The sequence below is a fragment of the Vulcanisaeta sp. genome (genome assembly GCF_049966235.1).
In the GTDB taxonomy this organism is placed as follows: Archaea; Thermoproteota; Thermoprotei; order Thermoproteales; family Thermocladiaceae; genus Vulcanisaeta; species Vulcanisaeta moutnovskia.
In genome coordinates, this window is sequence record NZ_JBMFVA010000001.1 from 230047 (window position 1) to 286030 (window position 55984).

Genomic DNA, 55984 nt, shown 5'->3' on the forward strand with positions numbered 1-55984 from the left:
GGTTTAGGGCATTTGTAAGAAGAAACGCTAAAAGGCTGGGTATTAAGGGTTTTGTTAGGAATTTACCTGATGGGTTCACTGTAGAGATCGTTGCTGAAGGCCCCGATGATTCCATTGAGCAATTAGTGAGTATAGTTAACAAAGGACCGCCTGGTGCTATTATTGAGGATGTTGAGGTTGAGTATGAGGAGCCTAAGAACGAATTCGATGATTTTGAAATTAGATACTAATGAGTGAGCTTAATTAAGCCACCACCACATGGTCTTGGTCCAGAAGCCAATAAATCCATTAATAACTGCTTTGCTGTGTCCGTTAGATCCAAATTCAATGCCTCCCTTAATCCAATAAACCTTAATTCTATAGCATCACTGGATGCCTTAGGTGTTCCGCCTATTGGTTCGACCAAGTAATCAAGAAGTAGAAAGTGGTACTTAATCCTACCTTCAAAATCACGTTCTAAGTATTGATAAATACCAAAGAGCCCAATTACCTTACCAATAATGCCGGTTTCCTCCCTTAGTTCCCTTAAGGCAGCGTAATCAGGATCTTCGCCGGGCTCGACCATACCGCCAGGTATTGACCACTTACCTCTATTAGGTTCTGCACCTCTCCTTATCAGTAAAATCTTTCCGTCCTTAATAACTATAGAGCCAACACCAACCAGCGGATATCGTGGATATTCCCTGCTCATTCCCTATAACGATAATGCCCTAGGCTAATTAAGTATTAGCATTACACTTAAAAGGCGGTAATCTGCACATATTTAGTGGAGTGCAATAATGACAGGGTGAGGAGCATAATAGATAGTTTATCCAATAAAGAGCCTATTGAGGCTTATCAGACACTACTTGAGGAGAATTGCTTTGGTAGGGGTATGATATATGACGTGGGTGGTAAATACATAGTCTATATGAAGGATGAGGAGAACGCATGTATCGAAGAAACGAATTCAATAGACCGAGCCAGGGAATTAGCAAAAGCATTTGTTGATTCGGTTTGCTCCTGATGAATTATGAATTTGAGGGTAGTATTATCTGCGCAATTACATGAGCTTGTTAATGCCATAAGCCTAACCATTCAAGTACCGAATGGATATACAGTCAAGGATCTAATAATGAAGCTTGGCGAGTTAAATCCAGAAATTCCGAGGATGCTGCTCAGGCGTGATGAACTTAATGAGAATTATATAGTGATTGTGAACGGCAGAGACATACACTGGCTAAGGGGATTATCTACTAATCTTAACGATGGCGATGAGGTATTAATTGCGCCTAAGGCATTCATATCATAAAACTTAATACCCTTTTAATTACTAGTATACTGTATGGCTAAAAATAAGTTGATGAGTATCGAGGAGTCCCTGGACTTGATTAATAACGGTGATGAAATAGCTATTGGCGGCATGTCCTTTCATCGTAATCCTATGGCAATGGCTATAGCCATAGCTAGGTCAAATAAGAGGGACTTGGCGTTGGTAGATAGGGAGCCTGGTCTGGCCTTTGACTTATTAACGATATCGGGTAGGGTTAGGAGGATTAGGGCTGCGATGGTTACCTTCGAGCACTTCGGCATTGCACCTGGATTTAGGAGGATGGTGGAGAGTGGTGAGGTGGAGTTCATTGAGGATGTTTGTGAGGGCGTGATGGCAGGACTCCGCGCTGGGTCTTATGGGTTTCCCTTCATGCCATCAGCAATTGCTTTAGATAGTGATTTAGTTCCATTAAATGTTAAGAGAGGTATTTGGAAAATAATTAAGGATCCATTTAATGACCAGGAGTTAATTGCCGTTAAGGCCATAAGGCCTGATGTAGCTTTAGTACATGCGCATAGGGCTGATGAGAAAGGCGATATTGAAATATACGGTCCTAAATATGAGGATTTACTTAAAATTCAAGCTGCTAAGAGAGTTATAGTTACGGCCGAGGAAATAGTAAGTGAGGATTATTTCAGAGAGCACCCAGAGCTATTAACAATACCAGGCTTCATGGTGACTGCGGTGGTACATTCACCAAAGGGCGCGTGGCCAACATCAATGTACGGTTATTATAGAGCTGATTATGATGTTATTAAGAAGTACTTTGATAGTGTTAAGGCGGGATTAAGCATTGAGAAGGTGCTTGGGGTGTTCGTACATGGCTGATATGGATAACATCATTAAGTGCATGGCAAAGCAATTAAGGGATGGCGATATTGCATATACGGGCTTAACATCCGTCCCTGCAGTATTAGCTATTGCATTAGCCAGGTATTGGGGATTGAGTATTTGGTTCATAAATGTAGCCGAGGTGTATGAACCTAGAGACATTACAGTGATGCCTTCATCAGGGGATCCATACTCGTTCATTAATGGTAGGGGCTTCATAACAAGCCTAGATGCATTTGACTTGGCTAGGCGTGGTCAACTTGACGTTATGTTCTTCTCCGCAGCGCAGGTTGATCGACATGGAAACATGAACCTATCAGTAATTGGTAATTATGAGAGGCCAAGGGTTAGGTTACCAGGTGGTGCAGCTGCAGCCTATCTATATAGGAGAGCCCGTAGAATAATAATGTGGCTTAGTGAGCATTCAAGGAGGACATTAGTGGATAGGGTTGACTTCATTACAGCGCCGGGACCTACAAGGCAAGGACCAAGTTTAACAATATGCACGCCAAAGGCTATGTTTGAGTTTGATCACGACGCGGGGGAATTAGTATTGACGGGCTTATTCCCAAGGGTTAGCTTTGATGATGTAATTAATAATATGGCCTTTAAGCCAAGGGTTAGGGAGCCATTAAATATGCTCGAGACGGTGAACACCGAAGAGCTGCAATTCCTAAATAAACTAGATCCAAATGGTGTTAGGTATACGTGATTTTAATGTCCACTTAAATTAAAATCATAGCATTTTATTCTCTATTTTATAGGCACCAAGTATTATAGCTCCAGCCGATTTTGATGCTTCAACGAGCTTCTTACCTATTTCATCAGTATTACCTGCTGGATATACCAGTAAGGCATAGCCTATTGCTTCACCAGGCCATCCATAGGCATAGGCTAGTAATAGGTTAAGTCCCGTAGCTGCCTCTATTGTAGTTAAGACCCTACCCAAAGTACCTGGTTCATTAGGAATTGCCACATGTATTATAAATACGCCACCTTGTATTGTCATTGCTAAATCATAGAGCTTAGTAAACAACCTCTGCATGTCCTCAATCATCCTAAGGAAATTGGCTCCGGTGCTCACGCAAAAATTATTGGATGTATCATTATTTCAATTAATCATTCAAGATAAAGAGACTAAGCGAATATAAAAACCATTAAATGGCGAGGAATATGTGAGCCCTGAACTAATGATAAATTCGCGAAAAGCTTAAATTCCCAGGGTTGTTCCATATCGAGGGCCGGTAGTCTAGCCTGGAAGGATGCCCGCTCGGCGCGCGGGAGATCCCGGGTTCAAATCCCGGCCGGTCCACCACTTAATGGTTCCTTTTGCTTAATACGTTGAGTTAGTTTTTTGTTTACCTGTTGTTTTTTGTATTGATGTTTTTGTGGTTGTTGGGTGTTGGTTTTGGCTTGTTGGGTGTTTCCTGGTTTATTTTAGAGTATGCCTCCGCATTTAGGTTTAGTATTGATTATAGGTTATCGTATATTAAGGAAAGATTGAACTATCTAGTGCCTTTATATTTAATTGGTGCTACTGCGGTGATTTTAACATTAATTTCATGGGTTGAGCCTTGGTATAGGATTTACGTGTCTTATGTTACGGCACTTGGATTAACCGTTAGTGGCAGGGTGTTTCTCAATAGAGTGAGGAGGGGTTTTATTAGGGTTATTGATGTTTATGATCTTGACCTCGATTTACCCATGGTTTCTACTGCCGTTTCATTAATACCAGAGAGTTCCATATTTAATGTTCTTATTATTAATTTAATATCAAGTATAGCATTATTCTTGGAGTCAATCATTATATATTCTAGGGCTAGTAGGAAATTATTTGATGTTGGTCGTATGAACGCCCTAATCTATTCATTACCCTTACTAACCATTGCCTTATACTCTTTATATGATTCCACTAGTATGATGATAATATTCATAATAGCATTTTTTATCCTGGTGCTATTTATTGGTGACTTAATTTACCTATCAATCAAGGGTTCTTAACGCATAAGCCTTATTTCTTAGAGTTACTACGTATTTACAGTGATGAGTACTAGACCAGTGTGATTTTAAATGATCGAGAGGACCCGGGCTGACGTTCTGCTGGGTATGGTTTTTATATGGTTTAGTATTAATTAATGAGGTGTATGGATAATAAGAAATTGAAAAATTACGTATTAATCCAGAACCTCGCTAATGGACTTGTATCACCTTTCATGAGTTTCTTGGCGGCCGTTATTGGCGTACCAAGTATTGGTATTAGTCTTGTGTCATCAGCTTCATCTTTCTTCAGTGGTGTTGTTCAAGTACCGTTAAGGAGGACTAGTCGTATTGAACAATTGCTGAAATTATCGACATTATTACTTGCTATTTTGTGGTTTACAATGGCGTTTATTGCCTATGGGAATCCAACACTATACTTAATTACGTATATTGCCATAGCCATTGTCAGTGGTGCTAATTCCTTTGCATGGGCCTTAATCATGGAGAGAATGAGTAGAGGAAGTAGGGGTCAGGTATTAGCTACTTATGCATTTTATGGTTCCATAGGTGGTTTATTGGCAACGTTAATGACAGGCCTAATCGTTGGTAGTAACTACGCATTAATGCATTACGTATTCATCACTAGCGCATTTCTCATTCTTATGAATGTAATTAATATATGGAACATGGAACCAATGGATCCTGAATGCCAGGTCACTGATAGATTGCTGTCTACGATTAGGAATAACAGGAAGTTGATAAGGTTTCTCCTGATAAATACCTTGTTTGCGATTGTATGGAGCTTTGCGTGGCCTTTATTTCCATTAGCGCAGGTCTATTTACTTAATATGAATACTGAGCAGTTAGCCATTGTTAATGTTATTAGTGGTGTGTCAACATTAATTCTCCAGAGACATGTTGGTAAGTGGTTTGATAGGAATAGGAAGTTGATAATGTTTCTAGGGAGATTCTTACTCATAACATTCCCATTGTCCTATGCCCTGGCCAATAATGTATACGTGATTTACGTGGCGAATACCATAGCGGGCTTCACGAATTCCGCATCAAATGTTGCATATATATCATTCGTCTATGATAATTCTGAGGATAGAAGAACAGCCGTCAGCCTATACAACCTATTTTATGGTATTGGGACACTAATTGGGTCATTAATGAGTGGTGCATTAGTAACGGTGGTATCTAATTATTTGGGTTTAAGAAATGGTATTAGGTATATGCTTCTTAGTGATGCCACGGCCAGGGCTTTAATCGCCACATTATACATGAGTGTTTAGTGGGTGGTTCGGAAGTTTTTTATTAAGGTAATTTATTTACCATACGTAATGTTCACAGTATTTATAGTTGGCACGGCTGGTTCAGGAAAAACAACACTTGTTAGTACATTTGCTGAATGGCTTGAGAATAATCAATATGACGTCGCTATTGTTAATCTCGATCCTGCTGTGGAGTACGTGCCCTACGTCCCTGATATAGACATCAGGGATGTGATCTCGGCTAGGGAGTTAATGAGGAAGTACAAGCTTGGCCCCAATGGTTCAATAATAGCTGCAATAGACATGCTGGCTGTCAGGGCCCAGGAGATAAAGAACCAAGTAATGGATATTGGTGCTAATTACGTGCTCATAGACACGCCAGGTCAGATGGAGCTCTTCGCCTTTAGGAGTGTTGGTTCCGTATTAATTAATAGGCTTAGTATGGATAGGTCTGCCGTAGTATTCGTAATCGATGCAACACAGGCCCAGACACCAAGTGGTTACGTATCATCAATGCTATTATCATTATCAACCCAGTTTAGGTTTAATATGTCTCAGGTAAACGTGCTCAATAAGATTGACTTGCTTGATAAATCCGTGGTTGATGAAATACTTGAATGGAGCGAGGAGACGGATTTACTCAGGGAAGCATTATTGTCAAACCAGGTTAATAAGTTGGAGACTGACCTAAGTGTTAGGTTAACGGATATCCTGACTGCCATTGGTACTATGTCAAAGCCAATACCAATAAGCGCGAAAACTGGTGAGGGCCTTGATGCTCTTTATAGGGTTCTTCATAATGTGTATGTTGGCGGTAGCGATTATGATTACCTAGAGTAGAGCTCGCCAGTGTTCCTTAGAATCACATAACCTGGTCTTAAATTAACCTTGTTTATCCTACGTATGAACTCCTTAACGGTTGGTTTATCAATACTTGTCTTAGATATTATAATATCGAACTCCTCAAGGGCTATGGGCTTGACGGAGAGACCCATCGCAAGTGCCTGCCCTGTTATTGCCACTCCGTAATCAGCAAGGCCTCTAGCTACCTTTTCAGTAACCTCCACATGGGTTTTCACAACATCATTGTAACCCTTTATTGTCCTCCTTAATTCCTCCACATCATATCCCGTGTGCCTAGCAATACCACTAAGTAAAAGCTCTGTTGCCAGCCTAGTGCCTGAACCTGGGTTCCTATTAACCATTCTGAGTCCCAGTATGTCTGTTAAATCACCAATGCTTAAGTATGGCCTATGCACAATACCCAATAATCTTAGGTAGCCCCTCATTAAAACAGCATTGTCCCAAGCACCCAGTGAGTCCATGTATGATACATTATACTCACCACTCATTGGATCAACCAAGTGAATACCAGCAATGTCAGCTAGACCATTCATTACCATGCTTAAACCATTCATTGAACCAACCCAATAAGCATCAATGCAGTAACCCTCACTCCTCATCTCGCTGATTATATCCCTAACTATACAATCATCACTTCCAGCATATACGGTGTCACATACAGATCCATCAGGATTCCATACATACCTCCTCGTCATTGTCCTATACGTATTCAATACCTCCCTTCCCTCGATAGTGAGTAACATGCCTCCCTTATAGCCTCTCCTTGAATTAACGACCTTAATCTCCAATCCACTTTCTAACCTATTAATTAATTCCCAAGCTTTTGAATATGGTAAACCGAGATCCTTCACGACAGATAATAAGGAACCTTTTCTTTCAAGGATCTCAAGAAGCCTTGCCGTTATGCTATCCATTAATACCTTACCATCCCTCTCAAGGACTACTTCTATTCTATACCTAGGCTTACCCACTATTTAATCAGTACTAAATAGGTTCTTAAAGTATTTTATTTTAATGGTGGATTTAATGGAATGGTTTATTAATGAGTTAAAGCCATAACATATTCCCCACTATGGTCGTTAAGGCCATTATACTAGACCTTGATATGACTCTCGTTAATACACTACCTAAGTTCCTAGCTGTATTGAGGGAGTGCGCGGCAAAATATGGTAAGGAGATAAATGGGGATATTAGCTACTTACTCAGTGTTTATTATAGGGATCCATCTCTAAGTGAGGTGCTTGGTGATTTATCGAGGAATTTCTGGTTTTGGCATGATTGCTGGCTATTGTATTCACAGAGGAGGGATTATGGTGAGGTATTTCCAGGGGTTTTGGACTCCATGAAGGTATTACGTAGTATGAATAAGAGACTGGTCATAGCCACAGGAAGGGAATTAGAGTGCTCACGCATGGTAGATGAGTTAAGGTATTATGGATTTACTGAATTTATTGAGGGTTGTGTGTCTCTTGGTGATTTAGGTCCTGGTCATGATAAGCTTGATCTGGTTAAGAGGACGCTCGACATGCTTGGATTACCATCGACTGTTGTTGTCTACGTAACTGATCATCCAAGGGATATAATCATGGTTAATGGATTAGGCACGATAAACATAGGGGTTTCTACCTGGGCTAGGGAGTTTCCGACGAAGTTCGTGATAGGTAGTGTGGCCGAGTTGCCAAGGCTAATTGCTATGCTTGACGGAACTTATGATTAATAATAATTCCAATTAATGATCCAAGTACTATTGGCGTTAGGTAAGCAAGTAGCATATACCAGGGTATTCCTAGGAAACCCGGTAGTACTGTTATGTAGTAGGGTCCGTATATGCTTGAATTAACATAATCATTACCTGGATAAAGTATTAGGATTTCGTAATTGCCAGGTTTAGGAAAAGGTATTGAGCTCTTCATGTAATTACCCGTAATCGGCTCTTCATAAATACTCACAGTCTTGTTCCCGTTCTTAATAACTATGGTTAAGTTCCCATTAACATAGCTAATTGGGATGTTCGTCATAATATTTATACTAAAGGTTTCATAGCCGCCTGCGGCAATTAAGTCGCTACTTCCATTCATGTAAAGGCTTAATGGGGCCTTCATTATATCCAGGAAATAAGTGGTGCCGCATCCCTTGTAATTGATGTTTCCAGACCATGATACTGCTATTGAGTAATTACCAGGTAATTTAGGTATGAAGATATACTCACCAACACCGCTAGCGTTTATGTAGGTCGCGCCGCTTACTGATGTATTATTGCCCGTAATTAATACATTCAATTTTGCATTAACGATTACAGGTTCCATGTGACTTATTATTATAACTTCATGCAGTACCTCTGGAGTTCCATTAATTGTTATTGATAGGGTACAGGGTGCTCTATGGGCAATTATCGTTAGATTAGTAGAGCTTGGTAAATAATTTGGCGGGTTTGTGTAATAGATTGTTATTAAGTACGTTCCAGCCTGTGGTGGTATCCACGTAACTTGAACGCTACCGTTTATGGGAGTATAACTGCCTATTGTTGATGATAATCCATTAATCACATAACTAATTGTTAATACGCCACCTGATATTGGTGGTGATAGTTTTACATAAATATTTACTGAGCTTCCATACGTTATATTAGTATTATTTACATAGGCCATTATGTATACTGTGCCCGGCAATACTATGAAGGTATAATTAATCATTGCCTCCTGGAAGTATGTGGTGTTTGTGAAGGTGATCGTTAACACGTGATATCCTACGCCATAATTCACTAACAACGAGTACTGGGCTGTACCGTAATTATTCGTTGTTATTGATACTACGTAATTATTATCAACATAAATACTTAATTGTTGATCTTGTAGAGGGCCTACGGGTGTTGTTGCATTTATTGTTATTGGTAGGTAATTGCCATAATTAATAGTGCTATATTGCGTGCTTAGGGCTAGGTATACAGGCGTTGGCACTATTGTGAATGTAAGTGTCTCATTAGTATTCCAGGCATAACCCCCGACATCAGTGTAGCTAATCTTTAGGGTTAATATTGCCGTGCCCAATGAATACGGGCCTGGCACCACCGTTATGCTTTCATTTAATGGGGGCTTTACCGTAATAATACTCTTGCTTACTGCGATGTTTGTTCCGGTTATTGTTATTAATGTGGAGTTTATGGGTATGGGTGTGCTGTTCATTATTTTAAGCAACACTACCTGAGGTACGCCACTGTATAATTTCGTTACTGTTGTGTTTATTATTATTCCTGGTGTTACTGAGGATACTGTGAAGTAGTAATTCATGGTATAGCCCATTGTATATATCGATAGGGATGCGTTGTAGTTACCCTGGTTTAGGGCTGGTACTGTTATATTTAATGTATTGCTTCCTGGTTGTAATTCCCATAAACCCTGAGTTACGTGGTTCCCTATACTCAATGTGTAGGAGACGTTGACAGGTGTTGATAAGTTGCTATTTATGTTAATCACCATGGTGGCGTTTATACCAGTGCCTGTGTATATATGCGTATAATTACTCACTGGTTCTGAATATGATCCGTAGTACCAAGTGATTCCCGTTACTGTGAATGATGCCGGCGGGTCTATACCAAGGGCCATTAATACTGCGTGGATTATTAAAATGGTTATCATAATCCTTAGGCTATTAATGGATTGCCCATTTAAAAACACTGCTTACGCGCATCTAGTTTTTTAAGTGCCTAGGGATCCTTGTTATTAACGGTAGTATGGCCAATAAATTCACTGTGATAACATTTGGTTGTTGGTTGAATAAGGCGGATAGTGACATAGTGATTACTAGGCTTAGGTCATTGGGCTGGGAGTACACCGAGGACATTAAATCGGCTGATACAATTATTATCAATACATGCGCCGTTAGGGAAGAGGCTGAGAGAAATGAGTTGAAGCTTCTAAGGAAGTTAAGTGAGGAGTATCTAAACAAGAGATTAATTGTAACTGGATGCTTAACTAGGGTTAGACCAGCAATGATAAAGGATGCGGCGCCCAATGCCGTGCTTGTCACATCCCATGGTGCTGAGTTCATAGATGAAGTCGTAAATGGGCGCAACGATATTTATGTATATGAGGATAGACCCATGAAGTACTTACCTAGTTATTACCCTGAATTTCATGGGCACAGATACGTCGTGCCAATACAAGTTGGTTGTCTCGGTAATTGCAGCTTTTGCGTTACTAAGGTTGGTAGGATGGGCTTTGGTAAAGTGAGGAGTTATGAAATGAGCGATATTACTAACGCCGTTGCTAATGCCGTTAGTAGGGGTGCACGGGAGATCTATCTAACGGGTCAAGAGATTAGTGCATATGGTCGTGATAAGGGTTATGACTTAGCTGATTTACTTGAGAATATATTAGGTAAGGTTGATGGTAGGTTTATGATTAGGTTGGGAATGATGGAGCCCCTTGAACTTAGCCGAGTAATTGATAGGCTACTCGATATTGTAAAATCCGATTGGCGTGTGTATAGGTTCTTCCACATCCCTGTACAAAGTGGTAGTGACCGTATATTAACCCTCATGAAAAGAAAATACTCAGTTAGTCTCTTTAAGGACATTGTAACGAGGATTAGGAGGGTTTTCCCCGATGCCACAATAGTCACTGACATCATTGTTGGTTTTCCTGGGGAAACCGATGAAGATTTTTGGGCCAGTGTTAGACTAATCGAGGAGTTAAGCATAGATAAGGTTAATCTTGCTAGGTATAGTAGAAGGCCGTTTACTGAGGCCGCCTACATGGAGCAAGTACCTGAACAGATTAAGAAGGAGAGGAGTAAGGTAGCTACGGAGATCTTTAACAAAGTGGCCTTGGAAAGGAATAAACCATTCATTGGTAAGGAAATGTGGGGTATTACCAGTGAGATAGACTTTAGGGGTGAGAATTACATCGTTCGTTCATATAACTATAAGCCTATAGCCGTGAAGAAAGCAGATATTGGCGCATTCGTGAAGGTTAAGGTCATGGATGCAACATCGCATAGACTCCTTGGTCAATTACTTGAGTCAGAGAGTTTGGGGGTTAAGTATAGGGTTGATTTTAGGATTACGGAGGGTTTAGATATATTTTCCTAGTTTCTTTCTATCACTCAATCCTTAATACCTCCATAGGTCTGATTCTCGTTATTGATATTAATGATGGTATTGAGGCAACAATTGATGTTGCTATGGCTATTATTAGTGAGTATCCATATAATGCGGGCAGTAGTATTACGGGTATTATTATCGGTAGGTTTAATTTAATTATTACATACCTGGCTAAGTAAGCGCCTACTATTCCCAGCACTATACCCACTACTGAACCGATTATGCTCATGATTAATATCTCAAGAAGGAATATAGTGATTACTTGCCCATTGGATGCACCTAACGCCTTAAGTATGCCTATTTCCCTGGTTCTCTCCCTAACGTTCATGATGGCAGTATTCGCAACACTAAGCCCAGTAACTATTAGGCTCAGTGCTATTATTACTATGAAGAATAAATTAACCATTGATAATGCATTAGAGATTGAACTAAGTACTGAGCTCTGCTCATAAACATCAGCATTTGGAAAATACTCACTCAATGCCGTAGCTAATTGATTAAGATATGCAGGATTTTCCTGAGACAACTTTATAAATATTGCATTAACAAAGCCATCATCATCTAAGTCATTCTGCAATGTACCTATCGGTGTTACAATCATGTTTAACTGAAAGCCGAGAAAACCACCAAGTATGCTACTGAATGTTCCCGTAACCTTTAGGGGTATTATATTGGTGCCTCCCTGAATTCCCGTTAGTACTTGAACATAAATCGTATCGCCAATACTTATGTTATCCTTCTGGACCAGGGTATCCTGCACTATTGCTTCACCATTGCTCATAGGCAATGATCCACTCTCCATGTGAACCTCAAAGTATGAGAAGTACTGACTGGGTATACCAATCAGGGTGACGGCCTTGCCATTAACCTGTGCCGTACTTATTATTATTGCAGGAACAACGTATGATACATGAGGGAGTTTCGTAATTACCTGGGCCACCTCCTCAGGTATTGAGACACTTTGTGAGTAAACCATTAAATCGGTGGGCAGTATGTTTTCAACCTCATTGGTTATTGCAACCTTAAATCCATAAGTCATTGTTTCTAATGTTATCATTAATGCTACACTATAGACTATAGCAAGCATAGTCAGTATGACCCTTGTTCTTCTACCTCCAAGGTTTCTTACCGACATTGTAAATAATGTCCTTAGACTCATGAGACTAATTAATGCGTCCTCACGTACTTAAAAACACTTCTAACAGAATAATCAGTCTTCACCTCCATCCTCATTACCTAACATCGGTCTGTTGGTCCATCATCACTATGACAATTACAACAATATATATTAAATCCCTATCTTCATTCTAATTTTCATATTCTAGGATATTCAAAGTAATTTATTTATTCACATATACAATCTAATTCATATTTTAATTGATAATAATACTTAAATAGTAACATAAATCTTAAGTCTAACGTGCCAAAGAAAATTCTAGTGTTGGGAGGTGGTGTTGGTGGTGTCGTTGCTGCCAAGAGAATGGCCGAAAGGTTGAGAGGTAGGGTTGATGCAGAAATAACAATAATAAATGATACGGATTACTACTTATTACCACCACTTCTCGTTAACATAGCGCTTGGTGACATAGAACCTAAGCAAGCCCAATTACCCTTATCATTGCTTGAAAGGAGGGGTGTTAAGTACGTTAAGGCCAAGGTGACGAAGATAGATCCCGATAATAGAGTCGTGGAGACAGATCAAGGTAAGTTTGATTACGATTACTTATTAGCGAGTCTAGGCGTTGAGAATGACTTCCAGTCCTATAACCTAGGCGTTGGTTACCATAACTATACCCTTGATGGCGCATTAAAACTTAAGGAGGCATTAAGATCTTTCACTGGTGGTAAGGTCGTTTTAGTAGCCCCTGAACCCATATATAGGTGCGGTGTTTACCCCTTCGAATTCGCTTGTCAATTAGATACATTGTTTAGGAAGAGGGGTATTAGAGATAGAACAAGCATAACATTGCTCTATCCATTTAACAAACCCCTAGAGCCGCTAGGTCCAGAGGCCGTTAAAATATCTGAAAATATTGCCACTAAAAAAGGAGTTGAATGCGTAAGTGGTATTAAACCGCCAATTACTATTGATGATAAGGAAAAGGTAGTTACGCTTTCTAACGGTGAAAAGTATAAGTATGACCTGTTAATTGTGACGCCACCAGCAAGATTGCCAAAGCCCTTTGAAGGTACACCATTAGTTGCTGATACTCCTGCTGGAAAATGGACTGCAATAAATGTCTATACAGGTAGGAGCTTAAAGTATGACGATGTATACTTACCCGGTGAGCACTCAATGCCATATGTAGGTCTCCCAACAGCAGGTGTTCCTGTGCATTTTACGGCATTAGCTAGTGCGGCAGCTATTACCGGTGATTTACTTGGCCAACCAGTTGATCCTGCTCAAATAAATGCAATGACGTGCGCCTTGGATTATGGTGATGTTGGAATGATGTTTAACTGCGACATAAAGTTAGACTTAACTAGCAATAAGGCTGCATGGATGGGTAGTTGTTATAGTATATTGACGTCACCGTTAGGTAGGTTGATTAAGGATCTATTTTATAAAACCTGGTTAGCAACAACTATGTGAGGTGGTGATCATGGCACAAGTCCAACAAACACAGGTTGAGAAGAGCCCGGATGAGCAGATTGCTGAAGCCCTTAATGTACTTGTACAAAACATTGATGAGATTAGGGGCTTGCTTGATCAGATAATTGAGCTTAAACGCAGTGGTGTTATTGATGCATTAATGCTAATAGTTAATAGATTTGAGGAAGTTATACAGTATCTTTTCCAAGATCCTGCAGTATTTAGGTTATTATCAATACTCGTTGATGGTAGTTTACAGGCAATGAATAAACTAGATACTCAGGATGTTCTTAGGCTGAAGGGCTTGGTTCAGGATTTAGGTGGATGCATGGGTAAGAATATTGATTTAGCTAATGCTAAGCCTGTAGGTGGTTTAATGGGACTTTGGAGAGCGTTGGGAGATAAGGATGTGCAGAGAGGCCTTGGAGTCGCAATGACCCTTTTGAAGGCGTTGGGTAAGTGTTCATCACAGCAATGATTACCATTATTTAAAATAGACCTACTAAATAAAAATAGAGAAAAGATTTTTATTTAAAGACTTTTATGACATACCTAATGAGAGTACAAGTCAATTTTTTGACTTTACTATATGAAATGACTAAGACCTTAAGGGCCGAGATTGAGTTGCCAGAGGGTGCGACATTGCTTGACTTAATAAGGAAGATTGATAATGCCATATACCCAGGTTTTTCTAGGGTTATTCTTGACTGCAACAATAGGATTAAGGATAAGTTCCTAGTACTAATTAATGGTAGGTCCCCAGACTTTCTTAATGGCATTACCACTAAATTATCTGATGGTGATGAGGTAACATTTCTACCACATTGCGGTGTTGCATAGTGACCACTTTTAGGAATTAAGTTTTTAAATTAATGATGAGCTTAGTGGTTTAATGAAAGTGCAAGTTAAGTTCTTAGCATCCCTCTACGATATAACCAAGGTACTTAAGACGGAGATTAACGTATCTGATAGTACTACAATTAAGGATTTAATACAGGTTATTGACAAATCAATTAGTCCCAATTTCTCGAAAGTAATACTTGATGATAATGGTAAACTTAAGGATCAGTACGTAATCCTAGTCAATGGTAGATCCATAGACTTCCTAAATGGGCTAAGCACCAAGTTATCCAACGGTGATGAAGTCGTATTTCTCCCACCTGCCGGCGGCGGTTAGAAAAACAAAATAATTTTTAAGGAAATTTCCCTCTTATGAATCACTTTGAACTTGGTTTTCCTCATAATTCTCGATTAACCATGATGGTGTTGATAATATGGCTACGTAGCCACCGAATGTTTGCGTTAATGTTAGATTTTCCTCAACGGACTTGGGCATTACGAATAATTCAATGTCCTTTCTTCCTCTTAACATAAGTGTTAGGTTCATGATCTCGTCTTCACCGACATCCTCACTAACAACGATCATCTTAGCAATACCCTTCTTAATGGCATCCATCACAGAGTCCTTACCGTAGATTAAATACTCAGGCTTTTTAACGGCTAAGTACATGATCTCTTCCATTAGTTTCTTGGCCTTAACGTACTCGGTCTCCTTAAGTTTATCCTCAGCATTCCTAATAGCCTCAAGAACACCACTAATGTCGGCACAGCACGCCGATACTATGGCAATGACCTTATCCCTGATCCTATGGTCAAGTTCACCCTCCTCAAGAAACTCCTCCTTGGTTGGACCTGGCCCAGCGACAACAATGCCCTTTAGGTTGGGTATTTCAGTGAGTATCTTGTTGGTTCTCTCGGCGACTAGCTTGTAGAATGTCTCGGCTAGGTGCTCTGTCTGTCGTTTATATCTTAGGGCTGATTGACCACCTGCGGCGTGTTTATTTGGTACGAAGAATTGAACCTTATCCACAATCTCCCAGTAGTTACCCCTTAGTAGTGCGATCACGGCCTCGCCCCTTTCAATGACTATTATTCCATAAGTATCACTGCTCTTTACCATACCCTCCAGGATCTCTGTATGGAATGATGTATCGCATATATACTTAAAGGTTGATATCGGTATTGGAGGAATTAGGGCATGGAAAATCCACTCATAATTACCTGGATTTATCATGTGAAAACCTGCGAATATTGCAAGGCCATTCTCCGGGGCTTTTGAAATACCCTTTATTGAGTTTATTATTCTCTCGAGAGCATCCTGAACATGCGTCCTAGTGGTCTTATCCTTAATGTTGCTCGCTAAGGCCCACTCCTGTCTAAGCATTGATACGACATCCGGTATTGGCCTATTACTATTAATGTATAGACTAATGAGTGTAGTTGCGTATCCCCTATACTTCTTTAGCAGGTTTATTATGACCTTAAGTTCTCCGAAATCCTTTATTCCAGGACGTCCACGAAGTACCAAAGGACCTACTTCATTTAAAAGCCTTTTGCTTTATTTAGAGCATCTCGATAGCCACAGCCGTGGCGCCGCCTGTCCCATGACACAGCGCAGCCACACCTCTTTTACCACCAACGTGCATTAATGCCGATATTAATGTCGTAACGATTCTAGCACCACTCGCACCAAGTGGATGTCCTAGGGCTATTGCGCCGCCGAATATATTCATCTTCTCGTATGGTATACCCAACTCCTTATTCACTAGTACGTTAACAACAGCAAAGGCTTCATTAACCTCAAAAACATCGACATCATTCACGCTCCAGCCAACCTTACTTAGCAACTTCCTAATTACGTAAATTGGCGCCTCCGGAAATCTCCAGGGTTCTAGCATATGCCATGCATAACCAACTATCTTTGCAACGGGCTTTAACCCCAGCTCCTTGGCCTTATCCATGGTAGTTAATAATAGTGATGCAGCTCCATCAGATAGTTGAGAAGAATTACCAGCCGTGTGTAGTCCATTTGGTCCGAAGGCAGGTTTTAATTTAGCTAGTTTCTCTAGGCTTGTGTCTGGTCTGATACCCTCATCTTTATCTAGGTAGATCTTCTCGCCGTTTATTACCGTATCGACAGGCTCCAGCTCAAGGTAGTACTTATTCTCCGTAGCCCTTAAAGCTCTCATGTGACTTTCATAGGCGACCCTATCAAGTTCCTCCCTAGTTATTTCATGTTCCATGGCAACTTTATCGGCCTCCTGACCCATTAACATCATGTTTGTAGGATCCATTAATCCATCATAAATCATTAAATCAATGAATTTCAAATCCCTACCAATCAAATGCTTAACTCCCCACCTAGCCTCATGTGGTAACGCAAGTGGTTGCGTACTCATTGATTCAGCGCCACCGGCTATTACTACATTAACATCACCAACCTTAAGGGCCCTAATGGCCTCAATAATTGCCTGCATTCCTGATGAACAAACCCTATTAACGGTAAACGCACTAATACTACTGGGTAATCCAGCGAGCAGGGCCGCGAATCTGCTAAGGTTCTGTCCCATACCACCCTGGAGTGTTGAACCAAAGACAACCTCGTCAATAAGCTTACCATCAATACCCGTCCTCCTAATTAATGCCTTTATTGCCTCAGCAGCTAAATAGGGTGTCTTCACATTCTTAAATGCGCTACCGAATTTACCAATTGGTGTCCTTACAAAGCCCGTAATAACCACATCTTGACTCATATACGTTTTTCATCATATAAGCAATATTAAGCTTTGTCCATAATTAATGATTAATAATGGCTTTAGACATTAACTAATTTATATTCAACAGTTAAAAATATCGTAAGGATACAACTTAATTACTTAATATTAACCATAAATTCAATGGACATACTAGAGAAGCTTCATAATCTATATGGACATGAGATTGACGAGCAATTGATCAAGTACCTAAATAGGGAGGTGAGTGAGGATTTTAAGGATACGGTGATTTACCAAGTATCCACTGGTGGTAAGAGGTTGAGGCCGTTAATAACGTTAACTGCAACAAGGGCTTGCGGTAGTGATTATAAAGTTGCGCTACCCGCCGCAGCAATTGTGGAGTTAATACATAATTACTCCCTGATTTATGATGATATTATTGACGAGGCGTTATTAAGGAGAAATAAGCTAACCGTTAGGGCTAAGTACGGCGATAACGCGGCCATACTAATCGGCATATGGTATAGGGAAGCAATTGAGGAGGCAATACTTGAAACTAGGGACCCAGTATCCTTTGCTAGGGAGACTGCAAGAACAATACGCGCGATAGATGAGGGTGAGCGATTAGACATACTCCTAGAGTATTCGGGCCGTAAAGATCCATATTTTGTTGAAAATAGGCTAGGGCCTAGGTTATTGAGTAATTGGGAATCCCTGTATAATACTTATATAAAGATGATAAGCCTTAAGACGGCTGCCTTGATAAGGGCATCATCTGTTTTTGGAGCGATGTCGGCAAACACACCACATTGCGTTAAGGCGCTTTCTGACTATGGTACATACCTGGGGCTTGCTTTTCAAGTGCTTGACGATATATTGGACATATTTGGCGATGTTAAGAAGTTTGGTAAGGAAATTGGTAAGGACATTAAGGAGCATAAGTTGGGAAATGCTGTTATTGTTATGGCTTTAAAAGAATTGAATGATAAAGACAAAGAGGACTTATTGAGTATTCTTGGTAAGGCTGCAATTACTAATGATGACGTTAAGAAAGCTGTAGAAATAATATCAAAGACAAATGCTAGGGAAAACGCATCGAAAATGGCTATGGAGTTTGCTGAGAAATCTGAGAAGTCACTGAATGAGTTAAGTAATAATGAGTTTGTTGAGGATCTTAGGGAAATCCTAAGATTTACAGTAACAAGAGAGTTTTAGGATTTGGCGAATTATCCTCATTTTTAACTACATTAAAAAGATAGCCCTACTTCATGCTTATAAATTAGATTTACGGAACTGGCCTTGGAGGATTTTAATGAGACTGTTCATAATGAAGTTGGGGGGTAGCGCAATAAGTGATAAGTCGAGGCCATTAAGCTATAGGGAGGACTGGGTGCGGAATTTAGGTAATTTGCTTGCTACAAGTATTAAGGCAGGTGATAAATTCGTACTTATTCATGGAGGCGGTAGTTTTGCGCATCCTATGGCTCTAGCCTACGGTTTAAGTAGATATAGGGATTATGATCAATTAACAGGTGTTTCTTTCACATCAGCGATACTCCATTATTTAAGCATGAAGTTGACGATTACCTTGGCATCAATGGGATTGCCTATTTATCCATTAAGGACGGGATCAGTCTACGTTATTAATGATGGTAAGCCTCAATTATTGATAGAACCAATTCACATAATGGAATTACTTGAGAGAGGGGTAATACCCATGTTGTATGGCGATGTTGTGCTAAGTGATGAAGGTTTCTCAATAATTAGTGGTGATGATATAATGCTTGATCTCGGCTTAAGGTTAAGGCCAACGGCATCCATATTCCTAACGGATGTGCCTGGAATACTTGATGCCAATGGTAATGTGATTAAGGAATTAACTAGGGCATCAATAATTAATGAGAGGGTTACACGGCATATTGATGTAACAGGGGGTCTCATAAAGAAGATTCAGTCAGCAGTGGAGTTGGCTAAGTATACAAGGACTTACTTATGCGCAATCTGGGATTTAGGGTCGATAAATAGGATCCTTAATAATGAGGAGCCCATTAACTGCACAAGGTTTTTACCTTACTAATTATTTGACGATCCAAATAAGGTTTCATTTAAGTACGTACTATTTATGAGTTGTTGCCCATAGATTACTCCCGATGTATTTACAGTATTGTGCGGCTTAACCAATATTAATAGTGGGAAGTAAGCACTACTTGCATTAATACCAAGCTTAGTAAGTAGTTGTGGTAGTAATGTTCCATAGCCAATAATGAGTACCTGGGATCCAGATGTATAATTGCTCCAGAATGCTGTTGTTATGATGAACTTCGTAGTCTCTGGGTTAAAGTTACAGAGTTCATATACGTAATTATTGAATTGCTGGATCACAGACAGGGTTGCGGGGGCCTGTGTTGGGGGATTAGGGAATACTATAACTACCACGTTATAACCGTGATAATACGTGGCGTTATAAAGTATTGGCCAAACACCGCATGATTCATCCACCAGGTATGGATCGTTAACCGTTAGGTACATTAGTATGGGTTTCGTATTATTTACTAGTCCTAATGCCGTTGCATTTATGAGTGAATTATTGTATGGATTTATTAATGTTGAGAGCATGTAATCAGTAATTACCGTGGCATTAAGCTCAGCCTGTGCTTGCGAGGTCATTGTAAGCTTAGATACTATGCCAGGTAGGAATAAAACAATTATAAATGCGGCTTCTCCAAGTATTACTAACGCTAATGCAAAGTAGAAGAGTTTTCCTTTACGTTTTTGCGATCTTCTCGTCTTCCTTGATTTAGACATGACTGATGTTAAAACCCTAGTAAATTTATTAGGTTAACTCTCCTAACCTAACTCTACAACAAACTTTATAATTAACGCATTACACGTACTTTAATAATGAAGGCCTTGGTGATTCATGGCTTTGGTTCAAGCCCTGAAAAAATAAATTGGCTTACCGGTCCATTAAAATCCCTAAATTTGGAGATAATAACGCCAACATATAGGGACTTCGAAGACGGACTTCATAAAATTAATGAATTAATACAAAGCGCTAATGATAATTTCATAGTTGCTGGTCACTCAATGGGTGGCACAATAGCGCTACTTGCAGCATCGACATTAAATAAAGTTGCTTGTGCTATTTCGGTTTCTGGACCAACTGACAGGTTAGCCCAAATTAGGTGGTTACTTGCAGGTGAACCTGGTAGTATTAGGAGGAGGACTTATGAGGAGTTAATGAAAATCGATAGTAAGCAAGTTACTGAGGAATTTCTTATGAGGACCTCTCCCATCAACTACTTAAGGCCTAGTTTACCACCAATACTCTTGATACATGGTACGAATGATGAATTAGTAAATATTCAACAGGTAGAGAGTTATTATGAAAAAGCCAGGTCTCTTGGTAATGTTATTGAGTTAATACGAATTGAGGGAATGTCTCACACACCTAGAGGTAAGGATATCAGAGTTATAGCAAGGGCTATTGAGGATTTCATACATAAGTATTGCATAAATTTTTAATTAAGTCGTTCTGAAGGCATGCAATGGCTTAATCTGCAACGTAGGTTTCTAAGTGTGATTCCTCATCAATGTACGGTATCTTAACCAATTTGTGTCCCTTATGAAGTGGTAATAATGACTTATGTATCATTGTCTTGCAATCTGAGCACCAATAAAATTCATCTTCATCCTTCTCCTCATTAAATTCCATGAAGAAGGGACATTGCCACTCGGTCATGACCATCCTCATGTAGTACGGGCTATCCTTATTCGTGCAAATACCTATATCATCATGTAACTCATGAAGTCTAAAGTACTTGCAATTAATGCATCTAATCTCCATAATTTCACCCACTATTTTACTTATAACTAGAATTAATAAATCTGTCGCAAAATGCATAGACGATATTCTCCTATTCATATCTATAGAGAATAATGCTTAAATTTTTCATCATAGTTCAAATGTAATATGAGACTGTTAATAATAAGTGGAAGGGAGGTTGATGAGGTCCTAGATAGTAAGGACGGCGTTAACGGATTAGTAAATGCCATAGCCACGGCTTTTAAGGACTATAGCTCTGGCATTGTCAAGATGCCTCAAAGAACGGTTATTTACCTTGATAATGACTGGTGGGGCGTCATGCCCTGCGGTACACGAAACCTTGGTTTTTCCGTTAAAATAGTCAATGTTATTGAGAGTAATAAATTACGTGGCTTACCAACGACCCAGGGAGTAGTCGTACTTATGGATGATGTTACGGGACAACCAATGGCGGTTATTAATGGCACGGCATTAACAGCATGGAGAACCGCAGCCGCGACCGCCGTATCGGTCAAGTATATGGCACGAGGTATGGATAAAATGGCAATTATTGGCGCTGGATTACAGGCGAAGTATCATTTAATATTATTATCTAGGGCTTTTACCATCAAGAGAGTATTCATACATTCAAGGACGAGAGAAAGGGCCCTTGAATTAGCGAAAATAGCTCAGGATAGAGGTATTGATGCCATGGTAGTTGATTCAGGTTATGATGCTGTTAAGCAAGCCGATATCGTAATAACAGCAACAACAAGTAGAGAACCTGTTATTCATGGTTCATGGCTCCATGAGGGAATGCACGTAGTGTCAATCGGCGCCCCTGAGATTAATACCAGGGAATTAGATGACGATGTTATTCGTAAAGTATCCGTGATAGCTGTCGACTCACGCACTGCAGTTATGAATGAGACTGGCGATATAATAATTCCAATTAAGAATGGTTTAATATCTGAAAAGAATTTAATCGAAATAGGTGAAATAGTAAGTGGCTTGAGACAGGGTAGATTAGGGAATGGTGATATTACGTTGTTTAAATCCGTTGGTATTGCGGTTGAGGATCTCGCGGCTGCATCATACATATATAGCATAGTGAAAAGTAGGAATATGGGTACCACTGTAGAGCTATAAAGCCTTATTATATATAAATAATGTAATAATTAATGCATTTCTATGGTGGAAAATGTTGGAGAAAAAGATTTATAAAGACACTATGTGACACTGATGTTGGTGATTAACGTGGTGTCTCTCATAACAATTAAGGAGAAAAGTACCGAAGAGATCCTTGAGGATGTGGATATAAAATACATTCTGAGGTGCATACTTAGGCTCTCACCAACTGAGGTGGAGATCTATTATTTACTGCAGAATAAGGCGAAGGAGCCGCTGACCGTGGCCGAAATAGCTAAGGAAATGAATAAATCAAGAAGCACTATTGAGAGGTCCTTAGTAAAGCTGGTTCAACTTGGCCTAATTGCTAGGAGACCCGTGCTTGCTAAGAATGGAGGTTATACCTATGTTTATTACACAAAGCCGATAGATTACGTTAAGCAGAAGTTATTGCAGTTAATTAATGCATATTATGAGAGGTCGAAGCAATTAATTGAGAATTTGACATCAGCCGCGTTAATAGAGTCATTAAATAGTATGGCGGTTGAGGAAAATGTTGAATAATGCGTAAAATCTATCTCCTTTCTAAGCCTAGATCCATTATTAAATCCCTTAATCCCTCCTCTAACTCGTACATTACGAAATTAATATCCAGTGATCTATCAACAATCATTATCAGCGATAATTTACCGATGGATTTCACGATCAATAGATCCTGACCTATGGATATAACGAGCTCGGATAGATTTGCTTCATTCAATGCCTTTTTTAGGTTAAGTTCAAGGTTCTTAATTGATGATACTATTAGGGCGCCTAACCATTTAGGATTAACATTAATATTGCTCTTCATTCCTGAGGCTATGGTAAATCCATCCATTGTAACTAAAGCAACAAATTTTATCAAATCACTTGACTCTAGAATCTCACTTAGTTTTTGTTGTACTCGTTCATTTAATGTTCTTCTCGATGGAATGCTATCCATTGATGATAACACATTTTCTATTCTAAATACACCTTTTAAATCTTTTATTCAGAATATAAAATGCAGTTATTTAGAAATAGATAATGAAAACAAGGACAATTATGCGTTTTCAATATTCTCCTGATTGTTCGTTTGAGTGCTTTGTTCATTTTGCGACTTTAGCCATTGTTCAACAATATCATATCCATAAATTGCCTTAAACATCTCACGTCCTAACCTCGTCATTTTTAATGGCGTCCATGGTGGGTCAAATACTACATCAATTTCTATATCCTTTGCATCAGGTATTGCCTGTTGAATAGCCGCACCGACTTGATAACCTAAGTTCTCTGACAATGGACAGCCTACGGCTGTCAGAGTCATTTTTACATGAACAACTTTATCATTATCCAACATTACCTCGTAAATAAGTCCCAGATCGTACACGTCTATCGGTATTTCAGGGTCGTAAACATTACGTAGTATCTCTATTAATTCCTTGGTCTTATCACTGGGCAAGTTTGTTTTGAATATTGGTTCTTCATCATTCTCATTATTCGTACTATTTGTTATTTCTTCATTAGACACTGCCATTATTAACCACCAACAGTGTCACGGAAACATGCTTATAAACCTATCTAGCTTATTGATAATAGTTATCCGTGTATAGCGATGACACGTAGATGGATTTATAAGCACCAGGTATTGATAAACGTGATGCTTAAGGTGCGTAAGGTAGACCCTTTAAATCCTGATAACTCCATAATCAAGGAGGCAAGTAATTACATAAGGAATGGGTACTTAGTGGCATTCCCCACGGAGACCGTTTATGGGCTTGGCGCAGATACATTTAATGGCGAGGCATGCCTAAAGATCTTTAGAGCTAAGGGTAGACCACCAGATAACCCACTTATAGTACATATATCGGATATAAATGAGCTCGATAAGGTCGCCATTGACATACCCGAAATCATATTTCCAGCAATTAGGAAAGCATGGCCAGGACCTCTCACCTTAATCTTACCCAAGTCGCCTGACGTACCTAAGGAGGTCACTGGTGGTCGTAATACGGTGGCTGTGAGGTCGCCTGCACACCCCGTGGCACTTGCATTAATTAAGTCGTCTGGAACGCCCATAGCTGCACCAAGCGCTAATAAGTCAGGTAGACCAAGCCCTACATTGGCTGAACATATAATTGAGGATTACGCCAATGACGATGTTGAGATGATTCTACTTGATGCAGGGCCTACGTTTTTCGGTGTTGAGTCAACAATAATTGATGTAACGAGGAATCCCCCCGTGCTTTTAAGGCCTGGTCCCTTTACTATTGAGGAATTAAAATCATTATTTAACGTCGACATAGTAGTGCCGGAATTCGCAAGAGGTTTAGGCGAAGCTGATACAGCTCTAGCTCCAGGTATGAGGTATAGGCATTATGCGCCACACACACGGTTGATCATCGTGGAATGCAATGATCATGATTCATTAATTAAGTTATTGCATGATACCTTAATTGATTATTTAAATAAGAAACTGAAAGTGGCATTACTAATTACGAAAGAAACTGCTAATCAATTAATGAAATATCCTGAAATTAATGAATTACCAATAATAATCCTAGGTTATAGAGAAAATACATACACAATAGCAGCATCGCTCTTTGACTCCTTAAGGAATCTTGATAAGATAAATGTGGATATAGGCATCGCAGAGGGCATTGAGGAGAGGGGTATTGGACTAGCCATAATGAATAGGTTAAGGAAGGCCTCTGGATTTTCCATAGTTAAATGTAAAGTATAAGCAATGAGTGACTAAATATTATTTTTCATAAATAAACAACGTCAATTCAATAATGCATATTGTTAATGATACATTGTGAGTGGATTAAAGTTAAAAACTCGTCATTAATATCAGGTAATGGGTGAACTAGGTGATCACGATAATAGGTAGTGGGCGTGTCGGCGCAACCACGGCCGCCTTCCTAATGTTCTTCGAGTTAGACAATGAAATCACGCTAATAGATGTAATAAAGAATCTGCCCCAAGGTGAAGCTGTTGACCTAAACCATGCCGCTGCCATACTCGGTAAGTCCGTTAGGTATAAGGGCAGTAATGACTATAAGGATATGGAGGGTAGTGACATAGTAATAGTTACTGCAGGACTTGCTAGAAAACCTGGAATGACTAGGGAAGAATTGGCGGCTAAGAATGCCGAGATCGTGGCATCAGTGGCTGATCAAATTAAGAAATATGCTCCAAACTCAATAGTAATAATAACCACAAACCCACTTGACGCAATGGTCTATGTTCTTTATAAGAAGTTAGGCTTTCCAAGGAATAGGGTCATTGGTTTCAGCGGCGTCTTAGACTCAAATAGAATGGCCTATTACGCATCTTTACTTATTGGCATAGCGCCTGAATCAATAATACCCGTCGTCCTTGGCCAACATGGTGAGAATATGTATCCAGTACCCGAGGCATCCTTCGTGTATGGTAAACCACTTACTGAGTTCATAACCAAGGATCAATACGACGACATTGTTAAGAAGACAATACAAGCTGGTGCAGAGATAACAAATCTGAGAGGCTTCAGTAGTAACTGGGGTCCAGCTGCCGGTCTATCATTAATGGTTGATTCAATTAAGAAAGATAGAAAGAGAATATTCGAAGCCTCTGTATACCTTGATGGCGAGTATGGTGTGAGAGACGTTTTTGCGGAGGTGCCTGTCGTACTTGGTAAGAATGGTGTTGAGAAAATAATTGAATTGAAACTTAATGACGAGCAAAGAAAGAAGTTCCTAGCCAGTATCGACGCGATAAAGAAGAACCTAACTCAAGTACCTCCGCAGTACCTATCGTGAAGTAACATGGCTTTATAAAACTCAGGTTAAACTTCTCATGTACCTTCGAATATTTTCTTGTAATTCATTAATAATCCTTGACATGAGCTCTTCATGATGTAACATGTACTTAGTAAGGGCTTTTACGGCAATTGTAAAATCATTGATGTAATTACTTATGAACTCAGGGTCATTAACTAAGGTAATTCCATCTTGAATGTTTTTTATGAGTTCATTAAGTAAGGATGCAACATTACCATTCACACACTCCTTTAATCTTAACGTGTTATTTAATATTCTATCCTCCTTATCTAGGTGATCTCTTACTGCGTTTAATAACTGGTCGTAAACACCCTCAGTACTTCTGGACTTACTTATTAATAGGAATATCATGTAATGCTCAATAACTGCTACGGAGTAAAAAGTCATTACAGCATTCATCAAATCCTCAATGCATTCTGTATTACTCATTATGAAACGCCGTTAAATTGACACAAAATTTAAACATCACTTTTTAGCGCCTTTCTTAGCCTCGCCAATAACCTCGCCATACATACTTATTGAAAACTGCTTACCGCATTTTGGACAGGTAACTGAAATGCCCATGTTATACCAAGACTCGCCCATCTCAATCTCAAAGGTATGACCGCAGTATGGACACTTAGCCCTAATCCTTAGCAATCTCTCAGGTACACCACCTGAATACTCCCAATCTTCAGGAAATTGCCACTCCTCTCCACCCTCGCTACTCATCAGGCTGGGCACTACTTAGTAAATTAAAAACATTACTATTTACGAGTTGCGGATTTTTATCCTTACAATAATCTTTCCTAATTTATTCATGCTTTTGCCAAATTCACTGGTTCTTAATATTTAAACACGGTTCTGATACTAATTAGTATTTTAAATTATGAGTTTAGGGTTTTATTGGTAATGAGGGTTTGTTCATTATTTTCAGGTGGTAAGGACTCAACATATGCCCTACACTGGGCTGTACTCAAGGGCTTTAGCGTCACTTGCCTACTTACATTAAGGCCTCGTCGTGCTGATTCCTGGATGTTTCATTACCCAAATATTGAATGGACGAGTTATCAAGCTAAGGCATTAGGCGTTTCCCAGGTTATTTATGAGACCAGTGGTGTTAAGGATCTTGAGCTTGAGGATTTAAGGAAAGCTTTTAATGAGGTTAAGAAGAAGTTTGGAATTAGTGGTATAGTGACTGGCGCTTTACTCTCTGATTATCAAAGGATGATGATAAACATCATTGCCCATGAATTAGGTTTAAGGGTTTATTCACCATTGTGGAGGAAGAACCAAGTTAACTATTTAAGGGATCTATACAGGCATGGTTTTAAGTTTGTATTAACATCAATAAGCACGATGGGTATAAATCCTAAATTGTTAGGCAAGGTATTAACACCTAGTGATATTGAGGAATTGATAAGCGCCGCATTAAAGTTTGGTTTCAACCCGGCATTGGAGGGTGGTGAGGGGGAGACATTCGTTGTTGATGCGCCATTATTTAGAGAGAGGATCGTCATTGATGATGGTGAGGTTAATAGGTTAGATCAGTACTCATGGGTTTATATAATTAAGTCTATACACCTAGAGCCAAAGGTTTTAGTTGAGTGATAGTGTGCGTTAAATGACTTGGCATGGGGTATTTACTTAAAAATTGTGACTTTGTATTAACGTGGATTAATGACGAATTAAGGATACTTAGGGATGTGGATATAGCCATTGATAATGGGTTAATAATAAGTGTTGGTAAAGCCATTGAGGGTCATCTCGAGGAAATTAATTGTTCAAATCATGTGGTGATACCTGGGCTTGTTAATGCACATACTCACACACCAATGTCCTTATTGAGGGGTTTTTATGATGACGCGGAATTAATGACATGGCTTAATAAGATGTGGATCGTGGAGAATGAATTAACTAGAGATATCGTGTCCCTCAGCAGTGAGTTATCTATAATCGAAATGATTATGAGTGGCACAACGGCGTTCATAGACATGTATCATTATCCAGACGTGGTTGCGGACATTGCCTCAAGGTATGGATTAAGGGCAGCTTTAGGTCCTACATTCATTGACACACTTAAGAGTCCTACGCTTGTTGAGAATGAGTTGAGGAATTTCATGAGTAGGTATGGGAATTCATCATTGGTGAGACCGATAATTAACGTACATAGTATCTACACCGTGGGTAAGGACACATTATTGAGAATTAGGGATTTGAGTCATGAACTTGATCTACCAATACAGATACACGTGTCTGAAACTAGGGATGAGGTTTATGAAGCAAAGAGAAAGTACGGTGTATTTCCCGTGGAATACCTCAATTCACTAGGTCTCATCTCCAGTAAATCTCAACTTATTCATTTGGGTTGGGTTACTAGTTGGGAGTTGAGTATCATAGCCAAGGCCAATGCCCGTGTGACTCATGCACCAACATCAAACATGAAATTAGCTACTGCGGGTCATTTCCCAATGAGAGAGTTAATGGAAATGGGTGTTATAGTCACGTTAGGCACTGATGGACCTGCCAGCAATAATTCTCTTGATATGTTTAGAGAAATGAAGATGGCAGTACTGCTTCAGAGGCATTCTTATTGGGATGTCAGTATTAAGGCCATGCATGCATTTAGGGCGGCTACTGTGAATGGCTACAAGTTGTTAGGTCCTAGAGGTGGTTGTTTAGGTAATGGTTGCGTGGCAGATTTGGTATTACTTGATCTAGGTAGCCCAAGGCTTCAGCCAATTAGAGATGATAATATCCTATCGAATATTGTTTATTCGGCGGATGGTTCAGACGTGGATATTGTGATTGTTAACGGTAGAATAATATACGATAAATCCAGGGATTACCAAGTATTGAGAGAACGAGCAAGAAGAATTGGGGAAAGACTTAATGATTTTACCAGGAAGTTTCTATGATTAGTAATCTAGGAAGCAAGTAAGTTCATGGTATTCATGGAAATGGATCATTTGGATAATGAGCAACAGTTACCTTGTTCATGCCTTCTCTACCCCATGCCCTGCCCATGACTTCGGTATTAAATGCCGATGCTACGTTACCAGAACTATCTATCGCTATTAACCCTATATTATCTGAACCAAATAACTTGGTAACATAATCAACAACCTGCCTAACAGCATCACCAATACTAACACCACTTTTAATAAGTGTTGATACTCTAAATGAAGCCATTGCCCTAATAATGAATTCACCAATACCTGTAACGGATACGGCACATACGCCATTCTCAGCCCAATAACCAGCACCGGGAAGCGGCGAGTCACCCACCCTGCCAGGCCACTTAAGTATTGTTCCTCCTGTAGAGGTTGCTGCGGCCAGGTTACCATCCCTATCAAGCGCGACTGCACCTACCGTACCCAATAAGCCCAATTTCCTGGCGAGTTCCACGTTTTTCTCATAACGTGAACGTAAATTCTTAATTAAGGAGTTATACCTATTTATCTTAAATTCATTAATTAATTCCGTTGATGGAACCCAAAGATTAAATTGCTTAGCTAGTTCTTCGGCGCCATCCCCCATAATTAATACGTGATCCGTTCTTTCCATAACAAGTCTGGCGAGTCTTATTGTATTTATTACGTGCTTAACAGAAGCCACAGCCCCAACACTTAGATCCTTACCCCACATAACGCCTGCGTCTTGTTCAACCTCGCCGTATAAGTTCAATACGGACCCCTTGCCGGCGTCGTAGGAACCGTCAAACTCCATAACAGTAACAGCCTCAACAACCATGTCCAGGGCATTACCCCTCTTAACTGCCTCTAAACCGGCACTTACGGCATTTACTAAGCCATTTAAGTATCTTCGTCTATGTTCCTCATTAACAAAATAACCAGCACTACCTGCGCCTCCATGTACTGCTATCGTAGCCTTAAAATTCATCGAGATTGTGCAGTAATAAGTGTTTATATTATTTACCGTTAATTGACGTATATTAATGAGTAATACATGAATAATTTATTAATTTAAGTACATAAACTGATTTTTATTGTGATCGATAAATTAATTATGTATGTCGAGTAAATTAACGAAGACTGAGGAGTTTGCCGCCAAGCTTTATTTTAATGAGGGGCTGAAGCCTAAGGAAATAGCGCAGAAGCTCGGTATATCTGTGAACACCGTGTATAAGGCGATCTCTAAGTATAGGGCATTTGCCAAGAGCTTAGACCAAGCATCTGCGCAATTGAATGATGACAAACAAATTAATACCCAAGTGGACAATAATGCATATGCATTGAATAATTACAGTAGTGTTTTCAATGTAAGTCTTTCAATCATTACTGGTTCGCCCATTCAGCCACTTAAAAATGATTATTCGTATGAAAGCGCCTATCAGGGTGAATTAATAAAGGAGTTGAAGTCTCTTAGAGAATTGATAGGTAAATTAATTGAGAAGGTTGAGGAATTAGAGAAGAGAGGTGTAAATAATTGCTTCTCTAATTCTGTAAGGAATCAGGGCCCCATCACTAATAATGCCAATAATGGGCAATTAAATACCGATTCACTGCCTGAATTTATACGTGATAATCCGTGGATCGACGTTATTAAGTCAATACATAATACTTCATAGTTTCTACCAGTTTCTACTGGTTTCACATTTGTTTTTCTCTTTCAATTATTAAGAAACAAACGGTTTATAAGATATTTCGCAGTTTTCACTATGTGAAACAGAATGTATTAAAGAACACGGTTTACTCATTAATGGATATAAGCACAGTGTTGGTTCTCTACTTGGTCTTTCCAATAATGCCACTCTACGTATTCCTGGTACTATTAGCTATGGTAACCGCATCATCGATACTTAAAAGATATGGACTGGCGACTGCCATAATAATAACATACGTAATAATAACATTCATAACCACCCTAGGGCATGCATCATTATTAATAATGCCATTCCTCCTACTCACTTACCTAATAACTGAGGCTGGTATTATTAACGATATAGCCATAATATCATGGGCCTTACTTTTTACACCACTTTACTGGTTATCAATACCACTGTCAATAATACCATCAACTAAGGGATATAGCATTAGGTCGGTGGTTGTTTTTTCATTACTATCGTTATTATACGCGATTGCCGCAGCATATCAAGGTATTATGTGGATTCCAATAACAGTAATGCATACGGCGAATCTAAGTATCACGTATGGAATAAGGTCCCTTCTCTTCGGTAATTCAGGTAACCCGTTTATGATGTATAATGAACTAAATAATTTATCACTTTATTTAGCCTTCATAATAATTATTGCAACACCATCATTAGTAAGTAGGTATTTATCAAGGCTAGTCATGTTACAACCATTAAATAACAATGTAGCTCAGGTAATTATGAATATATCACCACAATTAATAACCACATCCCTACTTTATGCGCCCTTAGTCAGCAATGCATGGAATTACGAAGCGACCCCCCTATTTATTGTTGGGTCATTAATTATTGGGTCTCTTATGTATATACTTGATATTTTACAATCCAACGCTAAAATAAGGACTCCATTACTACACGTAAGAAGGAAAATATCGTCTGTGATACCAATAACGGATCCATTAATGATTACTGAGTATAGTTATTGGGCTAAGAAATTGCCTAAGGATGATGTGGATTTCGTAAATACAGTAATAAACACATTATCTAAAACTGGAATTACTGCATTAAGCGCATCCCTGTCTCAAGACAAAATGGAGATTATTAGTAAGGTATTATTCGGATTAACCAGGACTAAGGGCTTCATAATTAAGGGCGATGTTGATGAACTACCTGATGACGTTAACTGGTTCATTAGGACGCATGAAAAATCATTACTCATAATAATCCCAAATGAAATAAATAAGAATTTAATATCTAAGCTAATTGATTATAATAAACGTACTAAGTTACATACATTAATAATAAATAGTAATTATAGTGCCCTTAATAGATTGAGAAAATATGGTATTGAGATCGTGAACTACACTACGGCTCAAGGGAATGAAACAGAGCATGTACAAACAAAGTATATTAATGAGGAGCAGAATAAACAAGACAATGCCGTTGAGAGTAACATAAGCGTCACTTCTATTAATAATAATGTAAGTAAGGAAGTGGCTCCTCAGGTAAATACCAATGTTACAATAAGTACTGTAAATACTAATAATGTGACTAAGGCAATTAGTGAGGATAATGTAAAGGAGAGCATTGAATCTGCAATTAGCTCGCCGAAGGAGAGTGCTACCAGTGAGGAAAGGCCCTTAGAACTACCTAAACCGCAAGTGACTGAATCGAAATCTGAGACCACGAGAGAAAGGCCTAAGGCAAAGAGTAAGAATGTAAGTAGTAATATGGTGATTACGTTGGATCCCGTGGATTTAATAGATATGAACACTAGGTCTAAGTTAATTGATTATATTGACTCGTCTGTTAGATTAAGGGATATGATGGATAATCTTGGGCTTAAGTACATAGTATCAATATTAGTGATAGGTCCATCTAGATCGGGGAAGACAGCGTTAATAAATCACGTGGCTAAGCACCTTAATATACCAATCATTGATTATAAGGATCCCAGTGTCTCCATTGTTGATAACGCAATAATTCATGTGCCTAATCTTGAGAAAGTAATTAATGAGGATATGAATCATATACTTAAGTTACTAAATATAGCCAAGTCTAAGCATTTAGTTATTGTGTTTGAGAGTATTAATCCATGGTCCATAGATATTGACTTCATTAGGAAGAACATTGACGTAGTAATACCTATACTACCTGTTTATGAGGATTACGCTGATGAGATTGTTCAAAGTAAGCTTAAGGTCGGTGGTAAAGATCAGGAAATAATTAAGGGTATAATCAAATCATGCCCAGCCGTAGAAGCCATTGACAAGATAAGGCTTTACTTATCCTCTAGGGATGGTACGAGTATAATATGTGAAGACACGTTTAAGAAGTACCAAGACTTCGCACAATCATTAGCATTTAAATAATGTATTATTTATCACTATGTAATGAAAATTAGGATAGCGACAAGAGGAAGTAGGTTATCATTGATTCAGTCAGATATTGTTATGAGGATGTTGAGGAGAGTTGAACCCAATATTCAATTTGAGGTAATAATAATAAGAACCACCGGAGATTTGGTTCAGGATAAGCCATTATATGCAATCGGTACTAAAGGGATTTTTGAGAAGGAGGTTAACCTGGCATTACTAAAGGATGAGGCAGATATAGCTGTGCATAGCCTTAAGGATTTACCAAGCGAGATTAGTCCAGGCCTTGTAATAGCTGGGTTTTCACCTAGGGATCCACCATTTGATGTCTTAGTCGTTAGGAATGATTACCCAAGTGACTTAATGGCACTACCCAGCGGTGCTAAGGTAGGTACGTCAAGCGTTAGGCGTAGGGCATTCCTCCTCAGTGTTAGGAAGGATATTTCAATAAATGTAATTAGGGGTAATGTTGATACACGTATTAATAAATTGATTCGAGGTGATTACGATGCCGTGGTAATCGCCGAGGCTGGACTAGTGAGACTAATCAATGACATGAAGTCTCTCCATATAAGGTATGCACGCATACCCCTTGATTTATTACCACCAGCACCAGGGCAGGGAATAATAGCTGTTGTCACGCGTGAAAAGGACACTAATTTAATTGATCTCCTTAGGAAGGCAAGTGATCCTAAGGCAATGGTTGAGGCATTGGCCGAGAGGGCGTTTCTAAGGACTGTTGGCGGTGGTTGTCACGTACCAGTTGGTGGTGTCGCTATATATGATGGAAATTACATGGAATTCATCGCGGGTATTGCCGATATAAATGGTAATAGAAAGGTCATTGTAAAAATAAGAGACTCATCCATAGACCCTGAAAGACTTGGAATTAATGCTGCGCATGAATTACTGAGACAATGGAACGAAAGAACCTAAAAACCAGATCTAACGCTTTATTATGAATATTTATATTTAAGGCCATTACTTGCTTAATTATGGCGAGGCTTTATTTCGATGGAAATGCCGAATTAATAAGAGATAGGACAATAGCAATGATAGGGTTTGGAAATCAAGGAAGCGCACAAGCACTTAATCTCAGGGATGGTGGCTTTAAAGTTGTAATTGGTAATATAGAGGATGAGTACGCAGGTAGGGCTAGGGATCAGGGCTTCACGGTATACTCAATCCCTGAAGCGGTTAAACATGGCGATATCATAGTTATGGCAATACCTGATGAAGTGCAGCCAGAGGTTTGGGTAAGGGATATAGCGCCTAACTTATTGCCAGGCAAGATCGTGATCTTCCTCAGTGGTTATAATGTGTATTACGGCTTCATAAAACCACCTAAGGATGTTGATGTGGTGATGGTTGCCCCACGAATGATTGGTGAGGGTGTTAGGGATAATTTCGTTAACGGCAAAGGATTTCCTGTGCTCATTGGCGTTGCGAACGACCACAGTGGTAAAGCATGGGATTACACATTAGCTTACTCAAAGGCTATTGGAGCCATTGGGAGGCCGGGTGGTGTTGCTGTTGAGTCTAGTTGTGAGGAGGAGACTATAACGGACTTATTCAGTGAACATACGTGGGCTGGAGCATTCCTCTTTCTACTTGCTGAGGGTTATAATGTGCTTATTGAGAATGGAGTATCACCTGAGGCAGCAATGCTAGAACTCTGGGCCTCTGGTGAGTTAATTGCCATAACTAAGGCGATTGCCGAGAAGGGATTATTCGCGCAGCTTAAGGGTCATTCTACGACGAGTCAATACGGGCATTTAACCTGGGGTCCTCGATATGTAACTGATGATGTTAAGAGGTTAATGAGGGAGGCAGTTAGGCAGATTAAGGATGGCACGTTTGCCAGGGAATGGGCACTTGAGAAGATGCTTGGTTACCCAGTATTTAATAGGCTTTGGGATGAGGTTGTGAAGAGTAGGGTTTGGCAGGATGAGGATAAACTATACAGGATCTTGGAAAGGCGTAAGTAAGCCCTTTATTTGTGATTTGCGTTGTTAAAACGTGAATTAGGTAATTATGGGTAGTTTAAGGACCATGGCTATTAAGGAGGTGGTCACAGGTATGGCTAGGTTATCCTCCATGCCATATGCCTCAGCTAATGCTGCCACTACTGTTATGGCCAGGGAGCCAATTAATTGGTTTGTGAGTAGAAATAAGACTGTAACTAATGATGTCATGCCGACAAGGGCTCCCTCCATTGTGGCATTGCTGAAGGGTAGCTTAACTCTTCCAAGGAGTACACCACCAAGTGCGCTCATCGTATCGTAAACTATTACCGATATTATTCCGTAAATAACATAGTTATTCGTCAATAGCAGGCTAATCAATACACCAATAGCCCCCATTAAGATTCCTAAGTACCCGCCTCTCCTCTCATAGTCCCTCTCAACACTCTCAAGTAATTCCTTAACTGTTTTCTCAAGCCTCATTAATCCATCATCCAGGGTATCTATCGGTATTGCCGAGCCTATCGGTGACTTAATGACCTGCTGCAATATTGATCTCCTGGCACTTGTTAGGGCATCTAGCAGTATTACGGTAATTATTGGTCTTTTAACCTGGATAACATATATTACGGAAACACCAAGGGCTATTAACGCGAAGTATAGGGTCATTGATATGCCGTAGACTCCTAAATTCACTATGAATGGTATTATTAGGAATACGGATAGCACAACATGGATTAACTTTCTAAGCGCCATTGCCTTTAGTTGTTCTATCCTGCTCAAGGTCAACACCTACAATATAAACTGTCAAGAGGCTCTCCTTCTTTAACCTATCTATGAGTCTTCTATCGAGGTCAATAGCCGCCTTGTTCGCTTTAATCATTAGCGTTGCATCATCAATGTAATTACTCCTTCTAATAATTAGCTTGCTGCTATTGCTTAGGGTTAACTTTGATGAGCCTGTACCAATCACATAATCAAAATAATCATCAACAATGAATATCACTATTACAATTGATTCATCCTTCCTTATTATCTCCTTTAATTCAGGACTTATATTGGATAAACCCTTATCAGCTCTAATACCAATTATGCAATCGCCCCTAGGCGTTAAGTAATCATCCCTCGTAACCTCAATCGTTGTCCTATGCCTAGCCCTAACATTGACATGCCCCCAAGCCCTTATCCTATCAATAACTACCCTGACCACGTAAATTCTAAATCAATAAAGCTTAATTATCTTAATTTTAACGGTAATAATAATGGATGTTGAGGAGAAATTATCATTAATAACCAGGTATCCAACGGAGGAGGTACTCACGGTTGATGAGTTAAGGCAGTACTTGGAGACGGGGGCTAGGCTAAAGCATTACATAGGCTTTGAGATAAGTGGTTATATACACATCGGTACAGGTATTGTAAGCCTATCAAAGGTTGTTGATCTACAAAAGGCTGGTGTTGAGGTGTCAATATTGCTTGCAGACATACACTCATGGCTTAATAATAAGCTTGGTGGCGACCTTGAATTAATTAGGAGGGTTGCGAATAGATATTATGTTGAGACATTTAGAAAGGTGATAGAAGTGCTTGGTGGTGATCCTGACAATGTGAGGTTCTACATGGCGAGTGATCTTTATCATAATAATGATGATTATTGGTACTTAATACTCGACCTAGCTAGAATGACTAACATGGCTGACATTAGGCATAGTCTAACAATACTTGGTAGGAAAATGGGTGAATCAGTACCAATGTCATGGCTCGTATACCCACTGCTTCAAGTGGCTGATGTCTTTGTCATTGGCTCGCACATCGCGCATGGCGGTATCGACCAGAGGAAGGCTTACGTACTTGCAAGGGAGGTTGCCCTAAAGGTTAGGTTTTACCCATTAATGCTCAATAATGAGAAGGTAAAGCCAATAGCCCTATTCCACAGCCTAATACCGGCGTTAAACATTACGGGTAAGGAGTCCAGGGAAGAGTTGAGCGAGATGAAGATGAGTAAGTCATTACCGGATACTGCCATATTCCTTCATGATAGTGTAGAGGCAGTTCGCCAGAAAATACTCAAGGCCTATTGCCCGCCTAGGGAGGTTCAAATGAATCCTGTGATTGAGTTGGCGCACTTATTCTCATTTAGAGAACGTAGAGATAAACCATTCATAATAAAGAGACCGCAACAATACGGTGGTGGACAACTAGAGTTTTGGTCCTTTAATGAATTAACCAAGGCATATACTGAGGGTAAGATACATCCGCTGGATTTGAAGAATGCTGTTGCTGATGAAGTTATTGAGCGCCTAGAGCCAATAATTAGGTGGTTCCAGGAGGGCCAGGGGGCTCACTTAATAGAAGAAATGGGCAATATAATGAAGATAACTAGGTAAAGCTATTCCATATTTTCCTTAATTAATTCGCTAATTGTACCAGGTTCTATTAGCGATAGTTCGTTCATAACAGTAAAAATCGCCCTAATGAATGACCAAGGTCTTTTTGAAGCAGCCCTTAATATTGCGTCAATATGATTATCGTAATCATAAACATCAACATTCACATTATTCATTAAGCGCATAGCATCATCTAGGCTATTGTTTATCATCATATGAAGGATACGTGATGCTGAACCTAATGCCTTTATTTTTCCCCTAATGTATTTTCTGAATAATGTATCGTATATTACCAATGCATCATTTATAGATAAGCCCTCCTTGATCACATTATGTATGCTTTCGGCCAGAATCTTTGCACTAAGCATTCCCATTATAATCCCACCACCTGTCATTGGTTTAACGAAACCCGCGGCATCACCTATGACCGCAGTATTGCCCGCAACTACATGATCAGGTGATCCACCAATTATTACTTTGCCTCCGAACGGCTTTAAATATTCAGCCTTTATTATTTTTAGCAATTCAGTAAATTTTGTCCACGTGTTGATATCATCAGCTAACCCAACCCTGAATTCATGAAAATCCCTCGGTACTATCCAGGCAAAATAATGCTCACTTAGTTTTCTATCAAATATAACCACTATCTCATCATCACCCCTAGGCATTAACTCGCTCGAAATAAATGATTTAGTATCCGTCTGTACGCCGTAAACATAGGTAGGCTTCCAAGGAATAATCTCCTTTGTTAATGCCATATTAGCGCCCTCGGCAATCACAGCTAAATTAAACGTCTCCTCTCTCGACCTGGTTCTAATAAAGTCATTACTCAACTCGGTAACTCTCTCGCCCAATATTAACGTTGCACTACCTAATCCATCGGCAAGGTAATGCTCAAGACCTGGTCTATCAAGCATTGCTATTGCTCTTCTTTTGAAATCAAAGGTTATGCTATTGCCACTTAGGTCTATTAACCTTATATAACGGTACGTATTCACGATCGGCGATGCAACGTTAAGTGCCTTCAATGAATCAAGATTAACAAGTCCAGTACAGTGAGGTGGCACACCAAGCACTTTATCTTCCTCAATTATCCTTACATTCATTACCTTACTTAATTCACGGGCTAAGTAAAGCCCACTTGGTCCTGCTCCAATCACTATAATATCGCTTTTGCTCATTCTAAGTGTTCTATGGAGGAATTAACAATTTAATATATGTTTTAGTCTCTTCATATTAAATGGTGCTAAGCTTTACTAAGGTTATTGCTGATCCAGCACTTGGTTGGATTAGACTTACGAATGAGGAAGCGAGGTTTATTGATTCCTGTAAGTACGTGCAAAGGTTACGACATATACGTCAACTCGGCTTAACATACATGGTTTATCCCTCAGCTCGTCATAGTAGGTTTGAGCATTCCTTGGGTATGCTTCAAATAGTGACCTTAATGCTTGAGAGAATACTTAGATTAAATGACATTAAAGATCTATTGCTGAGTCTTGGGAGATCCATAGGTCTTGATACAGAAGATGAATTAATAATGCACATGAGAGTAGCGGCATTATTGCATGACCTAGGTCATTTGCCGTTTTCTCATGTATTTGAGGGAGTTTTCGGTCAGAGTATTGATCCATTAATAGGAAATTGCAGTAAGGACGTTAATGAGGAAATAATAGGTAAGGTCTTTAAGGGGTCTTTTAAGGAGCATGAGTTAATAACGTACTTCATACTTACAAATAATGATGAATTCAAAGGCGTGCTTAAAGAGACGTTGCCAGGTATTGATCTACGCATAATAAAGGCGCTGTTACATAGTGATATAATAGGTAAGATTATAGAATTGTCACCACAGCACGCAGACATTATTGACTATGAAGATAGGAAGTTCCTTGATTCACTTGGTGAGGAATTGAAGTTCTTTAACCTTTTGAGGAACTTAATATCAGGAGATCTTGATGCTGATAGGGTGGAGTACGTACTTAGGGATTCCTACCTAACAGGGGCGAGTATTGGCTCTACGATCAGTATTGGTGATATTGAGAGGATTCTTGATAATATGAAGATTGTTAAAAACGATAAGAACTATGTGTTGGCATTTGATGAGAAGGCTAGGGCTAATTTAGAGGGTTTCGTAATTGCGCGTTTCAATATCTACAAGCTGGTTTATCTTCATCATAAAGTTGTTTTATTCAATACATTAGCAAAGAATCTATTAAGTGAGTTGTTAAGGCATTATGATGAGCTTAATGAGGACATTAAGGATTATTTGTGTCGTTTATACCGTTTCTCAATTGGGTATCTGAAGGGTTATGATATTATGTACATAATAGATGATTATTTACTATCTGTATTATTGAGAAATAGGCAGTATTTATTGGATAGGATCCATGGTATTTCTAAGTACTTAGATCCACTTATAACAAGGAGCACTGCGTATAAGGCATTATGGAAGAGGGATTTCGAGTTCCTAGATCTTATTAACAAGCAGGGTATTGACCTAGCACTAATAAATGATTCATTCCCATACCTACTAAGTAAGGGTGAGATTAGGAGTGAAGTGTTGCGAACATTTTATGGAAGGTTAAGAGGAGAGCTTCGTGGCTCGTCAATTACCTGCTTAAGTAAATTAGCCGATGATGATCTAGAGTCATCAATAATAATAGGATTTAGGGTATTTGAGCCTGAGACAAGGCTCAATATAATTCATGGAAACACCCTAGCTAATATTAATGATTTATCTCCATTGGTAGTATCAGTGACAGATGCATGGAAGAGGTCACCGCATGTGTTTGTTTTTGTAGATATTGCAAAGTTAAGTAGTGCTTGTTGGGGTATTGACGTAAATAGTATGATGGATTACCTTAAGAGCTTGGTCATAAAGGCTATGTATAACGTGTTAAGAGACTTCGGTAGTGCTATTAGTAAGTATCTCAAGGATCTTTAAATAATGAATTCCTTCGTCACTTAATGCTACTTTACCTTCATTGATCTTTATGATATCAAACAAATAAATTACATCATTAGGATCAATGGAGTATCCCACACTATTTAAGTACTGAGTTATTTTAGAAATAAAGTTCGGGAATTCCTCAATGTTTATACCTCCTAATTTATGGAGCTCTTTCATAAGTATCAGCTTAAGAACTAATATTGGCATACCTTGCGAGTTCATCATCAAAATAACGATTAGCTTACTTATTAAGCTAATGATTAAAACATTACTTCTGTGTATGTTAAAACTTTTGATTTTCAATATATCAAAATAGATTTATGGGATATTTACTTATTGGTCTTGCGCCCGTTTCCGTAATTAATATTGTATCTTCAATCCTAATACCGCCGACGCCCTTAATGTAAACGCCCGGTTCCACTGTTATAACCTCGTTAGATCTTAGTTCCTCATCACTTAAGGGACTTATTGCAGGCTTCTCATGGACTTCAATACCAACACCATGCCCCGTACTATGTATGTAGTATGTGTCAAAACCGTACTCAGAAAGTACGTTTCTTGCAACTAGGTCAATATCCATAGCTTTTATGCCTGGTTTAACGGAGTTAGATGCCTTCCTAAAGGCTTCAAGTACTGCTAATGCAGCGTCCTTCAGTCTACCGCTTACTGATCCAATAGCAACAGTCCTTGTCATATCAGTACAATAGAGATTGTATCTAGCACCAATATCTATCGTCACCAAATCGCCTCTTTTTATTACCCTATCTGTAAATACATGATGAGGGTATGCGCCATTCGATCCAGAGGCAACAATGGGCTTAAACGCGACATCCTCAGCCCCCCTACTAATCATTCCTTGATACAGCATTGCAGCTACATCCCTCTCCCTCTTACCCTCAAGTCCGCTTTTTAGGGCATCGTCAAGGGCTTCTTCAGTTATTCTCGTAGCCTCCTCAATCATTTTGACTTCATAATCATCCTTAACCTCTCTAATCCTTAGTATGGAGTCATTAATGTTTATTACCCTCACACCCACGGAATTAAGCTCCTTAGCTATGGAGGAGTCTGTATTATCAATGCCAATAATATTACTAGGCTTAAGACCGACCTCCCTAAGTAAGTAATCACCCAGGTTTTTAGATACAAATAATCTTTCTTCAGGTGTTCGTTGTGGTACCTCAACCGTGGAGTATCCAATGAGTGTTGTATCACCGTTAACCGAGTCCCGTATCCTATGGAAATCCAGCCTTGGAACTATTAATGTAGTATCCATTGATCTATTAATAATAAACATTAAACCACTATCAATACCTGTAAAATACTCAAGGTTTGGTTCATTGACTATAACAATTACGTCCAGGCTTAATTCGTCAAAAAGATTTGATACTTTCTTAATGCGATTCTTAATTATACTCACGCTGTGATTAAAAAGTTATACATTTTTAAATTACTTCTCTCTATTCAATATTAATGATTAGCTGGAGCATAGAGTCTGAGGATGCATTAATGGCTACGTATGTACGTAGATACTCAGTGCTTGGTAAGACAATAGAGATCAGGGTGGTATTTGATAAGGCAATTAATAAGTATAAACTGAGATTTATCTCGGTAAAGCCAGCAAACGAAATTGAAGTATCCCTACTCACAATATTAACACCTCATTTTAAATTCTCAATAGATTACGTTCAGGATAATAAGGTTGCAATGCTATATCCAAGTCCAGAGGTTGAGTTATATGATGATCTACAAACAGTGAGTACTTACGTTGATTCACTAATCACATTAATAATTGAATTATTAAGTTATTCAAGCAATCCCCTGTTAAGGTCTGAGATAAATTATGAACTAGTGTCAAAGGGTTGGATACTTGATCTAAGCGATACCTTAATTAGTATGTTTAAGGTCTATGATACGAAGGTCGGTATAATCAGGGTATCGGTCGAACTCGAGCATCGGCAACTTGAACTAGGTAGGATAAGGGTTGATGTATTGGCCAGGGCAATAACCGCGTTGAAGTGCGTAGTTGATACCCTAGTTAATAAGGGATTCAATGCGCAAATAGTTTATGAGGATTTAGGTATAGCACATTTAGTTGGTGAGTTTCCCAGCCTTGGAATACTGACATTGGTAGCTTCGAAGATTGATGATATGATTAATGAAACCGAAAAAACATGTTCATAACTCTCCCTTAATCGATGTTATTATTTTCTATTTTATTTATATGGCTTATTAGGAACCAGAGTAATTTATAAATAAGTATGATATTTCTTATGCTTTGTATGACATTAATGAGCATATACAATTATTACCTTATTATTTCCATAGCTCTCATTCAATTTGCAGTACTATCATCACTCATCTATCAAGTATTCAAGGAATCAAAAAAGCCAATAGATAAGGAATCGGACAATTCTAGGATTAATAAATCATCCTCTACGATAAGTCAGTTAGAATTTGATGCAGTAAATAGGAATAAGCAGGGCACTGTGGGTATCACCGAGTTAATTAATAATATAAATGAAGATGAAGTAAAGGTTTTATCCTTTCTATTAAATAAGGGCGGTGATGCCTATCAAGCCGAAATAGCCAGGGAATTGGAATTACCCAAGAGCACTGTTTCTAGAATAATCAGAAGACTACATGATAAGGGGTTAATAACGGTTAGAAGAGTTGGTAGGTTCAGTTATGTACAGGTAACGGATATTGATTATGTAAGCGACATAATCAGTAAACTAGGTTCTAATAAGTCGCATTGATAATTCGCTAGCAATTTTCCTAACGATCTCACTACTTATGAGACCATACGGTCCCTCACCCATTGTTTTGGCAACGGCAACCGCATTTGAGAAAATGAATGACCACTCAAGATCCTCACCTCTACTGAGCATGTAAGTCAATGTGCACGTTAATACATCACCCGCCCCGGTGGGATCTTTAACATTAACAATGCCGTTTGTTAAGATACGGAATTTATGATTATTACGCAATAGTACTGATCCATGAGCGCCCATTGTCAGTACTATAACCTTGCTTGGATACTTATTAACTATGTTGTCAAATACGTTCATTGGCGCATCATCAATACTGACCTTAACTAGGTCAGCACTTTCAATTATTCTTACTATATCATCAACATTAATCATCGAATTCACATAATTATTTTTGTCAAATACCCTGGAGAATCCCTGCAAGTCAACACCAACAAAGCCAACCTGGCTTCTTATGTACTGAAGAAGATCTAGACTTATCTCTCTAGCTATTGGATTTACCACAACTACATCAGGTAAGTCATGAAGGTCATCTATAGAAAAGTCCCTACATTTCGACAATAACCTTAATCTCCTTGTATCATCATAATAAGTTATTTCATACGATGTACTATTACAACTATCCAAGACACAAATCCTCTCTATGGGTATATTCCTTATTTTATAATCAATTATGTATTCATTGAAATCCCTACCAACTAATGTAATTGGTATTAAATCAATGCCTATCTGCTTTAGGTAGAATGAGCAGTATGTTGGTGCGCCACCTGGTGATTTTTTGCTTATTGATCCTCTTCTTATTATGTCAATGGCAGCATGGCCGAGGACTCCGAACATTACGTGCTCCTATTAACTGGAGTTAATAAATTATTAGGAATGAAGACATCGAGTATCATCTTAACAGAATGACCAATCCTACCCAATCTAACATCATTTATTACCCTAGAGGACTTTATTAACGTCATTATAACGTTTGTGAATTTATTAATTCCTTCTATTGTGGACACTAATGATACCCTAACCTCATTACCGCTGCTCTCCTTTACTATTATTAATCCATCATTACTATAGATCCTAACCTTACCTCTAATGTATTCTTTATAACCAGGGAACTTAATGCTGCTATTCGTTATTAGTCTTAGGTAAGCCGTGTATATCATAAAACTGGACTTTATGTAGTTCATCAGTATAGCATCGGTAACACTTAATAGTTCGTTCATGGCATTACCTAAGAAACTAATGCCTCTCAGGAATTCCTCATTAATGCGATATCTAACGTATGACGCCTTACCATCCTTAATACTTAACTCATAAAGTGCTAACTCATCTCTTAATAGGGTGTAGACCTCAATGCCTGATAAATCACTCCAAGTAATGGGTTCTATAGGCTTACTATTTACGTAGGAGCCTTGATAAGGTATAATCATTATATAATTACCAGCTTCATTACATGATGTGATGAAATCAAGGTACTTATCCCTATGTGCAATACATAAAGTATCATTACTTAATCTCAGTGGTAATATGGGGTGCTTCCTCGTGATTAAAAACTTAGGCAACACGTTTATTTACCGCCAACGGTATTTAATAGCCTAAAACTCAATTTTAACGATATTACTTAACTCTCTTAAGGAAGACTAATGGTCCGTACTTCTCAAGAATACCTGCTATTAAGCCTAATACACCCTCGCTTTTGCTTGAGAAACCCACCACTCTTACGTCCTTATCACTTAGTCTAACGTAATGATCAAGGTCGAACCTGATAATGACCTCCTTAGGTCCAAAAACCACCTTAAACTTCACCTTATTCTCTGCAAGTCTTCTCACAGCATCCGCTGTTACTGATACTTGCTTAGGCGTTGGTTTACCTCTCGGACTTCTTTTCCGTAACTCACTGAATTCCTTCTTCGCTTCCTCATCCTTTATCTTAACAATCCCCTTAACATCATCAATAACTATAGAGTTGCCTTGATAATCAATGACCTCAAAGTTTTCAGCACTATTAACAATACTTACTAATTCATCCAGTGATACCTGCCTTGCCATATTTTACCTTGATAAAGTATAGGGAATTTAAATGCATTACGTATTAATGTAAGATAAAAACCTCCTATACTTACCATCATGCGTAATTAAATGCCTTATTGCATCACCTAAGTTGAAAAATAAGGCTCCGCATTCCTTGCCATCCCTTCCCCTGTACTTACACCTTATATGTGGTGCATTACCCTCATACACAATTTCCAGCAAGGGTCTTAACTCGGCCGGTATTTCAGGTAATTTCGCATTATTACTCATTAATTTACCTGGATTGCTAAGGAATATTTTAGTGCTTCGCTTATCGCTTGGTCTTATTAATTGTTAAACATTTATTAATTAGTTATTTATTGATAAAACGACCTGAATGATACCGCAAAAGGATATCAAGAGTATGTTATCATCAGTACCATATTACAGTCTAAATCCTTACGTAAATAAATGCCCAAGTTGTGGATTTATAATGATTGTTGATGGTGAATGGGCCAGAGAGGATAATAGGCATAGGGTTAAATTAATTGAAAGGTCGCTCACATGCCCCAATTGCAAGGTCAAGATAAGGCAATATATATACCTCCAATAATTAGGGTGTTTAAGCCATGTATTCAGATGAAATACAGAGGTTAATTGAGAGGTCGTCGGTCTTCATGTTCGTCTCGGCAATCGCATCATTACTTTCAGTCATAATGGTCATCATAGCGGCTGATTTTTTATCTAATGAGTTACCACCATCAATAGCAGTGAAGTATTTCCAAGTGCTTACGTTTCCTGGCTTAAATGCAGCGTCAGGTCTTATAGCATTATCCTCAGTAATGGCTGTAATTGGTGGTTTCATGGTATATATGGCTAGGTCTAGCTTGAATAGGAGAGAGTTTCTAGGATTGCCATCCATAATCACGACAAGTCTAGCTCTGCTCTTAATAGCATTAGTATCGGCGATTGGCATATACATTATTTATCAATACTATGTCGGGTTTACTGGCATGATTGGTCCTTTATTCCCTGGCACATTATCATTAATAATATCAATAATCCTCCTAGCAATCTCAATCGTACTTACATTTTTATCTCTTATGATGATTAATGAATTAAGGAGAAGGTATTCACCACGTAGAGTAAGGAAGCGTCAACCTCCACCGCCTCCTTCACACCAAGTTTAGCTATGTAAAATGTAGTTTAGTAAAATTCTTCGTACATATTTTATGTTAAAAGATTTATAAATTAATTTAAATTGGGCACGGTGTATGCCTAATTCGGTCGTTATAATAGGCGATTCGCCAATACCAGATAGGCCAAGCAGGGACTTAGTTATTTATGCAAGGGATTCAGGTCTAAATGCCACTTATGTACCTATTTCAAGAATATCAGTTAAGGTTGATAAGGACGGTCCTCTTACGGTCATTAGGGATAGACCATTTAAAGTTGATGGTGTTTTCTTAAGAAGCCTTGGCGTACTTATTGATGTGGAAACCTTCCTTAGAAGGATTATAACGATGAAGCTAATTGAGGAGAGTGGCACTGTGGTTATTAATCCACTTGATGGATTAATAAGGACCAGAAATAAACTTGAAACAACAGTCATACTAAAGAGTAAGGGTTTACCCGTACCTGATACAATAGGTACTGAGGACATATTATATGCATACGAAATGGCTAAAAATATGAAGGACGTTGTAATAAAGCCGTTACAAGGATCAAGAGGCTATGGAGCTGTAAAGATTAGTGATGCGGATATAGCATTTCAGATTATGAAGACCCTACTTACGTTTAAGAAGCCGATATATCTACAAAAATATGTAGAAAAGCCTAACCGTGATATTAGGGTTATGGTAATTGATGGGGAGGTCTTTGGTTGCATGATTAGGGTTGCCCCAATTGGTCAATGGAAAACAAATGTTGCCCAGGGAGCTATTGGCAAGCCATGCATTAATACTGATAAAACGATTATGGAACTAGCAATAAAGTCTGTGGAGGTTCTTGATCTGATTTATGGCGGTGTCGATATCGGCGAGGGTAAGGATGGTTATGTAATCTTTGAGGTTAATGGTTCACCTGATTGGGCAGAACTAACAGCAGTTACTGGTAAAAATCCAGCAAAGGCCCTTGTGCTCTCTATGTTAAGGAAATTAAAGGCTTAATGCGTTATTCCGCATAAGGTTTATTTCTTCACTAATTAAACAATCTTCGTAGAGCCTTATGACCAGGTGGTTAATTAAATGTGATAGATGTGGCACGGAATCAATATTTAATGCTGGTTATGATCTAACGAATCTAGGGGGCAAACTATACATGTACTGCGAGAAGTGTAGAAGAAATACTGAGCATACTGTTCTTGGTTATTACGATGATGACACAAATGAATTCATACCTTTCGAGAAAGCATTATCATTTAAGTATAAATCACTGTGAATAAAGACCTTAATAGCACTCTTTCTCAAGGTCCATCCTTAATGAAAGCAATTCAGACCTGGTCTTCCTTAACTGGTTAAGTAATTCATCGAGCCCTGTTAACTCATTCTTCTCATCATCACCTAAATCACCAACGACCTGTTTAATCATTAACTCGCTCTTCCTCTTCTCTGCATCACTTATTTTCCTATCTATTTCAGATAATGTATCATTTATTGCACTAATCTTATCATTACACTGCCTAATCCACTTAACCCTCTCCTTCTCAAGCCTATCTCTAATATCCCTATACAAGTCCTCCTTAATACCACCCTGAAGAAGTAGGTCGCTGAGTTTATTCAATTTATCCATGATATCCCTAAGCCTCTCCTTAATACTATTCACTTCATTCCTAAAAGTATTAACTAAACCCGTATATTCATCATTCAGCTTCTGAAAGACCACCTTATCCGTAGTAAACACAGCATTAACGTCATTAATATCAAATTCCCTAGTGCTTCCATCATTCATTTTAACGGTGATAGAGATGGGCTTTAAATCACCCTTACTCAACTTTATACTCACAACAGTGCCAATTACCTTACCATCACCAGTAACTACAGGCCTACCAACATACTTCCTAAATTTTTTCTCTACAGTCTTTGTCGAACTAAAGAATTTAAATACCATCGCTAGGATGAGTAGGTCTCAATATAAATAGGTATTATTCGGTAAAGCCCACGTATTCGAATAAGTATTACAGTGATTTTGAAACAGTAAAGATACTAAGTGAGTAGTGATAAACACATACCTTGCAAACATAAACGCATCATTTACTTTTAATATATACTCTTGTTTTTGTTTTTCGTTTCTTTTTCGTTTTATTCTTATGATTCTTTCTAAAGCGATATATTTATAAACCCGCGTTACAGACTAGACAACGTATGGTATCTCTAGAGGATCTGGCGAGGAAGGAGTATGAGGTTGAGGGTAGGAGGTTGAAGCCTAGTAAGGTTTGGAAGGTGCAGCCTAAGGGTAGGAAGGGCTTTGTAATGGCGTTGTTCAAGACACCAGACGGAAAGACAGTAAGAAAAGTCATAGCCAAAGTAGACGAACAAGGAAACATAATAACCTAACGGAATAACTTCTCATAAATTAAAATAAAACTTCTTTTTATTTTTCAATTTCTTTCATTTCCTATAATAATTAAGAACACGCTTTATCGCTCTTGCAGTATCAACAGCATCCTCTGCTGTATACAACGGTCCAATAAGGATCGTCACCACACGCTCAGCCGCCCACTCAGCATTAGGTAATGGATTATAGGTTACCTTCCTACCGTAGAATGGGCAAGTCCAAGGGCAGCCCTTTCCATGGCCCATCATATTAATTATTACTGGTTCCTTATGAAGAGGTATTGGATATGCTACGGTGGTTGCTTCAATACCCTCAGCCCTTAATGCCTCAACAATCCTATCCCTATTAGCCCTGAGTCTTTCAAGGCTTAACAGCACCTGGAATAAGTGCCATGCATGTCTAATGTATGGTCTTGGGCGTGGAAATTGAATAATGTCATTCTCAATGTCCTGCAGTTCCTCCATAAGAACCTTCGCAAAGTTCTCCTTATGCTTAATAATCTCCTCAATCCTCCTTAATTGCGAATAACCAAGTGCGGCTTGGAACTCAGTCATCCTATAGTTATAACCCAGCAACTCATAGTAATACTTTCCCGTTTCACCATGACTTCTTATTAACCGGGCTTTACTGGCAATTTCATCATCACTTGTAACCACCGCACCACCTTCACCTGTCGTTATGGTCTTCGTAGGATAAAAACTCAATGTACCAACATGGCCTATTGAGCCAACCATTTTACCCCTATAGATCGCGCCTAGGGCTTGAGCCGTGTCTTCAATAACGTATAATCCCCTTTCTCGTGCTATCTTCATAATTTCATCCATTTCAGCAGGATATCCAGCGATATGAACAACAACAATTGCCTTAGTCCTGTCAGTAATGGCCTTCTCTATGGATGCTGGGTCTATGTTTAATGTTTCTCTATCAATATCAGCAAATGTTGGTATTGCATTTGAATGTAGGATTGTTGTTGCTGATGCAGCAAATGTAAATGGTGTTGTGATTACCTCGTCACCCGGACCAATACCTATTGCTTTAAGAGCAACGTGAAGTGCCGCTGTACCATTAGAAACCGTTACAGCATACTTAGTACCAAGGTACTTAGTCAATTCCTGCTCAAGCAATGTGTTCCATTTACCACCTATAGCGGATAATTGACCTGACCTAAGTACATCAATAACAAGATTAATATCCTCATCCGTTATCCAGGGTTTAAAACGAAGAGGTGTGAGCCTGGTTGGTTTTCCACCTTCAATTGCAGGTAAATCACTCATTTAATGAAAAGCAAGACCTAAGCTAATATAAACATTTACTGCCCATGGATCCTAACCTTAATCTTATATAATCTTGATAATGCCTCCTCAAGTGCCTTTGTTTCCTCAGGAAAGCTATCAAGCCCAATACTTTCATCAGAATTCATCGCATCACCAACCCACCTGCACTCCTTCGATATTAATACCTCACCTGTACTTGGATTATACAGTAATGGATACATCTTACAGGCAAGAGGTTTCATCAGATGTATCGTACATGCCTTATTCTCCCTATCATAGAACGGGCAATAACCCCTTATTAACCACCTATATACCTTTACACCATTAATTAATAACTCACGATACTTAATATCGAAGCCCCTAGCCCCAGCCAAGGCCTTTATTCTAACTAATTCATCTTCAAATAATATGGGTCCTCTCTCCTCATTATCAAAATAACAACAATCATCACACCTCAGGCATTGAAAAATCCGCATCTCACTCACTTGGATTAAGAACATTATTAATAAAGAGTTCTCTCAAGTTCTCGATATCCTCAGTCTTCGGTTTCTTGATAATACTATAATCCGTTACTAAGTAATCAATTAAATCAAGAGACACCTTATCAAACAATGGAATACTTATGCTAAAGCCAGCAATATTAACATCTACCGTGTACACATCGCCAATGCCGCCAGTAGCGGCTTTATACGACTCGGAAATAACTACCGTATTCACATCAAACCTATGCGCAATGATAAATAGGGTTTCCGTACCAATCTTATTAAGGAAGTAACCATCACTGTATAGTCCATCTGCCCCTGAAATAACGTAATTAGCATTCCTCATAAAATATGCAATTGCGGAGTCAGGTATTGGTATTACATTACTTACATGACTTGAGTAATCCTTAATAGCTTGGGAAACCTCATCACCAGGTTTAGACTCCATTACGTACAGAGTCTCAAAGCACTTACCCCATCTAGAAAGGGCTTTCCTAACTGCAGAGCTATAACTAATAGTTATGGCCCTTGATCCACACATAACAGGAAACTTATCCAGATGTTTTTCTAAGCGTTCAAGGGCAGAGTCATACCAACTCCTTAATTTACTAATGACAATACCGAGATCTAAACCAGCGTTTAGTGCATGTTCAATAATATCAGCAAGATTCAGTATAGAAGCCATGCCAGGCCTAACGCTCCTTAACTCATCAAGTAATACCCTAATGTCATTAGTACTAAGCCCATTCTCTAATGCGATCCTAACGGCATCAATACCCTTAAGGAAGTACCAAGACGCCCCATGAATCCTATCCTCCCTTAACTCCCTCAATAACTCATTAATGTTCATACCCCAGCCTTAATTAGCATGGATCTGGAATTAAAAACTGTGTCCCTAGGTCATTAGGCGTGTCATCGACTAAGAATATAAAATAATTACTAAACAAATATTTATTAATCCACTACTTACTAGATCTCGATGCTATATATAGAAGCTCCCGAATGCATACTTTGCGCCCTGGAATCTAGGATACAGGAAGCAAAGAAATATGGAGTTAATGATGTAAATATGTACACACACATAACGGTACACACATCAAGACTAATACCAAGGGGTAGAACACCGCTCTTTATAGAATCCTTCGAGTTAATAACGAGAATTCTGAATAATGATGATCCACACGCTGATGAGAAAAAGGAGCTTGAGGATACGGCATCGCTAATACTCCCTAGGATAATTAATGATATTGGTAATGATATAGTAAGGTACCTTGAGGTTGCTGCCGCTGCAAATTCTGTTGATGTACCAATGAGGGATTACCAATTTGATATTGATAATTTTGTAAATAAAATTCTCGAGGAAGCCGTATTGATAAACACCTCTAAGGATGAACTAAGGAATTTATTAAGTGACTTAAGGGATGTTGGTTATGTTGTTGATAATTCTGGGGAATTTCAGGTAGATGCACTATTGATTAGAAGGTTATTGGATATGGGTGTTAGGGTTACGGTTTATGCCAGGGGACTGCCCTACGAGGTTGATGTAACCGCGGATTACGTGAGTAAGGTATTAGGGGATAGGGTGAGGGTTGTATCCACGGGTAATAGATACCCAGTATTTTACAATAGGGGTTTATGGCATGACTTAGGCACTCATGATTTAATTATTTCTAAGGGTGTTGGTAATTTCGAGGCTTACCTAGAGAGTGAACTGAAACTGAGGGTCTTATTCCTGCTTAGGGCTAAGTGCGGACCGATGATTAGATTGCTTAAGGTTCCTAAGAATAGCCCTGTCGTTTATCTACGGGATGATAAATAGGTCCTTCATGACTAATATGTAACTATAGATCTATTATCATATACTATATATTTATAGATTATTCTTTTATAATGATAATATTGAAAAAGATCTTCATATTAATTATCATAATATTTTCATAATTACTATATATTTTAAATCGATTTATAGTAAAATTACGGTTGAATTAAGCATTAGGAAAGGCTTATATAAAGGGTCTCCTTCAAGCTTTCGTGAAGTTCGCACTTAAGTGTTCTCCAGGGCAGAAGATCGAGAGGCGTAGTGAGAGGATTGCCATAATTGGCGCTGGTCCAGCGGGTCTTGGCGCTGCTGGTTACTTAATATGTAAGGGTTTTCAGGTTGATGTTTATGATAAGTTGCCAGAGCCTGGTGGATTAATGATATTTGGAATACCCGAGTACAGGGTTCCCAAGAAGAATGTGAGGGCTGGTGTTAAGGAGTTGATTGAGTTAGGCGTTAACTTCATATTGAGGACTAAGATTGTTGCTGATGAGGAGGAGCATGCTGATGGAGATGAGTTCGCAGAGAATAAGGTTCACTTTGAGCAGCTTATTAATAATTATAATGCAGTATTGATAGCTACTGGGACATGGAGATCAAGAAACCTTGGAGTACCTGGTGAGAACCTAAAGGGTGTTTACCTAGCCCTTGATTACCTTTACAGAATATACACGAGTGAATTGGGTTACTTACCCAAGTCCGTGATTTACCCAACTGGTGATAAAGTAGCTGTTATTGGTGCTGGCTTAACGGCTGTTGACGCAGCAATAGAGGCTCAGAGACAGGGTGCTAAGGAGGTTTATGTGCTCTATAGAAGGACAATAAATGAAGCACCAGCCGGCAAGGCGGAGATCCAGGGGTTGATAAAGAGGGGGATAAATTTCGTGGAACTCGTTGGCATAATGGAGGTACTGGGTAAGGAACGCGTTGAAGCTGTTAAGCTAATCAAGATGAGACTTGGTAAACCTGATAGGAGCGGTAGACCGGCACCAGAACCAATACCAGGTAGTGAGTACACCATGGACATGGACACAGTAATAGCCGCCGTTGGTGAAGTACCAACACCACCATTTAAGGATGGTTGCTGCGGCATTAAGGTAACACCACATAATACAATAGATATTGACCAGAAGCATAGAACAACGAGGAAGGGTGTATTCGCAGCCGGCGACGTAGCCACAGGACCAAGCCTAATAGGTAAGGCACTGAAGAACGGCATTGATGCAGCAATGGCAATTGAGGAATACTTGCTAAAAGGCGGGTGGAGAGAAAAATAAAACTAGTTAATAGTGATATTTAAATTATTGATTAAGTACGCAATAATCGTGAAGCTCCTTTCCTTCCTGTGGAATGGCACTGTCAGGGTTGGCGTATATACAGACAAGGGTATTTTGGATCTCCCAAGTGCCTACGTGAGTATTTATGAAGCAGCCGAAGCGCCGAGCTTTCTCTATGACATGAAGGCATTAATAAGTGGGGGTGAACCTGCCCTAAACATTATCAAGGACTTATTGGATAAGTCGTTAAGGAGTGGAGATACGGACCTATTCAGAGATCCTAATACAATTACCTGGTTACCGCCGGTGATTAACCCTGAGAAGATTCTGTGCGTTGCTGTTAATTACAGGGCTCATGGTGAAGAAAGCAGCGCTAAACCCCTCGATAGACCGTACTTCTTTCCAAAATTCCCCAACGCACTCGTTGGTCATAATCAACCAATACTCAAGCCGAGAGTCTCGAAACAAGTTGATTGGGAGGCCGAGCTAGCCCTTATCATTGGCAGGAGAGGTAAGTACATAGACACTAATAAGGCATTTGACTATGTCTTCGGCTACCTAATCCTTAATGATGTGTCAATGCGTGACTGGCAATTCCCAAGTAAGGAACCCTACGGGATGGACTGGATATACGGTAAGAGCATGGACTCATCAACACCGGTGGGTCCATATATCGTGACTAAGGACGAGATACCAGACCCACACAACCTTAGGCTTACGCTTAGGGTTAACGGCAATGTGGAGCAGGACGATAATACGAGGAACCTAATATTCAAGATACCCGAGTTGATCCATTGGGCATCCCAGGGAGTAACGCTAAAGCCTGGCGATTACATAAGCACGGGAACACCATCAGGCGTGGGCTTCCCGAAGGGGAAATTCCTAAAGAATGGTGATATTGTTGAGGCGGAAATAGAGAAAGTAGGTGCTCTAAGAAACACAGTCATTGAGGAGTGAATTGCCTAGAAGGATTTATTAAATAACGACGTTAAATGATTAATAATGAGTAATGAACGTAGTTTATTGCGTAATGTATTGATTATAATAGGTATTATAATATTGGGGGTAAGCGCGTACCTGCTTTATGGCGCAATTATCATGGTTAATTATATGGCCTATTACCACTGCATGGGTATGATGTGTGGAATGATGATGTACTACCCGTTATTCCTACCTGTGGCATTATTAACGGTGGGTGTGATGATGATAATAACGCCAATCATACTAATAAAACCCGATGGGTTTTCCCAGGGATTAAGTTATGAGATAGGGCAGAGAGATGCTGTGGAAAGTGGTTCCATGGCCGGCAATTCTGATGATTACTATGGTAGAGTTCTAAAATTACTGCCTAAGGCTGAGCGTGAGGTCCTTGAGTACGTGATTAAGTCAGGCGGTGAGATCTTTCAATACCAAATAATGAGAGATTTAGGGCTATCAAAGGTTCAGGCATGGAGGATCGTTCATAGGCTTGAGGAGAAGGGCTTGCTCGAGGTTGTTAAGGTTAAGGGTAGAAATATAGTAAGATTGAAAGATTTTAATAAAACCAACTAGGTAAAGTCTTATTGATTAGCTATTGCACGAACCATGCTCATGCCCTGGTGCTGATGATAATCACCCGAGATCCTCATTAAGCTTCTAACAACCCAAACTATCACAAGTACTATGAGTATCAGGAACAAGAGAGCTATTATGGCGCCAATTATCCAGCCAAACCATCCAAAGCTGAACCACGGACCAAAACCCCAACCCCACATGCATGGACAGGGCATTACCACCACCCCATCATACCACCCATCCAACTAGGTCCGTAATACGAACCTGGATATTGAGTAACTGGGTATGTAGGTGCCGGTGCAGTAGTGCTCACGCTATTACCCATTATGATTATTTCACCATACATGCCCTCCTCAGCATGGCCTGGATATGTGCATAGGTACCAGTACGTGCCTGGTTCAGTGATGGTGAATGCATATTCATAACCATAGGCATAACCAGCATTGTAATTGGCCGGCGGCAACCACTCCATATAAAGCATCATCTGCGGACCCATACCACCACTCATGCCTATATAGTGCATCACGTAGTATGGGTATGGCGGTGGTACCCTGGTTACTACGAAATTGTGGTACATATCATCATCAAGATTTATAAAAGTGACATGAACAACAGCACCAGCAGGTATAACTAGTGTTGGGTTTATTAGTCCGTAAATAACGAAGACATCACCATGCACGTAGGGTGGAGATGT

The 55984-nt window shown here is 39.2% G+C and carries 68 protein-coding genes and 1 tRNA gene (2 of these 69 running past the window's edge); 40 read left to right on the forward strand and 29 right to left on the reverse strand.

Annotated elements, in window-relative coordinates:
• Positions 1–230 carry the 3' portion of an acylphosphatase gene (locus tag ACP5L5_RS01265; RefSeq protein ID WP_013603612.1) on the forward strand. 46 nt of this gene lie to the left of the window's left edge, so 230 of the gene's 276 nt are visible here — the last part of the coding sequence; its start codon lies beyond the left edge, outside the window; the stop codon is at positions 228–230.
• On the opposite strand, the gene ACP5L5_RS01270 is transcribed toward ACP5L5_RS01265, so the two are convergent.
• Positions 227–691 carry an NUDIX hydrolase gene (locus tag ACP5L5_RS01270; protein WP_428761054.1) on the reverse strand — a complete coding sequence of 155 codons (465 nt, stop codon included), beginning with the start codon at positions 689–691 and terminating at the stop codon, positions 227–229. The genes ACP5L5_RS01265 and ACP5L5_RS01270 overlap by 4 nt on opposite strands.
• Positions 692–766: 75 nt before the next feature.
• Between ACP5L5_RS01270 and ACP5L5_RS01275 the strand changes: the two genes are divergently transcribed.
• Genes ACP5L5_RS01275 through ACP5L5_RS01290 form a run of 4 tightly spaced genes read left to right on the forward strand, consistent with a single transcriptional unit; the run spans position 767 to position 2855 of the window.
• Positions 767–1006, forward strand: coding sequence for a hypothetical protein (locus tag ACP5L5_RS01275; protein WP_013603610.1), 240 nt, complete (start codon positions 767–769; stop codon positions 1004–1006).
• 6 nt (positions 1007–1012) lie between these two features.
• On the forward strand, positions 1013–1291 hold the full coding sequence (locus ACP5L5_RS01280; protein WP_428761056.1) for a MoaD/ThiS family protein: 279 nt from the start codon (positions 1013–1015) through the stop codon (positions 1289–1291).
• Positions 1292–1324: 33 nt separating this feature from the next.
• Entirely contained in the window at positions 1325–2140 is an 816-nt protein-coding gene (locus tag ACP5L5_RS01285) for a CoA transferase subunit A (RefSeq protein WP_428761058.1), read from the forward strand.
• Positions 2133–2855 carry a CoA-transferase gene (locus ACP5L5_RS01290; RefSeq protein ID WP_148224618.1) on the forward strand — a complete coding sequence of 241 codons (723 nt, stop codon included), beginning with the start codon at positions 2133–2135 and terminating at the stop codon, positions 2853–2855. Before ACP5L5_RS01285 ends, ACP5L5_RS01290 begins: the two co-directional genes overlap by 8 nt.
• 24 nt (positions 2856–2879) lie before the next feature.
• On the opposite strand, the gene ACP5L5_RS01295 is transcribed toward ACP5L5_RS01290, so the two are convergent.
• A complete protein-coding gene (locus ACP5L5_RS01295) occupies positions 2880–3227 on the reverse strand; it encodes an amino acid-binding protein (RefSeq protein ID WP_428761060.1) in 348 nt (115 codons plus the stop codon).
• Between the two features lie 154 nt (positions 3228–3381).
• Here ACP5L5_RS01295 and ACP5L5_RS01300 point away from each other — a divergent pair.
• The 4 genes from ACP5L5_RS01300 to ACP5L5_RS01315 all read left to right on the forward strand — a co-directional run bounded on the left by ACP5L5_RS01300 (position 3382) and on the right by ACP5L5_RS01315 (position 6237).
• Positions 3382–3458, forward strand: a tRNA-Ala gene (locus ACP5L5_RS01300).
• 50 nt (positions 3459–3508) lie between these two features.
• Complete coding sequence (locus tag ACP5L5_RS01305) at positions 3509–4144, forward strand: hypothetical protein (protein WP_237699680.1); 636 nt, start codon at positions 3509–3511, stop codon at positions 4142–4144.
• Between the two features lie 143 nt (positions 4145–4287).
• Positions 4288–5418: an MFS transporter gene (locus ACP5L5_RS01310; RefSeq protein WP_428761062.1), complete on the forward strand. Its 1131-nt coding sequence runs from the start codon at positions 4288–4290 to the stop codon at positions 5416–5418.
• Positions 5419–5421: 3 nt separating this feature from the next.
• On the forward strand, positions 5422–6237 hold the full coding sequence (locus ACP5L5_RS01315; protein WP_237699679.1) for an ATP/GTP-binding protein: 816 nt from the start codon (positions 5422–5424) through the stop codon (positions 6235–6237).
• Here the strand turns inward: ACP5L5_RS01315 and ACP5L5_RS01320 are convergent.
• The gene (locus ACP5L5_RS01320) at positions 6225–7232 is read right to left on the reverse strand and encodes a substrate-binding domain-containing protein (protein ID WP_273303560.1); all 1008 of its coding nucleotides are present in this window, start codon (positions 7230–7232) and stop codon (positions 6225–6227) included. The genes ACP5L5_RS01315 and ACP5L5_RS01320 overlap by 13 nt on opposite strands.
• Before the next feature lie 101 nt (positions 7233–7333).
• Here ACP5L5_RS01320 and ACP5L5_RS01325 point away from each other — a divergent pair, with 101 nt between their 5' ends.
• Positions 7334–7978 carry an HAD family hydrolase gene (locus ACP5L5_RS01325; RefSeq protein ID WP_428761063.1) on the forward strand — a complete coding sequence of 215 codons (645 nt, stop codon included), beginning with the start codon at positions 7334–7336 and terminating at the stop codon, positions 7976–7978.
• Here ACP5L5_RS01325 and ACP5L5_RS01330 read toward each other — a convergent pair.
• Entirely contained in the window at positions 7953–9896 is a 1944-nt protein-coding gene (locus ACP5L5_RS01330) for an Ig-like domain repeat protein (protein WP_428761064.1), read from the reverse strand. The two genes, ACP5L5_RS01325 and ACP5L5_RS01330, sit on opposite strands and share 26 nt — an antisense overlap.
• 95 nt (positions 9897–9991) lie before the next feature.
• Between ACP5L5_RS01330 and ACP5L5_RS01335 the strand changes: the two genes are divergently transcribed.
• Positions 9992–11350, forward strand: coding sequence for a tRNA (N(6)-L-threonylcarbamoyladenosine(37)-C(2))-methylthiotransferase (locus tag ACP5L5_RS01335; RefSeq protein WP_428761066.1), 1359 nt, complete (start codon positions 9992–9994; stop codon positions 11348–11350).
• A gap of 10 nt (positions 11351–11360) precedes the next feature.
• On the opposite strand, the gene ACP5L5_RS01340 is transcribed toward ACP5L5_RS01335, so the two are convergent.
• The gene (locus ACP5L5_RS01340; protein WP_428761068.1) at positions 11361–12521 is read right to left on the reverse strand and encodes an ABC transporter permease; all 1161 of its coding nucleotides are present in this window, start codon (positions 12519–12521) and stop codon (positions 11361–11363) included.
• 261 nt (positions 12522–12782) lie between these two features.
• On the opposite strand from ACP5L5_RS01340, the gene ACP5L5_RS01345 reads away from it, so the two are divergent.
• The 4 genes from ACP5L5_RS01345 (at position 12783) to ACP5L5_RS01360 (ending at position 15132) form a co-directional block, all read left to right on the forward strand.
• Positions 12783–13955 (forward strand): NAD(P)/FAD-dependent oxidoreductase, encoded by a 1173-nt coding sequence (locus ACP5L5_RS01345; RefSeq protein WP_428761070.1) that lies wholly within the window; start codon positions 12783–12785, stop codon positions 13953–13955.
• A 10-nt stretch (positions 13956–13965) separates the two neighbouring features.
• Positions 13966–14433 (forward strand): DUF1641 domain-containing protein, encoded by a 468-nt coding sequence (locus tag ACP5L5_RS01350; RefSeq protein ID WP_428761166.1) that lies wholly within the window; start codon positions 13966–13968, stop codon positions 14431–14433.
• Positions 14434–14510: 77 nt separating this feature from the next.
• Complete coding sequence (locus tag ACP5L5_RS01355) at positions 14511–14795, forward strand: MoaD/ThiS family protein (RefSeq protein WP_048057105.1); 285 nt, start codon at positions 14511–14513, stop codon at positions 14793–14795.
• Positions 14796–14847: 52 nt separating this feature from the next.
• Complete coding sequence (locus tag ACP5L5_RS01360; RefSeq protein WP_048056787.1) at positions 14848–15132, forward strand: MoaD/ThiS family protein; 285 nt, start codon at positions 14848–14850, stop codon at positions 15130–15132.
• Positions 15133–15165: 33 nt separating this feature from the next.
• On the opposite strand, the gene prf1 is transcribed toward ACP5L5_RS01360, so the two are convergent.
• The gene (prf1, locus tag ACP5L5_RS01365) at positions 15166–16323 is read right to left on the reverse strand and encodes a peptide chain release factor aRF-1 (RefSeq protein ID WP_428761073.1); all 1158 of its coding nucleotides are present in this window, start codon (positions 16321–16323) and stop codon (positions 15166–15168) included.
• Positions 16324–16357: 34 nt separating this feature from the next.
• Complete coding sequence (locus tag ACP5L5_RS01370; protein ID WP_013603594.1) at positions 16358–17548, reverse strand: thiolase family protein; 1191 nt, start codon at positions 17546–17548, stop codon at positions 16358–16360.
• Between the two features lie 144 nt (positions 17549–17692).
• Between ACP5L5_RS01370 and ACP5L5_RS01375 the strand changes: the two genes are divergently transcribed.
• Both ACP5L5_RS01375 and ACP5L5_RS01380 read left to right on the forward strand, forming a co-directional pair.
• A complete protein-coding gene (locus ACP5L5_RS01375) occupies positions 17693–18724 on the forward strand; it encodes a polyprenyl synthetase family protein (RefSeq protein WP_013603593.1) in 1032 nt (343 codons plus the stop codon).
• Positions 18725–18821: 97 nt separating this feature from the next.
• Positions 18822–19586: an isopentenyl phosphate kinase gene (locus tag ACP5L5_RS01380; protein ID WP_428761075.1), complete on the forward strand. Its 765-nt coding sequence runs from the start codon at positions 18822–18824 to the stop codon at positions 19584–19586.
• On the opposite strand, the gene ACP5L5_RS01385 is transcribed toward ACP5L5_RS01380, so the two are convergent.
• Positions 19583–20314, reverse strand: coding sequence for a hypothetical protein (locus ACP5L5_RS01385; RefSeq protein ID WP_013603591.1), 732 nt, complete (start codon positions 20312–20314; stop codon positions 19583–19585). The genes ACP5L5_RS01380 and ACP5L5_RS01385 overlap by 4 nt on opposite strands.
• A gap of 96 nt (positions 20315–20410) precedes the next feature.
• Here ACP5L5_RS01385 and ACP5L5_RS01390 point away from each other — a divergent pair, with 96 nt between their 5' ends.
• Complete coding sequence (locus tag ACP5L5_RS01390; RefSeq protein ID WP_428761077.1) at positions 20411–21034, forward strand: alpha/beta hydrolase family protein; 624 nt, start codon at positions 20411–20413, stop codon at positions 21032–21034.
• Between the two features lie 28 nt (positions 21035–21062).
• On the opposite strand, the gene ACP5L5_RS01395 is transcribed toward ACP5L5_RS01390, so the two are convergent.
• Positions 21063–21356 carry a hypothetical protein gene (locus ACP5L5_RS01395; protein WP_428761079.1) on the reverse strand — a complete coding sequence of 98 codons (294 nt, stop codon included), beginning with the start codon at positions 21354–21356 and terminating at the stop codon, positions 21063–21065.
• 126 nt (positions 21357–21482) lie between these two features.
• Here ACP5L5_RS01395 and ACP5L5_RS01400 point away from each other — a divergent pair, with 126 nt between their 5' ends.
• Positions 21483–22463, forward strand: a complete 981-nt coding sequence (locus ACP5L5_RS01400; protein ID WP_428761081.1) for an ornithine cyclodeaminase family protein — start codon at positions 21483–21485, stop codon at positions 22461–22463.
• 93 nt (positions 22464–22556) lie between these two features.
• On the forward strand, positions 22557–23006 hold the full coding sequence (locus ACP5L5_RS01405; protein ID WP_013603587.1) for an ArsR family transcriptional regulator: 450 nt from the start codon (positions 22557–22559) through the stop codon (positions 23004–23006).
• Positions 23007–23016: 10 nt separating this feature from the next.
• Here the strand turns inward: ACP5L5_RS01405 and ACP5L5_RS01410 are convergent, their stop codons facing one another.
• Entirely contained in the window at positions 23017–23424 is a 408-nt protein-coding gene (locus ACP5L5_RS01410) for a hypothetical protein (RefSeq protein WP_428761082.1), read from the reverse strand.
• 99 nt (positions 23425–23523) lie between these two features.
• Positions 23524–23997 (reverse strand): metal-sulfur cluster assembly factor, encoded by a 474-nt coding sequence (locus tag ACP5L5_RS01415; RefSeq protein ID WP_428761084.1) that lies wholly within the window; start codon positions 23995–23997, stop codon positions 23524–23526.
• Positions 23998–24075: 78 nt separating this feature from the next.
• On the opposite strand from ACP5L5_RS01415, the gene ACP5L5_RS01420 reads away from it, so the two are divergent.
• Both ACP5L5_RS01420 and ACP5L5_RS01425 read left to right on the forward strand, forming a co-directional pair.
• Entirely contained in the window at positions 24076–25203 is a 1128-nt protein-coding gene (locus ACP5L5_RS01420) for an L-threonylcarbamoyladenylate synthase (RefSeq protein WP_428761086.1), read from the forward strand.
• A gap of 130 nt (positions 25204–25333) precedes the next feature.
• A complete protein-coding gene (locus ACP5L5_RS01425) occupies positions 25334–26263 on the forward strand; it encodes a malate dehydrogenase (protein ID WP_013603583.1) in 930 nt (309 codons plus the stop codon).
• 21 nt (positions 26264–26284) lie between these two features.
• On the opposite strand, the gene ACP5L5_RS01430 is transcribed toward ACP5L5_RS01425, so the two are convergent.
• Both ACP5L5_RS01430 and ACP5L5_RS01435 read right to left on the reverse strand, forming a co-directional pair.
• Complete coding sequence (locus ACP5L5_RS01430) at positions 26285–26713, reverse strand: hypothetical protein (RefSeq protein ID WP_013603582.1); 429 nt, start codon at positions 26711–26713, stop codon at positions 26285–26287.
• A 36-nt stretch (positions 26714–26749) separates the two neighbouring features.
• Positions 26750–26995 carry a hypothetical protein gene (locus tag ACP5L5_RS01435; RefSeq protein ID WP_048056785.1) on the reverse strand — a complete coding sequence of 82 codons (246 nt, stop codon included), beginning with the start codon at positions 26993–26995 and terminating at the stop codon, positions 26750–26752.
• A gap of 180 nt (positions 26996–27175) precedes the next feature.
• On the opposite strand from ACP5L5_RS01435, the gene ACP5L5_RS01440 reads away from it, so the two are divergent.
• Both ACP5L5_RS01440 and ACP5L5_RS01445 read left to right on the forward strand, forming a co-directional pair.
• Complete coding sequence (locus ACP5L5_RS01440) at positions 27176–27874, forward strand: diphthine--ammonia ligase (RefSeq protein ID WP_428761089.1); 699 nt, start codon at positions 27176–27178, stop codon at positions 27872–27874.
• Between the two features lie 23 nt (positions 27875–27897).
• Positions 27898–29181 carry an amidohydrolase gene (locus ACP5L5_RS01445; protein ID WP_428761091.1) on the forward strand — a complete coding sequence of 428 codons (1284 nt, stop codon included), beginning with the start codon at positions 27898–27900 and terminating at the stop codon, positions 29179–29181.
• Between the two features lie 34 nt (positions 29182–29215).
• Here ACP5L5_RS01445 and ACP5L5_RS01450 read toward each other — a convergent pair whose 3' ends face one another.
• Entirely contained in the window at positions 29216–30166 is a 951-nt protein-coding gene (locus tag ACP5L5_RS01450; protein ID WP_013603578.1) for an isoaspartyl peptidase/L-asparaginase, read from the reverse strand.
• Between the two features lie 130 nt (positions 30167–30296).
• Here ACP5L5_RS01450 and ACP5L5_RS01455 point away from each other — a divergent pair, with 130 nt between their 5' ends.
• The 4 genes from ACP5L5_RS01455 (at position 30297) to ilvC (ending at position 35241) form a co-directional block, all read left to right on the forward strand.
• The gene (locus tag ACP5L5_RS01455; RefSeq protein WP_428761093.1) at positions 30297–30854 is read left to right on the forward strand and encodes an RNA polymerase sigma factor; all 558 of its coding nucleotides are present in this window, start codon (positions 30297–30299) and stop codon (positions 30852–30854) included.
• Positions 30855–30946: 92 nt separating this feature from the next.
• Entirely contained in the window at positions 30947–33250 is a 2304-nt protein-coding gene (locus ACP5L5_RS01460; RefSeq protein WP_428761095.1) for a hypothetical protein, read from the forward strand.
• A 21-nt stretch (positions 33251–33271) separates the two neighbouring features.
• Positions 33272–34189 carry a hydroxymethylbilane synthase gene (hemC, locus tag ACP5L5_RS01465; RefSeq protein ID WP_428761096.1) on the forward strand — a complete coding sequence of 306 codons (918 nt, stop codon included), beginning with the start codon at positions 33272–33274 and terminating at the stop codon, positions 34187–34189.
• 59 nt (positions 34190–34248) lie between these two features.
• A complete protein-coding gene (gene ilvC, locus ACP5L5_RS01470; protein ID WP_428761098.1) occupies positions 34249–35241 on the forward strand; it encodes a ketol-acid reductoisomerase in 993 nt (330 codons plus the stop codon).
• 36 nt (positions 35242–35277) lie between these two features.
• On the opposite strand, the gene ACP5L5_RS01475 is transcribed toward ilvC, so the two are convergent.
• On the reverse strand, positions 35278–36009 hold the full coding sequence (locus ACP5L5_RS01475) for a phosphatidate cytidylyltransferase (protein ID WP_428761099.1): 732 nt from the start codon (positions 36007–36009) through the stop codon (positions 35278–35280).
• Positions 35963–36427, reverse strand: a complete 465-nt coding sequence (locus tag ACP5L5_RS01480; protein ID WP_428761101.1) for a DUF371 domain-containing protein — start codon at positions 36425–36427, stop codon at positions 35963–35965. Before ACP5L5_RS01480 ends, ACP5L5_RS01475 begins: the two co-directional genes overlap by 47 nt.
• 52 nt (positions 36428–36479) lie before the next feature.
• Between ACP5L5_RS01480 and ACP5L5_RS01485 the strand changes: the two genes are divergently transcribed.
• Positions 36480–37604 carry a tyrosine--tRNA ligase gene (locus ACP5L5_RS01485; RefSeq protein ID WP_013603571.1) on the forward strand — a complete coding sequence of 375 codons (1125 nt, stop codon included), beginning with the start codon at positions 36480–36482 and terminating at the stop codon, positions 37602–37604.
• Positions 37605–37606: 2 nt separating this feature from the next.
• Here ACP5L5_RS01485 and ACP5L5_RS01490 read toward each other — a convergent pair whose 3' ends face one another.
• Entirely contained in the window at positions 37607–38785 is a 1179-nt protein-coding gene (locus ACP5L5_RS01490) for an NAD(P)/FAD-dependent oxidoreductase (RefSeq protein WP_428761103.1), read from the reverse strand.
• 59 nt (positions 38786–38844) lie between these two features.
• Between ACP5L5_RS01490 and ACP5L5_RS01495 the strand changes: the two genes are divergently transcribed.
• Positions 38845–40548 carry an HD domain-containing protein gene (locus tag ACP5L5_RS01495; protein ID WP_428761105.1) on the forward strand — a complete coding sequence of 568 codons (1704 nt, stop codon included), beginning with the start codon at positions 38845–38847 and terminating at the stop codon, positions 40546–40548.
• Here the strand turns inward: ACP5L5_RS01495 and ACP5L5_RS01500 are convergent.
• Positions 40501–40776, reverse strand: a complete 276-nt coding sequence (locus ACP5L5_RS01500) for a hypothetical protein (protein WP_428761107.1) — start codon at positions 40774–40776, stop codon at positions 40501–40503. The two genes, ACP5L5_RS01495 and ACP5L5_RS01500, sit on opposite strands and share 48 nt — an antisense overlap.
• Positions 40777–40861: 85 nt before the next feature.
• Complete coding sequence (locus ACP5L5_RS01505) at positions 40862–41971, reverse strand: M24 family metallopeptidase (protein ID WP_428761109.1); 1110 nt, start codon at positions 41969–41971, stop codon at positions 40862–40864.
• A 53-nt stretch (positions 41972–42024) separates the two neighbouring features.
• Here ACP5L5_RS01505 and ACP5L5_RS01510 point away from each other — a divergent pair, with 53 nt between their 5' ends.
• Positions 42025–42735, forward strand: coding sequence for a hypothetical protein (locus ACP5L5_RS01510; RefSeq protein WP_013603567.1), 711 nt, complete (start codon positions 42025–42027; stop codon positions 42733–42735).
• Positions 42736–42812: 77 nt separating this feature from the next.
• Entirely contained in the window at positions 42813–43310 is a 498-nt protein-coding gene (locus tag ACP5L5_RS01515) for a helix-turn-helix transcriptional regulator (RefSeq protein WP_428761111.1), read from the forward strand.
• On the opposite strand, the gene ACP5L5_RS01520 is transcribed toward ACP5L5_RS01515, so the two are convergent.
• The 4 genes from ACP5L5_RS01520 to ACP5L5_RS01535 are packed head-to-tail and all read right to left on the reverse strand — an operon-like array spanning position 43287 to position 45620.
• Positions 43287–44159, reverse strand: coding sequence for a PfkB family carbohydrate kinase (locus ACP5L5_RS01520; RefSeq protein WP_013603566.1), 873 nt, complete (start codon positions 44157–44159; stop codon positions 43287–43289). The genes ACP5L5_RS01515 and ACP5L5_RS01520 overlap by 24 nt on opposite strands.
• A complete protein-coding gene (locus tag ACP5L5_RS01525) occupies positions 44159–44884 on the reverse strand; it encodes a hypothetical protein (protein WP_013603565.1) in 726 nt (241 codons plus the stop codon). Before ACP5L5_RS01525 ends, ACP5L5_RS01520 begins: the two co-directional genes overlap by 1 nt.
• 52 nt (positions 44885–44936) lie before the next feature.
• Positions 44937–45368: a hypothetical protein gene (locus ACP5L5_RS01530; protein WP_013603564.1), complete on the reverse strand. Its 432-nt coding sequence runs from the start codon at positions 45366–45368 to the stop codon at positions 44937–44939.
• A gap of 36 nt (positions 45369–45404) precedes the next feature.
• The gene (locus ACP5L5_RS01535; protein WP_013603563.1) at positions 45405–45620 is read right to left on the reverse strand and encodes a hypothetical protein; all 216 of its coding nucleotides are present in this window, start codon (positions 45618–45620) and stop codon (positions 45405–45407) included.
• 106 nt (positions 45621–45726) lie between these two features.
• Here ACP5L5_RS01535 and ACP5L5_RS01540 point away from each other — a divergent pair, with 106 nt between their 5' ends.
• The 3 genes from ACP5L5_RS01540 (at position 45727) to ACP5L5_RS01550 (ending at position 47497) form a co-directional block, all read left to right on the forward strand.
• The gene (locus tag ACP5L5_RS01540) at positions 45727–45942 is read left to right on the forward strand and encodes a hypothetical protein (RefSeq protein WP_148224612.1); all 216 of its coding nucleotides are present in this window, start codon (positions 45727–45729) and stop codon (positions 45940–45942) included.
• Between the two features lie 16 nt (positions 45943–45958).
• Positions 45959–46519 (forward strand): hypothetical protein, encoded by a 561-nt coding sequence (locus tag ACP5L5_RS01545; RefSeq protein ID WP_428761114.1) that lies wholly within the window; start codon positions 45959–45961, stop codon positions 46517–46519.
• An 84-nt stretch (positions 46520–46603) separates the two neighbouring features.
• Positions 46604–47497 carry an ATP-grasp domain-containing protein gene (locus ACP5L5_RS01550; protein ID WP_428761116.1) on the forward strand — a complete coding sequence of 298 codons (894 nt, stop codon included), beginning with the start codon at positions 46604–46606 and terminating at the stop codon, positions 47495–47497.
• Positions 47498–47777: 280 nt separating this feature from the next.
• Here the strand turns inward: ACP5L5_RS01550 and ACP5L5_RS01555 are convergent, their stop codons facing one another.
• A complete protein-coding gene (locus ACP5L5_RS01555) occupies positions 47778–48437 on the reverse strand; it encodes a PRC-barrel domain-containing protein (RefSeq protein WP_428761118.1) in 660 nt (219 codons plus the stop codon).
• A gap of 254 nt (positions 48438–48691) precedes the next feature.
• Between ACP5L5_RS01555 and ACP5L5_RS01560 the strand changes: the two genes are divergently transcribed.
• On the forward strand, positions 48692–48883 hold the full coding sequence (locus tag ACP5L5_RS01560) for a chromatin protein Cren7 (protein WP_013603523.1): 192 nt from the start codon (positions 48692–48694) through the stop codon (positions 48881–48883).
• Between the two features lie 54 nt (positions 48884–48937).
• On the opposite strand, the gene ACP5L5_RS01565 is transcribed toward ACP5L5_RS01560, so the two are convergent.
• From ACP5L5_RS01565 to ACP5L5_RS01575, 3 genes are read right to left on the reverse strand one after another with little or no spacing between them, the layout of a single operon-like run.
• Positions 48938–50158 (reverse strand): DegT/DnrJ/EryC1/StrS family aminotransferase, encoded by a 1221-nt coding sequence (locus ACP5L5_RS01565; protein ID WP_428761121.1) that lies wholly within the window; start codon positions 50156–50158, stop codon positions 48938–48940.
• Positions 50159–50193: 35 nt separating this feature from the next.
• On the reverse strand, positions 50194–50634 hold the full coding sequence (locus ACP5L5_RS01570; protein ID WP_428761122.1) for a YkgJ family cysteine cluster protein: 441 nt from the start codon (positions 50632–50634) through the stop codon (positions 50194–50196).
• Between the two features lies 1 nt (position 50635).
• Positions 50636–51490, reverse strand: coding sequence for an initiation factor 2B (locus ACP5L5_RS01575; protein WP_428761123.1), 855 nt, complete (start codon positions 51488–51490; stop codon positions 50636–50638).
• 129 nt (positions 51491–51619) lie between these two features.
• Here ACP5L5_RS01575 and ACP5L5_RS01580 point away from each other — a divergent pair, with 129 nt between their 5' ends.
• The 4 genes from ACP5L5_RS01580 to ACP5L5_RS01595 all read left to right on the forward strand — a co-directional run bounded on the left by ACP5L5_RS01580 (position 51620) and on the right by ACP5L5_RS01595 (position 55287).
• Positions 51620–52459, forward strand: a complete 840-nt coding sequence (locus ACP5L5_RS01580; protein ID WP_428761125.1) for an ARMT1-like domain-containing protein — start codon at positions 51620–51622, stop codon at positions 52457–52459.
• Between the two features lie 212 nt (positions 52460–52671).
• Positions 52672–53736 carry an FAD-dependent oxidoreductase gene (locus ACP5L5_RS01585; RefSeq protein WP_428761127.1) on the forward strand — a complete coding sequence of 355 codons (1065 nt, stop codon included), beginning with the start codon at positions 52672–52674 and terminating at the stop codon, positions 53734–53736.
• A 48-nt stretch (positions 53737–53784) separates the two neighbouring features.
• On the forward strand, positions 53785–54693 hold the full coding sequence (locus tag ACP5L5_RS01590) for a fumarylacetoacetate hydrolase family protein (protein ID WP_428761129.1): 909 nt from the start codon (positions 53785–53787) through the stop codon (positions 54691–54693).
• 45 nt (positions 54694–54738) lie between these two features.
• Positions 54739–55287, forward strand: coding sequence for a helix-turn-helix transcriptional regulator (locus ACP5L5_RS01595; protein ID WP_428761131.1), 549 nt, complete (start codon positions 54739–54741; stop codon positions 55285–55287).
• An 8-nt stretch (positions 55288–55295) separates the two neighbouring features.
• Here ACP5L5_RS01595 and ACP5L5_RS01600 read toward each other — a convergent pair whose 3' ends face one another.
• Both ACP5L5_RS01600 and ACP5L5_RS01605 read right to left on the reverse strand, forming a co-directional pair.
• On the reverse strand, positions 55296–55505 hold the full coding sequence (locus tag ACP5L5_RS01600; RefSeq protein WP_428761133.1) for a hypothetical protein: 210 nt from the start codon (positions 55503–55505) through the stop codon (positions 55296–55298).
• A protein-coding gene (locus tag ACP5L5_RS01605) for a plastocyanin/azurin family copper-binding protein (protein WP_428761168.1) crosses the window boundary here: on the reverse strand, positions 55505–55984 show its 3' portion. 333 nt of this gene lie beyond the right edge of the window; 480 of the gene's 813 nt are visible here — the last part of the coding sequence; the start codon falls outside the window, past its right edge — the gene reads right to left on this strand; its stop codon occupies positions 55505–55507. Before ACP5L5_RS01605 ends, ACP5L5_RS01600 begins: the two co-directional genes overlap by 1 nt.

Bases quoted from the DNA above. Each gene is read 5' to 3' on its own strand.
- ACP5L5_RS01270 (WP_428761054.1), bottom strand. From the start codon at position 691: ATGAGCAGGGAATATCCACGATATCCGCTGGTTGGTGTTGGCTCTATA.
- ACP5L5_RS01280 (WP_428761056.1), top strand. From the start codon at position 1,013: ATGAATTTGAGGGTAGTATTATCTGCGCAATTACATGAGCTTGTTAAT.
- ACP5L5_RS01285 (WP_428761058.1), top strand. From the start codon at position 1,325: ATGGCTAAAAATAAGTTGATGAGTATCGAGGAGTCCCTGGACTTGATT.
- ACP5L5_RS01290 (WP_148224618.1), top strand. From the start codon at position 2,133: ATGGCTGATATGGATAACATCATTAAGTGCATGGCAAAGCAATTAAGG.
- ACP5L5_RS01310 (WP_428761062.1), top strand. From the start codon at position 4,288: ATGGATAATAAGAAATTGAAAAATTACGTATTAATCCAGAACCTCGCT.
- ACP5L5_RS01325 (WP_428761063.1), top strand. From the start codon at position 7,334: ATGGTCGTTAAGGCCATTATACTAGACCTTGATATGACTCTCGTTAAT.
- ACP5L5_RS01330 (WP_428761064.1), bottom strand. From the start codon at position 9,896: ATGATAACCATTTTAATAATCCACGCAGTATTAATGGCCCTTGGTATA.
- ACP5L5_RS01335 (WP_428761066.1), top strand. From the start codon at position 9,992: ATGGCCAATAAATTCACTGTGATAACATTTGGTTGTTGGTTGAATAAG.
- ACP5L5_RS01340 (WP_428761068.1), bottom strand. From the start codon at position 12,521: ATGAGTCTAAGGACATTATTTACAATGTCGGTAAGAAACCTTGGAGGT.
- ACP5L5_RS01350 (WP_428761166.1), top strand. From the start codon at position 13,966: ATGGCACAAGTCCAACAAACACAGGTTGAGAAGAGCCCGGATGAGCAG.
- ACP5L5_RS01355 (WP_048057105.1), top strand. From the start codon at position 14,511: ATGAGAGTACAAGTCAATTTTTTGACTTTACTATATGAAATGACTAAG.
- ACP5L5_RS01360 (WP_048056787.1), top strand. From the start codon at position 14,848: ATGAAAGTGCAAGTTAAGTTCTTAGCATCCCTCTACGATATAACCAAG.
- ACP5L5_RS01370 (WP_013603594.1), bottom strand. From the start codon at position 17,548: ATGAGTCAAGATGTGGTTATTACGGGCTTTGTAAGGACACCAATTGGT.
- ACP5L5_RS01375 (WP_013603593.1), top strand. From the start codon at position 17,693: ATGGACATACTAGAGAAGCTTCATAATCTATATGGACATGAGATTGAC.
- ACP5L5_RS01380 (WP_428761075.1), top strand. From the start codon at position 18,822: ATGAGACTGTTCATAATGAAGTTGGGGGGTAGCGCAATAAGTGATAAG.
- ACP5L5_RS01385 (WP_013603591.1), bottom strand. From the start codon at position 20,314: ATGTCTAAATCAAGGAAGACGAGAAGATCGCAAAAACGTAAAGGAAAA.
- ACP5L5_RS01390 (WP_428761077.1), top strand. From the start codon at position 20,411: ATGAAGGCCTTGGTGATTCATGGCTTTGGTTCAAGCCCTGAAAAAATA.
- ACP5L5_RS01395 (WP_428761079.1), bottom strand. From the start codon at position 21,356: ATGGAGATTAGATGCATTAATTGCAAGTACTTTAGACTTCATGAGTTA.
- ACP5L5_RS01400 (WP_428761081.1), top strand. From the start codon at position 21,483: ATGAGACTGTTAATAATAAGTGGAAGGGAGGTTGATGAGGTCCTAGAT.
- ACP5L5_RS01405 (WP_013603587.1), top strand. From the start codon at position 22,557: ATGTTGGTGATTAACGTGGTGTCTCTCATAACAATTAAGGAGAAAAGT.
- ACP5L5_RS01410 (WP_428761082.1), bottom strand. From the start codon at position 23,424: ATGGATAGCATTCCATCGAGAAGAACATTAAATGAACGAGTACAACAA.
- ACP5L5_RS01415 (WP_428761084.1), bottom strand. From the start codon at position 23,997: ATGGCAGTGTCTAATGAAGAAATAACAAATAGTACGAATAATGAGAAT.
- ACP5L5_RS01420 (WP_428761086.1), top strand. From the start codon at position 24,076: ATGACACGTAGATGGATTTATAAGCACCAGGTATTGATAAACGTGATG.
- ACP5L5_RS01430 (WP_013603582.1), bottom strand. From the start codon at position 26,713: ATGAGTAATACAGAATGCATTGAGGATTTGATGAATGCTGTAATGACT.
- ACP5L5_RS01435 (WP_048056785.1), bottom strand. From the start codon at position 26,995: ATGAGTAGCGAGGGTGGAGAGGAGTGGCAATTTCCTGAAGATTGGGAG.
- ACP5L5_RS01440 (WP_428761089.1), top strand. From the start codon at position 27,176: ATGAGGGTTTGTTCATTATTTTCAGGTGGTAAGGACTCAACATATGCC.
- ACP5L5_RS01445 (WP_428761091.1), top strand. From the start codon at position 27,898: ATGGGGTATTTACTTAAAAATTGTGACTTTGTATTAACGTGGATTAAT.
- ACP5L5_RS01450 (WP_013603578.1), bottom strand. From the start codon at position 30,166: ATGAATTTTAAGGCTACGATAGCAGTACATGGAGGCGCAGGTAGTGCT.
- ACP5L5_RS01455 (WP_428761093.1), top strand. From the start codon at position 30,297: ATGTCGAGTAAATTAACGAAGACTGAGGAGTTTGCCGCCAAGCTTTAT.
- hemC (WP_428761096.1), top strand. From the start codon at position 33,272: ATGAAAATTAGGATAGCGACAAGAGGAAGTAGGTTATCATTGATTCAG.
- ilvC (WP_428761098.1), top strand. From the start codon at position 34,249: ATGGCGAGGCTTTATTTCGATGGAAATGCCGAATTAATAAGAGATAGG.
- ACP5L5_RS01485 (WP_013603571.1), top strand. From the start codon at position 36,480: ATGGATGTTGAGGAGAAATTATCATTAATAACCAGGTATCCAACGGAG.
- ACP5L5_RS01490 (WP_428761103.1), bottom strand. From the start codon at position 38,785: ATGAGCAAAAGCGATATTATAGTGATTGGAGCAGGACCAAGTGGGCTT.
- ACP5L5_RS01495 (WP_428761105.1), top strand. From the start codon at position 38,845: ATGGTGCTAAGCTTTACTAAGGTTATTGCTGATCCAGCACTTGGTTGG.
- ACP5L5_RS01500 (WP_428761107.1), bottom strand. From the start codon at position 40,776: ATGAACTCGCAAGGTATGCCAATATTAGTTCTTAAGCTGATACTTATG.
- ACP5L5_RS01510 (WP_013603567.1), top strand. From the start codon at position 42,025: ATGATTAGCTGGAGCATAGAGTCTGAGGATGCATTAATGGCTACGTAT.
- ACP5L5_RS01515 (WP_428761111.1), top strand. From the start codon at position 42,813: ATGATATTTCTTATGCTTTGTATGACATTAATGAGCATATACAATTAT.
- ACP5L5_RS01520 (WP_013603566.1), bottom strand. From the start codon at position 44,159: ATGTTCGGAGTCCTCGGCCATGCTGCCATTGACATAATAAGAAGAGGA.
- ACP5L5_RS01530 (WP_013603564.1), bottom strand. From the start codon at position 45,368: ATGGCAAGGCAGGTATCACTGGATGAATTAGTAAGTATTGTTAATAGT.
- ACP5L5_RS01535 (WP_013603563.1), bottom strand. From the start codon at position 45,620: ATGAGTAATAATGCGAAATTACCTGAAATACCGGCCGAGTTAAGACCC.
- ACP5L5_RS01540 (WP_148224612.1), top strand. From the start codon at position 45,727: ATGATACCGCAAAAGGATATCAAGAGTATGTTATCATCAGTACCATAT.
- ACP5L5_RS01545 (WP_428761114.1), top strand. From the start codon at position 45,959: ATGTATTCAGATGAAATACAGAGGTTAATTGAGAGGTCGTCGGTCTTC.
- ACP5L5_RS01550 (WP_428761116.1), top strand. From the start codon at position 46,604: ATGCCTAATTCGGTCGTTATAATAGGCGATTCGCCAATACCAGATAGG.
- ACP5L5_RS01555 (WP_428761118.1), bottom strand. From the start codon at position 48,437: ATGGTATTTAAATTCTTTAGTTCGACAAAGACTGTAGAGAAAAAATTT.
- ACP5L5_RS01560 (WP_013603523.1), top strand. From the start codon at position 48,692: ATGGTATCTCTAGAGGATCTGGCGAGGAAGGAGTATGAGGTTGAGGGT.
- ACP5L5_RS01565 (WP_428761121.1), bottom strand. From the start codon at position 50,158: ATGAGTGATTTACCTGCAATTGAAGGTGGAAAACCAACCAGGCTCACA.
- ACP5L5_RS01570 (WP_428761122.1), bottom strand. From the start codon at position 50,634: ATGCGGATTTTTCAATGCCTGAGGTGTGATGATTGTTGTTATTTTGAT.
- ACP5L5_RS01575 (WP_428761123.1), bottom strand. From the start codon at position 51,490: ATGAACATTAATGAGTTATTGAGGGAGTTAAGGGAGGATAGGATTCAT.
- ACP5L5_RS01580 (WP_428761125.1), top strand. From the start codon at position 51,620: ATGCTATATATAGAAGCTCCCGAATGCATACTTTGCGCCCTGGAATCT.
- ACP5L5_RS01595 (WP_428761131.1), top strand. From the start codon at position 54,739: ATGAGTAATGAACGTAGTTTATTGCGTAATGTATTGATTATAATAGGT.
- ACP5L5_RS01600 (WP_428761133.1), bottom strand. From the start codon at position 55,505: ATGCCCTGTCCATGCATGTGGGGTTGGGGTTTTGGTCCGTGGTTCAGC.